At 76.1% G+C, this 55852-nt stretch carries 53 protein-coding genes and 1 tRNA gene; 27 read left to right on the forward strand and 27 right to left on the reverse strand.

Annotation, left to right across the window (positions count from 1 at the left end; all coding sequences use genetic code 11):
- Positions 1-207 precede the first annotated feature (207 nt).
- Positions 208-284, reverse strand: a tRNA-Met gene (locus tag G9H72_RS10270).
- A gap of 51 nt (positions 285-335) precedes the next feature.
- The gene (locus G9H72_RS10275; protein WP_331272170.1) at positions 336-3365 is read right to left on the reverse strand and encodes a UPF0182 family membrane protein; all 3030 of its coding nucleotides are present in this window, start codon (positions 3363-3365) and stop codon (positions 336-338) included.
- Positions 3366-3526: 161 nt separating this feature from the next.
- Here G9H72_RS10275 and G9H72_RS10280 point away from each other — a divergent pair, with 161 nt between their 5' ends.
- Positions 3527-4066 (forward strand): PPA1309 family protein, encoded by a 540-nt coding sequence (locus tag G9H72_RS10280; protein ID WP_166170620.1) that lies wholly within the window; start codon positions 3527-3529, stop codon positions 4064-4066.
- 21 nt (positions 4067-4087) lie between these two features.
- Here the strand turns inward: G9H72_RS10280 and G9H72_RS22955 are convergent, their stop codons facing one another.
- From G9H72_RS22955 to G9H72_RS10300, 4 genes are all read right to left on the reverse strand, one after another.
- Positions 4088-5278: a YlbL family protein gene (locus G9H72_RS22955; RefSeq protein WP_331272171.1), complete on the reverse strand. Its 1191-nt coding sequence runs from the start codon at positions 5276-5278 to the stop codon at positions 4088-4090.
- Positions 5279-5324: 46 nt separating this feature from the next.
- Positions 5325-5543, reverse strand: a complete 219-nt coding sequence (locus tag G9H72_RS10290; protein ID WP_166170622.1) for a hypothetical protein — start codon at positions 5541-5543, stop codon at positions 5325-5327.
- A gap of 127 nt (positions 5544-5670) precedes the next feature.
- The gene (locus G9H72_RS10295; RefSeq protein WP_166170624.1) at positions 5671-6165 is read right to left on the reverse strand and encodes a molybdenum cofactor biosynthesis protein MoaE; all 495 of its coding nucleotides are present in this window, start codon (positions 6163-6165) and stop codon (positions 5671-5673) included.
- Positions 6165-7385, reverse strand: a complete 1221-nt coding sequence (locus G9H72_RS10300) for an NAD-dependent epimerase/dehydratase family protein (protein ID WP_407939584.1) — start codon at positions 7383-7385, stop codon at positions 6165-6167. Before G9H72_RS10300 ends, G9H72_RS10295 begins: the two co-directional genes overlap by 1 nt.
- An 86-nt stretch (positions 7386-7471) precedes the next feature.
- On the opposite strand from G9H72_RS10300, the gene G9H72_RS10305 reads away from it, so the two are divergent.
- Positions 7472-8923, forward strand: coding sequence for a zinc-dependent metalloprotease (locus tag G9H72_RS10305; protein ID WP_166170628.1), 1452 nt, complete (start codon positions 7472-7474; stop codon positions 8921-8923).
- Positions 8924-8934: 11 nt separating this feature from the next.
- Positions 8935-9549: an NUDIX hydrolase gene (locus tag G9H72_RS10310; protein ID WP_166170630.1), complete on the forward strand. Its 615-nt coding sequence runs from the start codon at positions 8935-8937 to the stop codon at positions 9547-9549.
- Between the two features lie 40 nt (positions 9550-9589).
- On the opposite strand, the gene G9H72_RS10315 is transcribed toward G9H72_RS10310, so the two are convergent.
- Positions 9590-10255, reverse strand: a complete 666-nt coding sequence (locus tag G9H72_RS10315; RefSeq protein WP_166170632.1) for a M48 metallopeptidase family protein — start codon at positions 10253-10255, stop codon at positions 9590-9592.
- Between the two features lie 325 nt (positions 10256-10580).
- Between G9H72_RS10315 and G9H72_RS10320 the strand changes: the two genes are divergently transcribed.
- From G9H72_RS10320 to G9H72_RS10330, 3 genes are all read left to right on the forward strand, one after another.
- Positions 10581-10739 (forward strand): DUF5679 domain-containing protein, encoded by a 159-nt coding sequence (locus G9H72_RS10320; RefSeq protein WP_166170634.1) that lies wholly within the window; start codon positions 10581-10583, stop codon positions 10737-10739.
- Positions 10740-11029: 290 nt separating this feature from the next.
- On the forward strand, positions 11030-12181 hold the full coding sequence (locus tag G9H72_RS10325) for a thiamine biosynthesis protein ThiF (protein ID WP_166170636.1): 1152 nt from the start codon (positions 11030-11032) through the stop codon (positions 12179-12181).
- A 118-nt stretch (positions 12182-12299) separates the two neighbouring features.
- Entirely contained in the window at positions 12300-13610 is a 1311-nt protein-coding gene (locus G9H72_RS10330; protein ID WP_166170638.1) for an ABC1 kinase family protein, read from the forward strand.
- A 25-nt stretch (positions 13611-13635) separates the two neighbouring features.
- Here G9H72_RS10330 and ligD read toward each other — a convergent pair whose 3' ends face one another.
- The gene (gene ligD / locus G9H72_RS10335; RefSeq protein WP_166170640.1) at positions 13636-14568 is read right to left on the reverse strand and encodes a non-homologous end-joining DNA ligase; all 933 of its coding nucleotides are present in this window, start codon (positions 14566-14568) and stop codon (positions 13636-13638) included.
- A gap of 155 nt (positions 14569-14723) precedes the next feature.
- On the opposite strand from ligD, the gene ku reads away from it, so the two are divergent.
- Positions 14724-15851, forward strand: a complete 1128-nt coding sequence (gene ku, locus G9H72_RS10340) for a non-homologous end joining protein Ku (RefSeq protein WP_166170642.1) — start codon at positions 14724-14726, stop codon at positions 15849-15851.
- 421 nt (positions 15852-16272) lie between these two features.
- On the opposite strand, the gene G9H72_RS10345 is transcribed toward ku, so the two are convergent.
- The 4 genes from G9H72_RS10345 to G9H72_RS10360 form a co-directional block, all read right to left on the reverse strand.
- The gene (locus G9H72_RS10345) at positions 16273-16512 is read right to left on the reverse strand and encodes a hypothetical protein (RefSeq protein ID WP_166170644.1); all 240 of its coding nucleotides are present in this window, start codon (positions 16510-16512) and stop codon (positions 16273-16275) included.
- Positions 16513-16555: 43 nt separating this feature from the next.
- Positions 16556-16852, reverse strand: a complete 297-nt coding sequence (locus tag G9H72_RS10350) for a WhiB family transcriptional regulator (protein ID WP_407939585.1) — start codon at positions 16850-16852, stop codon at positions 16556-16558.
- A gap of 105 nt (positions 16853-16957) precedes the next feature.
- The gene (locus G9H72_RS10355) at positions 16958-17350 is read right to left on the reverse strand and encodes a hypothetical protein (RefSeq protein ID WP_166170646.1); all 393 of its coding nucleotides are present in this window, start codon (positions 17348-17350) and stop codon (positions 16958-16960) included.
- 97 nt (positions 17351-17447) lie between these two features.
- Positions 17448-19724 carry an ATP-dependent DNA helicase UvrD2 gene (locus G9H72_RS10360; RefSeq protein ID WP_166171181.1) on the reverse strand — a complete coding sequence of 759 codons (2277 nt, stop codon included), beginning with the start codon at positions 19722-19724 and terminating at the stop codon, positions 17448-17450.
- Here G9H72_RS10360 and G9H72_RS10365 point away from each other — a divergent pair.
- The gene (locus G9H72_RS10365) at positions 19723-19977 is read left to right on the forward strand and encodes a mycoredoxin (RefSeq protein ID WP_166170648.1); all 255 of its coding nucleotides are present in this window, start codon (positions 19723-19725) and stop codon (positions 19975-19977) included. The genes G9H72_RS10360 and G9H72_RS10365 overlap by 2 nt on opposite strands.
- 12 nt (positions 19978-19989) lie before the next feature.
- On the opposite strand, the gene G9H72_RS10370 is transcribed toward G9H72_RS10365, so the two are convergent.
- Positions 19990-21345: a serine hydrolase domain-containing protein gene (locus G9H72_RS10370; RefSeq protein WP_166170650.1), complete on the reverse strand. Its 1356-nt coding sequence runs from the start codon at positions 21343-21345 to the stop codon at positions 19990-19992.
- 154 nt (positions 21346-21499) lie between these two features.
- Between G9H72_RS10370 and G9H72_RS10375 the strand changes: the two genes are divergently transcribed.
- Positions 21500-22912 (forward strand): dihydrolipoyl dehydrogenase family protein, encoded by a 1413-nt coding sequence (locus G9H72_RS10375; RefSeq protein ID WP_166170652.1) that lies wholly within the window; start codon positions 21500-21502, stop codon positions 22910-22912.
- Positions 22913-22967: 55 nt separating this feature from the next.
- Here the strand turns inward: G9H72_RS10375 and nudC are convergent, their stop codons facing one another.
- Both nudC and G9H72_RS10385 read right to left on the reverse strand, forming a co-directional pair.
- Positions 22968-23882 (reverse strand): NAD(+) diphosphatase, encoded by a 915-nt coding sequence (gene nudC / locus G9H72_RS10380; RefSeq protein ID WP_166170654.1) that lies wholly within the window; start codon positions 23880-23882, stop codon positions 22968-22970.
- The gene (locus G9H72_RS10385) at positions 23879-25264 is read right to left on the reverse strand and encodes a dipeptidase (protein WP_166170656.1); all 1386 of its coding nucleotides are present in this window, start codon (positions 25262-25264) and stop codon (positions 23879-23881) included. Before G9H72_RS10385 ends, nudC begins: the two co-directional genes overlap by 4 nt.
- 155 nt (positions 25265-25419) lie before the next feature.
- On the opposite strand from G9H72_RS10385, the gene G9H72_RS10390 reads away from it, so the two are divergent.
- Genes G9H72_RS10390 through G9H72_RS10400 form a run of 3 tightly spaced genes read left to right on the forward strand, consistent with a single transcriptional unit; the run spans position 25420 to position 28477 of the window.
- Positions 25420-26745, forward strand: a complete 1326-nt coding sequence (locus G9H72_RS10390; RefSeq protein WP_166170658.1) for a sensor histidine kinase — start codon at positions 25420-25422, stop codon at positions 26743-26745.
- Complete coding sequence (locus tag G9H72_RS10395) at positions 26742-27626, forward strand: DUF4097 family beta strand repeat-containing protein (RefSeq protein WP_166170660.1); 885 nt, start codon at positions 26742-26744, stop codon at positions 27624-27626. The genes G9H72_RS10390 and G9H72_RS10395 overlap by 4 nt, the downstream gene beginning before the upstream one ends.
- Before the next feature lie 53 nt (positions 27627-27679).
- Entirely contained in the window at positions 27680-28477 is a 798-nt protein-coding gene (locus G9H72_RS10400; RefSeq protein WP_166170662.1) for an endonuclease/exonuclease/phosphatase family protein, read from the forward strand.
- A 1-nt stretch (position 28478) separates the two neighbouring features.
- On the opposite strand, the gene G9H72_RS10405 is transcribed toward G9H72_RS10400, so the two are convergent.
- The 5 genes from G9H72_RS10405 to G9H72_RS10425 form a co-directional block, all read right to left on the reverse strand.
- Entirely contained in the window at positions 28479-28829 is a 351-nt protein-coding gene (locus tag G9H72_RS10405; RefSeq protein WP_166170665.1) for an MmcQ/YjbR family DNA-binding protein, read from the reverse strand.
- A 3-nt stretch (positions 28830-28832) separates the two neighbouring features.
- A complete protein-coding gene (locus tag G9H72_RS10410) occupies positions 28833-32090 on the reverse strand; it encodes an ATP-dependent DNA helicase (RefSeq protein WP_331272173.1) in 3258 nt (1085 codons plus the stop codon).
- Positions 32087-35374, reverse strand: a complete 3288-nt coding sequence (locus G9H72_RS10415; protein WP_166170667.1) for an ATP-dependent helicase — start codon at positions 35372-35374, stop codon at positions 32087-32089. The genes G9H72_RS10410 and G9H72_RS10415 overlap by 4 nt, the downstream gene beginning before the upstream one ends.
- A gap of 182 nt (positions 35375-35556) precedes the next feature.
- Positions 35557-35733 (reverse strand): hypothetical protein, encoded by a 177-nt coding sequence (locus G9H72_RS10420; protein ID WP_166170669.1) that lies wholly within the window; start codon positions 35731-35733, stop codon positions 35557-35559.
- A gap of 211 nt (positions 35734-35944) precedes the next feature.
- The gene (locus G9H72_RS10425) at positions 35945-36274 is read right to left on the reverse strand and encodes an MGMT family protein (RefSeq protein WP_166171183.1); all 330 of its coding nucleotides are present in this window, start codon (positions 36272-36274) and stop codon (positions 35945-35947) included.
- 38 nt (positions 36275-36312) lie between these two features.
- Here G9H72_RS10425 and G9H72_RS10430 point away from each other — a divergent pair, with 38 nt between their 5' ends.
- Both G9H72_RS10430 and G9H72_RS10435 read left to right on the forward strand, forming a co-directional pair.
- The gene (locus G9H72_RS10430) at positions 36313-36588 is read left to right on the forward strand and encodes a hypothetical protein (protein WP_166170671.1); all 276 of its coding nucleotides are present in this window, start codon (positions 36313-36315) and stop codon (positions 36586-36588) included.
- Between the two features lie 37 nt (positions 36589-36625).
- The gene (locus G9H72_RS10435) at positions 36626-36817 is read left to right on the forward strand and encodes a hypothetical protein (RefSeq protein ID WP_166170673.1); all 192 of its coding nucleotides are present in this window, start codon (positions 36626-36628) and stop codon (positions 36815-36817) included.
- 98 nt (positions 36818-36915) lie between these two features.
- Here G9H72_RS10435 and moeZ read toward each other — a convergent pair whose 3' ends face one another.
- Positions 36916-38091 carry an adenylyltransferase/sulfurtransferase MoeZ gene (gene moeZ / locus G9H72_RS10440; protein WP_166170693.1) on the reverse strand — a complete coding sequence of 392 codons (1176 nt, stop codon included), beginning with the start codon at positions 38089-38091 and terminating at the stop codon, positions 36916-36918.
- A gap of 178 nt (positions 38092-38269) precedes the next feature.
- On the opposite strand from moeZ, the gene G9H72_RS10445 reads away from it, so the two are divergent.
- Positions 38270-38512 (forward strand): hypothetical protein, encoded by a 243-nt coding sequence (locus G9H72_RS10445; RefSeq protein ID WP_231126794.1) that lies wholly within the window; start codon positions 38270-38272, stop codon positions 38510-38512.
- Here G9H72_RS10445 and G9H72_RS10450 read toward each other — a convergent pair.
- Entirely contained in the window at positions 38503-38973 is a 471-nt protein-coding gene (locus G9H72_RS10450; protein ID WP_166170695.1) for a MarR family winged helix-turn-helix transcriptional regulator, read from the reverse strand. The two genes, G9H72_RS10445 and G9H72_RS10450, sit on opposite strands and share 10 nt — an antisense overlap.
- A gap of 94 nt (positions 38974-39067) precedes the next feature.
- Between G9H72_RS10450 and G9H72_RS10455 the strand changes: the two genes are divergently transcribed.
- From G9H72_RS10455 to G9H72_RS10475, 5 genes are all read left to right on the forward strand, one after another.
- A complete protein-coding gene (locus G9H72_RS10455; RefSeq protein WP_331272175.1) occupies positions 39068-40846 on the forward strand; it encodes an ABC transporter ATP-binding protein in 1779 nt (592 codons plus the stop codon).
- 132 nt (positions 40847-40978) lie between these two features.
- Complete coding sequence (locus G9H72_RS10460) at positions 40979-41203, forward strand: DUF3107 domain-containing protein (RefSeq protein WP_166170697.1); 225 nt, start codon at positions 40979-40981, stop codon at positions 41201-41203.
- Positions 41204-41598: 395 nt separating this feature from the next.
- On the forward strand, positions 41599-43134 hold the full coding sequence (locus G9H72_RS10465) for a DEAD/DEAH box helicase (protein WP_166170699.1): 1536 nt from the start codon (positions 41599-41601) through the stop codon (positions 43132-43134).
- A gap of 8 nt (positions 43135-43142) precedes the next feature.
- Positions 43143-43658 carry a metallophosphoesterase family protein gene (locus G9H72_RS10470; RefSeq protein ID WP_166170701.1) on the forward strand — a complete coding sequence of 172 codons (516 nt, stop codon included), beginning with the start codon at positions 43143-43145 and terminating at the stop codon, positions 43656-43658.
- Complete coding sequence (locus G9H72_RS10475; RefSeq protein WP_166170703.1) at positions 43655-44521, forward strand: alpha/beta fold hydrolase; 867 nt, start codon at positions 43655-43657, stop codon at positions 44519-44521. The genes G9H72_RS10470 and G9H72_RS10475 overlap by 4 nt, the downstream gene beginning before the upstream one ends.
- Here G9H72_RS10475 and G9H72_RS10480 read toward each other — a convergent pair.
- Complete coding sequence (locus G9H72_RS10480) at positions 44518-45126, reverse strand: FIMAH domain-containing protein (RefSeq protein WP_166170705.1); 609 nt, start codon at positions 45124-45126, stop codon at positions 44518-44520. The genes G9H72_RS10475 and G9H72_RS10480 overlap by 4 nt on opposite strands.
- On the reverse strand, positions 45045-45536 hold the full coding sequence (locus tag G9H72_RS20960; protein WP_196791066.1) for a hypothetical protein: 492 nt from the start codon (positions 45534-45536) through the stop codon (positions 45045-45047). Before G9H72_RS20960 ends, G9H72_RS10480 begins: the two co-directional genes overlap by 82 nt.
- Before the next feature lie 459 nt (positions 45537-45995).
- Between G9H72_RS20960 and G9H72_RS10490 the strand changes: the two genes are divergently transcribed.
- A complete protein-coding gene (locus tag G9H72_RS10490) occupies positions 45996-47027 on the forward strand; it encodes a hypothetical protein (protein ID WP_166170707.1) in 1032 nt (343 codons plus the stop codon).
- 7 nt (positions 47028-47034) lie between these two features.
- Here the strand turns inward: G9H72_RS10490 and G9H72_RS10495 are convergent, their stop codons facing one another.
- The 3 genes from G9H72_RS10495 to G9H72_RS10505 are packed head-to-tail and all read right to left on the reverse strand — an operon-like array spanning position 47035 to position 49196.
- Positions 47035-47646, reverse strand: a complete 612-nt coding sequence (locus tag G9H72_RS10495) for a MarC family protein (RefSeq protein ID WP_166170709.1) — start codon at positions 47644-47646, stop codon at positions 47035-47037.
- Positions 47639-48487 (reverse strand): PHP domain-containing protein, encoded by an 849-nt coding sequence (locus G9H72_RS10500; protein ID WP_166170711.1) that lies wholly within the window; start codon positions 48485-48487, stop codon positions 47639-47641. The genes G9H72_RS10495 and G9H72_RS10500 overlap by 8 nt, the downstream gene beginning before the upstream one ends.
- Positions 48488-48530: 43 nt before the next feature.
- Entirely contained in the window at positions 48531-49196 is a 666-nt protein-coding gene (locus G9H72_RS10505) for a DUF6758 family protein (protein WP_166170713.1), read from the reverse strand.
- A 60-nt stretch (positions 49197-49256) separates the two neighbouring features.
- On the opposite strand from G9H72_RS10505, the gene G9H72_RS10510 reads away from it, so the two are divergent.
- The 6 genes from G9H72_RS10510 to G9H72_RS10535 all read left to right on the forward strand — a co-directional run bounded on the left by G9H72_RS10510 (position 49257) and on the right by G9H72_RS10535 (position 55734).
- Positions 49257-49661 (forward strand): NUDIX domain-containing protein, encoded by a 405-nt coding sequence (locus G9H72_RS10510; protein ID WP_166170715.1) that lies wholly within the window; start codon positions 49257-49259, stop codon positions 49659-49661.
- A 91-nt stretch (positions 49662-49752) separates the two neighbouring features.
- Positions 49753-49899: a hypothetical protein gene (locus G9H72_RS10515; RefSeq protein ID WP_166170717.1), complete on the forward strand. Its 147-nt coding sequence runs from the start codon at positions 49753-49755 to the stop codon at positions 49897-49899.
- Between the two features lie 38 nt (positions 49900-49937).
- On the forward strand, positions 49938-50780 hold the full coding sequence (locus G9H72_RS10520; RefSeq protein ID WP_166170719.1) for a sugar phosphate isomerase/epimerase family protein: 843 nt from the start codon (positions 49938-49940) through the stop codon (positions 50778-50780).
- A complete protein-coding gene (locus G9H72_RS10525; protein WP_166170722.1) occupies positions 50764-51513 on the forward strand; it encodes a hypothetical protein in 750 nt (249 codons plus the stop codon). Before G9H72_RS10520 ends, G9H72_RS10525 begins: the two co-directional genes overlap by 17 nt.
- A gap of 79 nt (positions 51514-51592) precedes the next feature.
- Positions 51593-52006: a hypothetical protein gene (locus G9H72_RS10530; protein WP_166170725.1), complete on the forward strand. Its 414-nt coding sequence runs from the start codon at positions 51593-51595 to the stop codon at positions 52004-52006.
- 113 nt (positions 52007-52119) lie between these two features.
- Positions 52120-55734: a BTAD domain-containing putative transcriptional regulator gene (locus tag G9H72_RS10535; protein ID WP_166170727.1), complete on the forward strand. Its 3615-nt coding sequence runs from the start codon at positions 52120-52122 to the stop codon at positions 55732-55734.
- The last annotated feature ends 118 nt before the right edge of the window (positions 55735-55852 follow it).

The raw sequence follows: 55852 nt of genomic DNA on the forward strand, positions 1-55852 counted from the left end.
ATGAGCCCAGCGAGCTACCGAGCTGCTCCACCCCGCGTCGGTGAGACCAGGATACCCGACCCGCGCAGCGGGGCCGCGCCGGACAGGCCCCTCGCGTCCGGCCTGCCGCCCGCACTCGACCGCGAAGGGCGACGGGGGAGAGACATGCCCGGACAGCGAAAGAGCCCCGGCCCTCTCGCGAGGGCCGAGGCTCTGACGGACTTGCACTGGTAGCGGGGGCAGGATTTGAACCTGCGACCTCTGGGTTATGAGCCCAGCGAGCTACCGAGCTGCTCCACCCCGCGTCGGCTCTGCCAGCATACGTGCCCGTAGCCGGCAGGCCAAATCCAGGTGACCTACCGGGGCGCCGCCGTGCTGCCCGGCGTCGGAGCGGCAGCCGGGGAGGCCGCGGCCGTGGGTGACGCCGACGGGGTGGCGGCGCCGCCGTCGGCCGCCCCACCGCTCGCCCCCCTACGGTTCGACGCCGCGGTCGCCCGGTCGAGAGCGTCCTTCAGCCGCTGCTGCGCCTGCCCGTAGGCCGTGAAGTCGCCGCGCTGCAGCGCCTCCTGGCCGGCCTGGTACGCCTCCTGCGCGTCGAGCAGCGCCTCCTCGAGCGTGGTGCCTCCACCGCCGGTCGTGGGCGGCGGCGTCGTCGCCCCCGGTGCGGGCGTCTCCTCGGTCGGCGGCGTCGTGGTCGGCGGGGTGGCACCCCCGCTCCCCTGGCGAAGCCGCTCCAGCTGTGCCAGCGCGTCGTCGAGCGTGCTCGCGTAGACGTTGCGGGTGCCGTCGGAGGCCAGCACGATCTGCAGCAGCGGGTACGTCGTCCCGGTGCTCGCCCGCACGTACACCGGCTCCACGTAGACGAAGCCCGCGTTGTCCCCCGACCCGACCGGGAGCGTCAGCAGGTTGCCGTACTCCACCCGGGAGGAGCCGCCGCGCCCTTGCAGCAGGGTGATGCGCTCGGCGATCTGCTGGTTCGAGGTCAACGCGTTCTGCGCCAGCTGCGGGCCGTTGATCTGCCCGGAGGTCGACGGCACCGCGAGGACGCGGATCTTGCCGTACTCGTCGGAGTTCGGGTCGCTGTTGACCGTCATGAAGGCGGTCAGGTTGTCCCGGCGGCCGATCGGCACGAACGTCGTCGTCAGCGAGAAGGCCTCGTCGGGCATGTCGCCGGTCTGCAGCGTCAGGTAGTACGGCGGCTGGACCTCGTTGTCGACGTTGCGCGTCGGGTCCTGCGGGATGCGCCAGAAGTCCGTGCTGCTGAAGAACGTGCGCGGGTCGTCGACGTGGTAGCGCGAGTACAGCTCCCGCTGGACCTTGAACAGGTCCTCCGGGTAGCGGATGTGGTCGAGCAGCCCCTCGACCTCGCCGAGCGCGTCCCGGTCCTGCACGGTGCCGGGGAAGGCGCTCCGCCAGGCCTTGAGGATGGGGTCGTCCTCGTCCCAGGCGTAGAGGTTGACCTCGCCGGTGTAGGCGTCGACCGTCGCCTTCACCGAGTTGCGGATGTAGTTCACCCGCTGGTCGCTCTGGCGCGCGACGACGGTGGCCTCGGTCGCGTTGAGGATGTCGGCCGTCGCGCTGCCCAGCTCGGTGCGCGTGGAGTACGGGTAGGAGTTCGACGTCGTGTAGCCGTCGAGGATCCACATAATCTTGCCGTTGACGATCGCGGGGTAGGGGTTGCCGTCCACCGTCAGCCACGGCGCGACCTTCTCCACCCGGTGGCGCGGCTGCCGGTCGTACAGGATCCGGGACTCTGAGTTGACCCGGTTCGACAGCAGCAGGTTGGTGTCGCGGTACTTCAGGGCGTACATCGACCGGTTGAGGAACGAGCCGATGCTCACGCCGCCGCCGCCGGCGTAGGTGTTGCGCGACCGGTCGTCCTCCGGGTTGTCGACCTCGTAGGGCGCGCTGCCCTCCGGTGCGCCGACGATGGAGTACGTCGGGGACTTCTCCCCGAAGTAGACCCGCGGCTCGTCGATCTGCAGTGCCCCGGAGCGCAGGAAGGCGGGCTCGCCGTTGGTCGTGGGCGTGTCGCTGGGTGCCGCCACGAACCCGTAGCCGTGGGTGTAGACGGTCCGCTCGTTGGTCCAGTTGCGCTGCCCCGCGTCGAGCTTGGAGGTGTCGATCTCGCGCACGGCGACGACGGTCTCGACCTGCTCGCCGTCGATGTCGTAGCGGTCGACGTCCAGCGGGCTGGCGAACTCGTACCACGCCTTGTCCTGCTCGCGGGCGGTGAACGTGTCCGAGACGACCAGCGGGTCGATCAGCCGGGCGTTCTCCACGGTCGGCGAGTCCTGCGGGACCTGCGCCCCGGCGGTGGCGTTGAACGGGGTCCGGTCGACGTCCTCGAGCTGGTAGGCCTGCCGGGTCTGGGCGATGTTGCGCTCGATCTGCGCGGCCTCCCGGTCGGCCTCGCTCGGCTTCACCCGGAACTGCTGGAACAGCGCCGGGACCAGGCCGCCGATGAGGACGGCCGCGATGACGAGCGTGCCGACGCCGAGGCCGGGCAGCACCCAGGTCCGCCGGGCGATGTTGGCGAAGCAGAGCACCGCGCAGATCACGGCCACCCAGGCGAGGATCGTCTTGGCCGGCAGCAGCGCGTTGATGTCCGTGTAGGTCATGCCGGTGAGCTCGGCCCGCCCGACCCGGGCGTCGCGGATCTCCAGCGAGTAGCGGTCGAGGAAGTAGGCGACCGCCTTGAGCAGCACGAACACGCCGAGCAGCACGCTCACGTGGACCCGCGCGCCGGTCGTCGTGCGGTCACCGACGCCCTGCAGCCGGATCGCGCCGTAGAGGTAGAGCACCGCGACGGAGACGAGCAGGCTGATGAACGTCAGTGCGAACCCGAAGCCGAGCAGGAACCGGTACCACGGCAGGTCGAAGGTGAAGAACGAGACGTCCATCCCGAACTGCGGGTCGGAGGTGCCGAACGACCCTCCGTAGCGCCACAGCATGAACGTCTTCCACTCCCCGGCGGCCGCCCCGCCGGCGAGCAGGCCCAGCAGCACCGACAGCCCGACGACGAGCGGGCGGCGGTAGGGCTCGATGCCCATCCGGTAGCGGTCCAGGCTCTGCTGCTCCTGGGAGGTCGCGACGTACGACGGCCGCGCACGGTGGGCCAGCACGGCGTTGAGCAGCACCGCGCCGGACATGAGCGCGCCGAAGACGACGAAGAGCACGATGCTCGTGCCGAGGCGTCGGTTGTAGACGCCCGAGGCGTCGACCGAGCGGAACCAGAGCAGCTCGGTGTAGTACGCCGTGAACACGGCGAAGGCGAGCGCCAGCGCGGCCAGGATGGCCAGCGTCGGCAGCAGCACCCGCCCCCGGCGTCGCGACAGGGGAAGGCGGGGCGTACGCCCCGGGTCACGCGGCATCGAGAAGCTCACGAAGGCAACACCTAGGGTCGCAGGTCGGGGTTCGCCGGGCCTGCGGCCAGGCGCCTGTTCCGGCTCAACTTACGCCAGGGACGCCGGAGTTCCCGTCCCAGCGCGGCGGGAGGGCGCCCGCCGGCCTACGGGTTGGGGGCCGCGGGTGCCAGGATGAGCCGATGGTCGAGAGCCCGGCGCCGCCCCCCACGCCCCCCACGCCGCTCGCCGAGGTCGTCGCGGAGGTCGAGCGGCACGCGGCCGCAGCCGGCTGGGACCGCCCGCCGCGGCTGTACGCCCTGGTCCCCACCGCCGCGCTGCTGGCCCGTGAGCCCGCGCTCGCGGCCGCCCTGGGCGACCCCGCTCCGGGCGCGCTCACGCCCGTGGAGCAGGAGGAGCTGCCGAAGCACGCCACGCTCGAGGAGCTGCTCGCCGGCATCGCCTGGCCCGCCGACGTCGCCGGGACGGCCCTCGTCGTCGAGCGCCTCGTGCTTCCCCCGGAGGCCGAGCAGGGGATGCCGGCCGACGAGCAGGAGGCGCTGGAGTGGCTGGCGGCGCACCCGCAGCGGCAGGAGGTGCGCGTCGCGGTCGGGGTGCTGCGCGGCGGCGAGCGCTCGTGCGCCCTGCGCATGCGCGCGCACGACGACGACCTGGCCGTGCTGCGCGGGCCGGACCTGCTGCCCGGGCTGGCCGACGCGCTGGCCGCGACCCTCGCCGAGTGACCTTCGGCCCCTGCCCGGCCGTCAGGAGCAGGAGGGCAGCCCGGCGATCTGCTCGGCGTCGCCGCCGCGCAGCGTGTCCAGCGCGCTGACCGCCTCGGTCAGCGTGCCCACCTTGACCACCCGCAGCCCGTCCGGGACCGCCCCGCGGGTCTCCTCGCAGTTGTCCGCCGGGGCGAGGAAGACGCTGGCGCCGGCCCGCTTCGCGCCGACGAGCTTCTGCTTGATGCCGCCGATGGGGCCGACCGCGCCCTCCTCGGAGATCGTGCCGGTGCCGGCCACGAAGGCCCCGCCGGTCAGCTCCCCGGGCGTGAGCTTGTCGATCAGCCCGAGGGCGAACATCATCCCGGCGCTCGGGCCGCCGACGTCCTCGAGCTTGATCTCGACCTTCAGCGGCGGGCGGACCCGGGCCGACGGTGTCACCCCGATCACGGCGCGCCCGTTGCCCCCGTCGGCCGTCGTCATGGTCAGGCGCAGCTGCTTGTCGCCCCGCTCGACCGTCACCGACACCCGGTCGCCCGGCTGGTGCGCGGAGATCGCGTCCCTGACCGCCTGCGGGTCGGCGACCGCCTTGCCGTCCACGGCGACGATCACGTCCCCGGCCCGCACGACGCCCTCGGCGGGCGCGTCCTTGACGACCGCCTGCACGACCACGTCCATGGGGATGCGCAGGTGGTGCAGCGCCGCGGTCGTGGCGCTGCTCTGCGACGCGGCCATCTCCTCGGCGTTGATCTGGCGGGCCTGCTCGCGGGTCTGGCCCTCGGGGTAGACGCTGTCGCGCGGCACGACCGCGTCCGCCGGGTCGAGCCAGCCGCGCACGGCGTCGAAGAGGCCCATGCGGCTGCCAGGGCCCCCGCGGACGGACACGGTCAGCAGCTGCAGGTGGCCGGAGGTCGGGTACGTCTGCCGACCGGAGACGCTGATGACCTCGCCGGCCCCCTCGACCGAGCCCAGGGTGTTGCTGGTCGGGCCGGGCATGAGGACGACGTACGGCACCGGCAGCAGCGCGGCGATCGCCGTCAGCAGCACGACGAGGACCGCTGCGAGCGTGAGCGTGGTCGCCCGGCGGCCCAGGCCGAGCAGCCGCGCCGCCGCCCCCCGCCCGGTGCCCTGCGGGCCGTGGGCGTCCATCGCCCGCGGCTGGCCGCTGCTCGCCTGCGGCTCCGCGCCCGCCGGCGCGGGAAGCTGCCCCTGCGGGCGGTCGTCGGGGCTCACCGGGCAGGCCGATCGTCGGTGACGCGGGCCCGGGTCGGGCGCGTCCTCATCGGGCGCGGCCCCCCTCGGGCTGGTCGTCCGGCCCGGCCTGCTCCTCGACGCGGCCGGCCCGCGCGGCCGAGTCCAGCGCCGCGGTGAACCGGCGATAGCCCTCGACCGTGTCGTGGGCGTCGGCCGGCGGCCGGGTGCGCCCCGCCCAGGCGACCCAGGCGATCGCGAGCACCACCGCGACCACGGGGATCGCCAGCCAGGCGAGCTGGTTCACGTTCGCAACTCTCCTGAACGGGTTCTGGGCCTCGCGCCGCGACGGTGGGGACCGCGACGGTCTGCTGCCCCGGCGTACGACCAGGGTAACGACGTGCCCCGTGAGCGGCGTTCCGGCGCGTAGCCGCTCAGGGCGAGCCGACCCACTCCTCCCCGCCGTCGGCGAAGAGCTGGTGCTTCCAGATCGGCGCCCGGGCCTTCAGCTCGTCGATCAGCCGCGCGCAGGCCGCGAAGGCCTGCTGGCGGTGGGCCGCCGCCACCGCCGCGACGACGGCGAGGTCGCCCAGGACGAGGTCGCCCTGCCGGTGCACGACCGCGACGGCGCGCACCCCCTCGACCGCGGCGGCCTCCGCCGCCACCTCGCGCAGGGCCTGCTCGGCGCTGGGGTGCGCGGAGTAGCCGAGGCCGGTGACCGCGCGCCCGCCGTCGGTGTCGCGGACGGCCCCGAGGAACGTGACGATGCCGCCGGCGCCCGGGGAGGCCACCGCGGCGAGGACCTCGTCCACGGACAGCGCCGTGTCGCGCACGGCGACCAGGCGGACCTCCCCCGCCGGCCCGGAGCCTGCGGTCGGCGCCGGCGGTGCGGCGGGTGCGGCCGGTACGGAGTGCGGGCCTTCGGTCATCAACGCCTCCTGCGCCGCGCGCGGCGTACCAGTGCCGCCGTGCCCACGACGGCGACGGCCGCGCCGGCGGCCCCGATGGTCGCGTCCCGCCGCCCGGACCGCCGGCCCGCGCCCTCGGCCGCCTGTGCCAGCAGCTGGCCGAGCGCGGTCTCGTTGTCCCAGGCCGGCCGCCACCCCGCCGCCCGCAGCCGGGTCGACGGGACGACCCAGGGGTGCACGACGTAGGCCAGGTCGGACGCGGACTCGTGCACCACCCCGATCCGGTGCAGCCGCTCCGCGGTCCCGAACGCCAGCGTCGAGGGCAGCTCGATCCGCCGGATGCCGGACAGCTGCTCGACCCGCTCCTGCTCCAGCCAGCCCTCGCACCCGACCGTGACCGCACCCGACACGGCGCCGAGCGCGGCCAGCACGAGCGCCGACGCCAGGTCGTCCACGTGGCAGAACTGCCAGCGGGGGCGGGTTCCGCGCACGACGAGCAGGCGCGGCGCCTCGAAGTGGCGGGTCAGGGCACTCTCCAGCCCGGGCCCGACGAGCGGCGCGGGGCGCAGGACGGTCACCTCCAGCGAGGGCCGGGCCGCCCGGGACCGCTCGGCGAGCGCCTCCACCTCGAGCAGGTCCCGCACGGTCGCCGAGTCGGGCATCGCCCGCAGCGGCGCGTCCTCGTCGAGGGGCACGGGGTTGTCCGGCAGGGCGCCGTAGACGAGCGCCGACGTGACGAGCACGACCCGGCGTACGCCCGCCGCGGCCGCCGCCGTGAGCACGGCCGCGGCGGCGCGGGCGTAGTCGCGGTGCGGTGCCTGTGGCCGGCCGTCGGAGCCGTCCGGCTCCTCCCCGGCCACGACGGGCTCCGGCTGCAGCGCGACGACGACGTCGACGCCGGTCAGCGCCCCGAGCAGGGAGGGGCTGCTGACGTCGACGAGCCGCCAGTCGGCCGCCGCAGTGCCTGCGGCGCCGCCCGCAGCCGTCGTGCCGTCCGTGGCTGCGGTGCCGTCGCCGCCGGCGTCCCCGGCACCCCCCGGGCGCTCGTCGAGCGCGACCACCGCGCCGACGTCCGGACGGGCGAGGAGCAGCTCGGTGACCAGGCTGCCGACCCCGGAAGCGGCGCCGGTGACCGCGACGGTCGGCCCCGGCCGCGTGCCCGCGGTGCGCCCTGGGCGAACTGCCGCCCCGCCGGTCACGTCTGCCCGTCTCGGGGGCGCACGGCGCCGGGCCCCGCGGATACGGTGGGGGCCATGAGCAAGGCCGCGGCGTTCATCGCCCACATCCTGCCAAGCGACCGTCCGGGCGTCGTCGGCCCGGCCTCGCGATGAGCGGCGTCCCCTTCGGCTTCGGCCCGCCCGGGCGCTCCGGCGACGGGGGCGCAGGCTCCGGCGGCGGCAACGACCCGGCCCGCCAGCCCGACCCCTCGGACCCCTTCGGGCTGCTCGGCGCCATGGGCGACCCGGCATCCATGGGCGCGGCCCTGCAGCGCCTCGGCCAGCTGCTCTCGTGGACCGGCGGGCCGGTCAACTGGGACCTGGCACGCGACGTCGCCCGCGCCGGCCTGGTCGGCAAGGACCGCTCCGTGGGCACCGCCGAGCGCGAGCAGGTGGAGCAGGCGCTCCGCCTGGCCGACCTGTGGCTGGACCAGGCCACGGCGCTGCCGGCCTCCGGCGCTCCGGCGCAGGCGTGGAGCCGCGCCGAGTGGGTCGAGCACACGCTGCCCAGCTGGAGAGGGCTCGTCGAGCCGGTGGCCGCCCGTGTGGTCGCCGCGATGGGCGAGACCCTGGCCGAGCAGGCCCAGCAGGGCCTCGGCGACCTGGCCGGGGCCGGCGGGATGAGCCCGGAGGCGCTGGGCGCCCAGCTCACCGGGCCGCTCGCGGGCATGGTGCGCGCCATGGGCGCGTCGATGTTCGGCGCCCAGGTGGGGCAGGGGCTGGCCGCGCTCGCCGGCGAGGTCGTGGGCTCCACCGACGTCGGGGTGCCGTTGCTCGACGGGCGCGCCGCACTGCTCCCCGCCGGCGTGGCCGCGTTCGCCGACGGGCTCGAGGTCCCCGAGGAGGAGGTGCGCCTCTACCTCGCCCTGCGCGAGGCCGCGCACCAGCGGCTGTTCGCCCACGTGCCGTGGCTGCGCGCCCGGCTCTTCGGCGAGATCGAGGCGTACGCGTCCGGGATCACCATCGACACCAGCCGCATCGAGCAGGCCGTCGCCCAGCTCGACCCGTCGGACCCCTCGGCGCTGCAGGAGGCCCTGGGCTCCGGCCTCTTCGACGTCGAGCCCTCCCCGGCCCAGGCCGCCGCGCTCGCCCGGCTCGAGACCCTGCTCGCCCTCGTCGAGGGCTGGGTGGACGAGGTCGTCGCCGCGGCCGCGGAGCCGGCGCTGCGCAACGCGCCCGCGCTGCGCGAGGCCGTCCGGCGACGGCGGGCGACGGGCGGGCCGGCCGAGCAGACGTTCGCCAGCCTGGTCGGGCTCGAGCTGCGCCCACGCCGGCTGCGCGACGCGGCCGCGCTGTGGAAGGCGGTCGCGCAGGCCCGCGGCATCGAGGGCCGCGATGCGGTGTGGGGCCATCCGGACCTGTTGCCCGGCTCGACGGACCTCGACGCCCCGGAGGCGTTCGCCGCGGCCGGCGAGGACGAGGCCCTGGACCTGTCCGGCCTGCTCGCGCCCGGTGCGGAGCCGGGCGCGGAACCGGGTGGGGGGAGCGGGCGGGGGCCGGACGATGGCCCGGGCCAGGGGTCGGACGAGGGACCGGAGCCGCCCGAGCACCGCGCTCCGTGACGGCGCACGGCATGCCGGCCGCGGAAGGCCCGGCGGCCGGATCCGCGGGGACGACGCCGGCGGCGGGCGCGGACGACGTGCTGCACGCCGACGCCGTCGCGGCCCTGCGCGGCTGGGCCGCTCCCGACGCCGGGCAGGAGGCGCTGCGGGCGGCGTACCTCGCGCACCTCGCCACCCGCCCGGACGGGCTGAGCCGCCACTGCCTCGCCGGCCACCTGACGGCGAGCGCCCTCGTGGTCGACCGGTCCACGGGGCGGGCGCTGCTGACGCTGCACCGCAAGCTGGGCCGGTGGCTGCAGCTGGGCGGCCACTGCGAGCCGGGCGACCGGACGCTCGCACAGGCCGCTCTGCGCGAGGCGACCGAGGAGTCGGGCATTCCGGGGCTCGTGCTGCGCCCGGTCCCCCTCCGGCTCGACCGCCATCTGGTCCCGTGCGCCGGCCCCGGCACTTCGGTGGCCCATCTGGACGTGCAGTACCTCGCACTGGCCGCGCCGGGCGCGGTGGAGCAGGTGAGCGAGGAGTCACTGCAGCTGCGGTGGTTCCCGCTGGACGGGCTGCCCGCGGGCACGGACGCCTCGGTGCGGGCGCTCTGCGCGGACGCGGCCCGGCTCCTGCCGACCCCCTGACCGACCGACGGCGGGTGACCGGCCCACCGTGCGAAGGCGTCTACTCCCCCACATCGGAGTCGCAGGCGACCTCGGACGAGGCCGCGCCCTCCGCGATCGCTCCTGCGTCGACGGCGTCGGGGGCGGCCGCGCCGGCGGCCTCCACACCCTCGAGGAAGCCACGCGCCCGCTCGGTCCGCGGGTATGCCTCCAGCAGCGCCCAGAAGGCCGGCCCGTGACCGGGCTCGAGCAGGTGGGCGAGCTCGTGCAGGAGGACGTAGTCCAGGACCCACCCCGGCATGCCCTGCAGCCGGGTGCTGAGCCGGATGGAGGCGTCCGCCGGGGTGCACGAGCCCCACCGGCTCCCCTGGTTGTCGACCCAGCGGACCGTGGCCGGCACCGCGCGCCCGTCGAGGAAGCGCTGGGAGAGCTCGGCGGCCCGGTCCAGCAGCGTCTCGTCGGTCGGCCGCCGTCGCCGCTCCTGCAGCTCCAACCGCCGGAGCATCGTGGTGACCCACTGCCGTTCCTGGGCCGCGGGCAGCCCGGCGGGGACCAGCACGACGACGGTGTCGCCGTCGCGGTAGGCCGAGACGGTGCGCCGTCGGCGGGCGCTGCGCCGCACCTCGACGTGCGGGGCGCCGGTGGCGGGCGCGCCAGCGGCGGGACGGGCGGGCGAGGGTCTCGCGGACGGGTCACCCTCCGCAGGCAGCGCCCCGCTCCCCTCCATGTTCGGACGCTACCGCGGATCCTGCGCAGGGTGGGGCAGAACACGCAACCGGCCAGATCTCCACAAGTCCTGCCCGACATCAGTGCAGGTCAACGAGGTTCCGCCGTGGCTGTCCCCAGCGCCGTCCACAGGTTTCGCCCACGTCGTCCCCAGGCGCGTGCACAGGCCCGGCCCGTGCCCCGGCGCGCCCGCCGCCCGTGGCATCCACGGCGTTCGGCGCCTCCTGGCATAGGCTCACCGCTCGGAGCCTTCGCCGGGCGACGGAGCCCGGGAGGAACCCCTCCCCAGGCCCAGCCCGGCTCCCCCCGACGACAAGGAGATCCTCGTGGCCGAGAGCTACAGCGGCGAGGCGTACTGCGTGAAGTGCAAGGAGAAGCGGGAGTTCACCGGCGAGGTGAAGGTCAGCGACTCCGGCCGCCGCATGGCCCAGGGCATCTGCCCGGTCTGCGGCACCAAGCTCAACCGCATCCTCGGCAAGGCCTGACGCGCAGCGCACTGCTCGCCCCGACGCGGGGCCGTTCCCGACCCGGGAGCGGCCCCGCGCCTTTGTGCCCGGCCCGAGCCCGCGCCGCTGCCCGCGGCACGCCGGCGCTGCCCGCAGGACAGCCGGCGCTGCCCGCAGGACAGCCGACGCTGCCCGCAGGACAGCCGACGCCGCGCCTGGGGACGCCGGCGCGGCCCGTCGCCGAGAGCTCGGCCTGTGGACGGGGCGGCCCGCCCCCCGGCCGACTCGGCCAGGCTGCTGCCGCCGTACTCGCCGTCGCCGGAGGCCCCATGCGCCCAGCCCTCAAGCCCGCCCTCCGTCGTCTCTGGCGCGACCCGGCGACGCTCCAGCTGGGCCTGGACGCCGACCGCGCCGTCGTCGTCGGCGGCCTGGCACCGGCCGCCGCGCGCCTGCTCGAGTCGCTGGACGGCACCCGCGAGACGGACGAGCTGCTGCAGGGGACCCGGTCCCACGGGGTCGACCCCGCCACCGTGAGCGCGCTGCTGGCCCTGCTCACCGACAGCGGCGCGGTGGAGGACGCGGCGGCCGACCGGCGGGTGCTGCGCGAGCTGCCCGGGCTCGACCGCGAGCGGCTGGCACCGGACCTGGCCGCGCTCTCGCTGGCGCGCCGAGCCTCGGACGGCGGGGCGGGCGCGCTGCGCTCGCGGCTCGCGCGCACCGTCCGGGTGCACGGCGCGGGCCGGGTCGGGGCCGGCGTGGCCGCCCTGCTCGCCGCCGCGGGTGTCGGCCGGGTCGAGGTCGAGGACGCCGGGCCGGTACGCCCCGGCGACCTGAGCCCGGGCGGACACCCTCCGACCCGGCTGGGCTACCGGCGCGGGCCGGCGGCCGAGCAGTCCGCGGCGCTGTGGACGTCGCGCCCAGCCCCGCCCCCGGCCGCGCCGTCCCAGCCCGCCGGCCCGCGGGGACGCCGGCCCGCCGCCGGGCGCGCCGGGGACCCGGCGACGCGGGCCGCCCCCGCGCCGGGCATGCGGCTGCCTGACCTCGCGGTGCTCGCCCCGGCCCTGTCCCCGGCCCCGCACCTGGTGGAGGCGCTGGTCCGCGACGGCGTCCCGCACCTGCTCGTCGCCGTGCGCGAGACCACCGCGGTGGTGGGCCCGCTCGTGCTCCCCGGGCGGTCGGCCTGCCTGCGCTGCCTGGACCTGCACCGCACCGACCGGGACCCCGCGTGGCCACGTCTCGCCGCGCAGCTCGCCGCGCCCGCGGCGCCACCCGTCGACAGCTGCGACGTGGCGCTGGCCGCCCTGGCCGCGGCGAGCGCCTGCCTGCAGGCGCTGGCCTACCTCGACGGCGACGAGGCCCCGGCCGTCCGGGACGGGGCCCTGGAGACGGCGCTGCCCGCCGGCCGCACCCGCCGCCGTTCCTGGTCGGTGCACCCGGCCTGCGGGTGCGGGTGGCAGCCCGGCACGGAGGCGGCCCGGTGAGCGACGCGGCCACCCGGCCCCTGCGCCGGGGTGCCCCGATCTGCGGGGCGTGCCCGGGTTCGGGCCGGGCCGGGCCGGGGCACGGGCGCCCGACGCCCGCGTGCGTCAGGATGGACGGGTGAGCGAGCTCCCACGCAAGGCAGTTGCCCGGACGGCCCGGCTCGCCGCCCTTCCCGTCGGGTTCGCGGGGCGTACGGCCCTGGGGCTGGGCAAGCGGCTCGGCGGCCGGCCGGCCGACGAGGTCTCGGCCGACGTGCAGGCCCGCACGGCCGAGCAGGTCTTCCGCGTGCTGGGCGACCTCAAGGGCGGGGCGATGAAGCTCGGCCAGGCCATGTCGATCTTCGAGGCCGCGTTGCCGGAGGACGTGGCCGCGCCCTACCGGTCGACGCTCACCCGGCTGCAGGACGCCGCGCCGCCCATGCCGGCCGACAGCGTCCGGGAGGTGCTCGCGGCCGAGCTCGGGCCCGGGTGGGCGGCCCTGCTGCCCGAGTTCGAGGACGTGCCGGCTGCGGCGGCCTCCATCGGGCAGGTGCACCGGGCGCGCTGGTCCGACGGGCGAGCGGTGGCGGTGAAGGTGCAGTACCCCGGCTCGGAGCAGGCGCTGCGCGCGGACCTGGACCAGCTGACCCGGCTCGGGCGGGTCCTCGGCCCGCTCGTGCCCGGGATGGACGTCAAGCCCCTGCTGCGCGAGCTGCGCGACCGGGTCGCCGAGGAGCTGGACTACGGGCTGGAGGCCGAGGCGCAGCGCGCGTTCGCCGCGGCGTACGCCGGCGACCCCGAGATCGCGGTGCCGCCCGTGCTCGCCAACACCGCCCGCGTGCTGGTCACCGAGTGGCTCGAGGGGACCCCGCTCTCCCAGGTCATCGCCGACGGCGACCAGCCCGAGCGGGACCGGGTCGGCCTGCTCTACGTCCGCTTCCTCTTCTCCGGGCCGGCGCGGGTGCAGATGCTCCACGCCGACCCCCACCCGGGCAACTTCCGGGTGCTCCCCGACGGCCGGCTCGGAGTGGTGGACTTCGGTGCGGTCGCCCGGCTGCCCGGAGGGCTGCCCCCCTCGATCGGGACGCTCATGCGCCGCGCGCTGGATGGCGCGGCGTACACGATGCTGGCGGGCCTGCGCGAGGAGGGCTTCGTGAAGCCGGGGGTCACGATCGACCCCGGCGCGCTGCTGGACTACCTCGCGCCGTTCATCGAGCCGGCCAGCGTGGAGCGGTTCCGTTTCACCCGGGCCTGGATGCGCGAGCAGTTCGCGCGGATCAACGACCCGCGCCAGCCGGGCTACACGGTCGGGCTGAAGCTGAACATGCCGCCGGCGTACCTGCTCATCCACCGGGTGTGGCTGGGCGGCATCGGGGTGCTGTCCCAGCTGGGCACGGAAGCGCCGTTCCGGGCCGAGCTCGACCGCTGGCTGCCGGGCTTCGCGGACTGACCGCGCGGCTCCTGGGCGGCCCGTCTCACCCCGGAGGCGCCGGCAGCCGCTGGCGCAGCTCGAGCAGCGGGGCGAACAGGTCGCCGACCTCCTCCACGCGCGCGAGCACCTCGCCGGCCGTGAAGCGCAGGTCCTCGGGGCGCTCGCACGCCTCGACCTCGTCCCACGTCACCGGGGTGGAGACGGTCGGGGCCTCCCGCGCGCGCAGCGAGTAGGGCGCGACCGTCGTCTTGGCCGCGTTGTTCTGGCTCCAGTCGATCAGCACCTTGCGTGGGCGCAGCGCCTTGGTCATCCGGGACACGATCAGGCCCGGGTGCTCGCGCTCCAGGCACTCGGCGAGCTTCTTCGCGAAGGCCGAGGTCCGCTCTCCCGGCTGGGGGGCGATCGGGACGTACAGCTGCAGCCCCTTGGACCCGCTCGTCTTCGCCCAGGCGCGCAGCCCGCCGTACTCGGTGCGGGCGAGCACCTCGCGCAGCAGCAGCGCGACCCGGCAGCACTCCACGACCGTGGCGGGCGGCCCCGGGTCGAGGTCGAGCACGAGCAGGTCCGAGTCGTGGATCGCGCCGCGCGGCCCGACGGTCCACTGCGGGACGTGCAGCTCGAGGGCGGCCAGGTTGGCCAGCCAGACGAGCGTGGCCAGGTCCTCCACGACGACGTAGTCGACCGTCTCGCGGTCCTTGCTGCTGCCCGGCGACGGGACCGCCACGGTGCGCACCCAGTCCGGGGTGTGGCGGGGCGCGTTCTTCTCGAAGAACGGGGTGCTCTCCACCCCGTCGGGGTAACGCTTGCGCGTCAGCGCCCGAGCCGCGAGGTGGGGCAGCAACACCGGGGCGATCCGCGCGTAGTAGTCGATGACCTCGCCCTTGGTGAAGCCCACCTCGGGATAGAGGACCTTGTCGAGGTTGGTCAGCACGAGCTGGCGCCCCTCGACCTCGACCCCGGTCTTCGTCGGCGCCACCGCTCTCCCCTCTCCCGCGGGCCGTCCCGCGGGGCCGCAGCACTATCGTCCCTTGGCACGGGAGTGGCCGTGGGCCGCGTGCACGGCCTCCTCCAGGGCGTACCTGCCCGCGCGCCCTGTTTCCACACGCCGCCCGTTCGGGGAGACTGATCGCCATGCAGGCCATCTGGAAGGGCACGGTCTCCTTCGGGCTGGTGTCGATACCCGTGAAGCTCTACGCCGCGACGGAGGAGAAGGGGATCTCCTTCCGCCAGGTGCACGACGCTGACGGTGGCCGGATCAAGTACAAGCGGGTCTGCTCCATCGACGGCGAGGAGGTCGCCTACCGCGACATCGTCAAGGGCTTCGAGTTGCCCGACGGCGACGTGGTCGTGCTGAGCGACGAGGACTTCGCCGCCCTGCCGCTGCCGACCAAGCGGACGATCGACGTCCTGCAGTTCGTGCCGCTGGAGCAGATCGACGGCGTCTACATGTCCAAGCCGTACTACATCGCCGCGGACGGACCCGGCAACAAGCCCTACGTCCTGCTGCGCGACGCGCTCGAGCGCAGCGGCCGAGCGGCGTTGGTCAAGGTGGCCCTGCGCAACCGCGAGTCGCTCGCCGTGATGCGGCCCCGCGACGGGGCGCTGCTCGTGCAGACGATGCTGTGGCCGGACGAGGTGCGCGGGGCCGAGCCGTTCGCCCCCGACGAGGACGTCTCGATCCGCGACCAGGAGGTCGCGATGGCCGAGTCCTACATCTCCACGCTCTCCGACGACTTCGACCCCTCGGCGTTCAGCGACGACTACCGCGCGGCGCTCGAGGAGCTCGTCGCGGCCAAGACCGGCGGGCGCGAGCTGCAGGACGAGCAGGAGGAGCCGGAGACCGGCGGAACCGTCGTCGACCTGATGGCGGCGCTGCGCGCGAGCGTGGAGGCGGCACAGGCCAAGCGGGCGGGCGGCGCCGCGGCCCCGGCGCGGGCGGCGCAGCACGACGACGACGCCGGCGATGACGGGACGGCCGGCGAGACCGACAGCGGGGCCGACGCGTCGGAGCAGCGGCCCGCGCGCAAGCGGGCCGCGGCGAAGAAGGCCCCGGCGCGCAAGGCCGCCGAGGACGGGGGCAAGGCTCCCACCAGGAAGGTCGCGGCGAAGAGCTCGTCGGCCGCGAAGACGCCGGCGAAGAAGGCGACGACCGGGACCGCCAAGAAGGCGGCGGCCAAGACCGCGACCAAGACCGCGACCAAGACCGCCACGAAGTCGGCCGGCACGGCGAAGAGGGCCGCTGCGCGCAAGAGCGCTTGACCGGCCTCCTGCTCGCGCACCCGCGAGCGCGGCTGCCCGCCCGCCGAGGCGGCTAGGCTGGCCCCGTGAGTGTCGGTCTCTTCCTCGCCCTCACGGGCGCAGTCCTCCTGGCTGTGGTCGTGGTCGTGCTGGTCGTCGCGTACCTCGGCTCGTCCCGGGCGCGCGCCCGGCGCTGACCCCTCCGCGACTGGTCGCCCCGGGGCGCGGTCGGGACCTCGCCCGCGGCTGGGCCGCGAGCACCGCGGCCAGGGCCCGACGGGCGGCGTAGACCGCCAACAGTCTGCTCATCGTCGTTCCGTCCCTCGCCGGCTCCGTCGCTTCGACGCCACGGAGCCCTGGTCGTGCGGGCGGGGCGCGCCTGCGACGCCCCGCCCCCGTCCCCGGCCCTTCGGGCCGGAGCCTGCTGCTGCCGGGACGGTGGCTATCCGGGCAGGTCGGCGAGCGCGCTCAACCGGCGCGCCCGCGAGACAGCGCGCTCGGCGCGCCGGCGGGCCTTGGCGGCTGCGAGGTGACGCAGCCGCCGGCGTACGTGCTCGGCCTCGTCCAGGCGTTCCGAATACTGCGCACGCGCGAGTGCTTCGTGCAGAAGTGACATGGCGTTGCTCCGGTCGTCGAGCTGGGGGTAGGCGCGTCGGGCGGGGGCGGGGGCGAAGGTGAACATTTCTCGTTCCGTCGAAATAGAATCGGATGGTCGGGCGAGCGGGTCAGGCTGCGACGGGGTTCTTGCGCGGGCGGCCGCGCGGCCGCTTGCGCGGGACGACGACGCCCTGCACGAACAGCTCACCGCCCCAGACGCCCCACGGCTCCTGCCGGTCGAGCGCACCGGCCAGGCAGGCGGCCCGGACCGGGCAGTCGCGGCAGAGCGCCTTCGCGAGCTCGACGTCCGCCGGTGACTCGGCGAAGAAGAGCTCCGGGTCGTCCCTGCGGCACGGGACCGCGTCGAGGACGTCCTCTATGGAGTCCGTCAGCTCCATGAGCTGCACGGATGCCACCCCCTTCAGGATTCTTGCTTCGGCAATCTGAACTTCGGGCGTTGGTCTTCGGACAAACAGAAGGGCCGCGGATCCCGGTGTCGGGTTCCGCGGCCCTGGAGGCTGCCGGTCTGGTCAGACCGGGGGGCTCCAGGCTCGGGAACCGTGGACACGGGGGCGGGCGTACGTGTGCGCCTGCTTCTTCGCCGCGGCCGGCGCCACGACGGCGGCACGGCGGGCAGCTGCCGCGAACGGCACCTGCGCGACCGGCATGACGGCGAGCGGCATGACGGCGACCGGCAGGCCAGCGACGGGAGCGACGACGGCCGGCACGGCTACCGCGGCAGCAGCAGCCACACCCGCGACCCGGACGGCGTCGTTCACCGGGCAGACGTCGGCCGGGAAGGCAGGCGCGAGCGACGGCAGAACGGGGCACACCGAGACAGACGTGCCGGGACGCCAGAAGGCATCGGTCAACGGCAGGACGTCACGCGCAAGGGAAGGCGCGAACACGTTCATGTTCTCCATGACGAGCGCACCTCCATCCACGGCGTGGGGCTGCCGGTCGCAGCCCCTTCTCTCGGTTGTCAGAGACCGTAGTGCGGTCGGTGATACGAGAGCAACCCTATTTTTCGTCGGCACGTCCGGCGGGCTCTTCACCGCGCACGAGCGCCAGGACGTCCGCGCCGTAGCGGTCGAGCTTGGCCGCGCCGACGCCCGGGACCCGGGCGAGCTCCGCGGTGCTGCGCGGCGTCGCCTGCGCGATCGCGGCGAGCGTCGCATCGGTGAAGACGACGAAGGCGGGGATCGACTGCTCCTTCGACAACCGCAGCCGCCAGTCGCGCAGCCGGGCGAACAGCTCCTCGTCGTACGCCGCGGGGCAGTCGCCGCACCGGCCGAGCTTGCGCTCGGCGGCCCCGGAGAGCGGCTGCCCGCAGCCGGAGCAGACGGTCGCGAGCGCCCGCTTGTCACGGCCGCGCCGGCCGTCCCGGTCGCCACGGCCCGAGCGCTCGGGAGCCGAGCCGCCGGGCCGGAGGCCGTCGAGGAAGCGGGACGGGCGGCGCCCGCGCGCACGCGACCACGACAGGATCAGCCGCTCCCGGGCACGGGTCACCCCGACGTACAGCAGCCGTCGCTCCTCGGCCACCTCCTCGTCGGTCTCGGCGAAGGAGATGGGCACGAGCCCCTCCACGAGGCCGACGAGGAACACCACGTCCCACTCCAGGCCCTTGGCGGCGTGCAGCGACGCGAGCGTCACGCCCTCGACCGTCGGCGCGTGCGCCACGGCCGCGCGCTCGTCGAGCTCGGCCACCAGGTCCTGCAGGGACGCGGCCCCGCGCGACGCTGCGAGCTCCTCGCCGAGGCGCACCAGGGCACTCAAGGAGTCCCACCGCTCGCGGGCCGCGCCCCCCGCCCGCGGTGGATCCGGCGTCCAGCCCATGGTCGACAGCACGGCGCGCGCGGCGTCCGGCGCAGGCTCCTCCCCCTCGCCCGCCCGGGCGGCGCCGCGCAGCAGCAGGTGGGCCTCGCGCACCTCGCGGCGCTCGAAGAACCGCTCCCCGCCCCGCAGCACGTAGGGGACGCCGGCGTCGGCGAGGGCCTGCTCGAAGGCCTCGCTCTGCCCGTTGGTGCGGAAGAGGACGGCGATCTCGCTCGCCCGGGCGCCGCCGCCGATCAGCCGCGCGGCCTCCTTCGCGACCGCGTCGGCCTCGGCCGCCTCGTCGGCGTGCTCGACGTAGCGCACGGCGGGGCCCGGGGGGCGCTGCGCCACGAGCTCGAGCGGGCGGGCGCCGGCGGCGGCGGGACCGCCCCGGGCGAGCAGCGCGTTGGCCAGAGCGACCACCTGAGGGGTCGAGCGGTAGTCGCGCACCAGGCGGACCTCGGTGGCGTGCGGGTAGCGCCGCCGGAACCCGAGCAGGTGCGAGGGGGTCGCCCCCGTGAAGGAGTAGATGGTCTGGCTCGGGTCGCCGACGACGCAGAGCTCGTCGCGGTCGCCCAGCCACAGGTCCAGCAGGGACTGCTGCAGGGGGCTGACGTCCTGGTACTCGTCCACCACGAAGTGGCGGTACTGCCGCCGCACCTGCGCCGCGACCTCGGCGTTGTCGGCCAGCAGGCCGACGGCATAGACGAGGACGTCCTCGAAGTCGATCGCCCCGCGGTCGCGCTTGACCTCCTCGTAGGCGCCGAGCAGCCGGGCGACCTCCGCCGCCGCGAGCCCCGCGGGCGGGACGCGGCCGGCCGCAGCGGCGACGCGCTCGTAGTCGTCGCGGTGGGTCTGGGTGACCTTGGCCCACTCCACCTCGCCGGCGAGGTCGCGCACGCTGGTCCGGTCGGTGGGCAGCCCGAGCCGGGACGCGGCCTCCCCGACGAAGCGGGCCTTCTGCGGGACGATCGTGGGCAGGTCCCCGCCGACCACGCGGGGCCAGAAGAACTGCAGCTGACGGAGCGCGGCGCTGTGGAAGGTGCGCGCCTGCGCGCCCTCGACACCCAGCGCCCGGAGCCGGGTGCGCATCTCGCCGGCCGCCCGCGCGGTGAACGTGACGGCCAGGACCTGCTGCGGGACGTAGACGCCGGCGAGCACGCCGTGAGCGATGCGGGCGGTGATCGCCCGCGTCTTGCCGGTGCCGGCGCCGGCCAGGATGACGACCGGGCCGGCCAGCGCCCGGGCGGCCGCCCGCTGCTCGGGGTCGAGGGTCTCCAGGACCGAGTCGGCGTCGGGGGCGGCATGCGGGCCGGCGTCGGACGAGGCGGCAACGGGCAACACCGCCCCATGGTCGCAGCCCGCGCCGACGGAGCCGAGGCGCCGCGGCCGGTGCGGGGAAGGATGTGGACCGGTCCCACGTTGTGGACAGCGAGAACGGCGCCGGGACTCCCCCGGCCCAGACGACGAGGAGCGATCCATGTCCGACGCGGCCCGCGAGGTCGTCATGTACTCCACGACCTGGTGCGGCTACTGTCGCCGCCTGAAGTCGGCCATGGACCGTGCCGGCATCGCCTACAGCGAGGTCGACATCGAGCAGGACGCGGCCGCGGCCGAGTTCGTGATGGGCGTCAACGGCGGCAACCGCACCGTCCCGACGGTGAGGTTCCCCGACGGCTCGGCGTTGACCAACCCCTCGCTCAAGGACGTGCAGTCCAAGCTCGCCGTCGCGTGACCTGACGCCCGCTCAGCCCGACGTACGCCAGCCCGGTGGCTCGATGCCGCCGGGCTGCACGTCGTCCGGGGCGTACGGGCCGCGCGTGAGCACGAAGGTCGCGAGGTCCAGGTGGCTCACCGAGCCGTCCTCGCGGCGTACGGCCCGGAGCGTCTCGCCCGCGTAGTAGCCGTCGAGGCCGCGCCAGGCCTGCCCCTCGCGGCGGAAGCGCGACTCCCGGCCCCGCCCGCGGAAGGCGACCAACTCGAGCATCCCGTCGCCGAGCAGGCGCAGGGCCAGCGGCGCCGGCCCCCAGTGCCAGAGGCCGAGCAGCTCCAGGACGGCCTCCGGCGCGTCCGTCGCGGGCGCCCACTCGGGCACCACGTAGGGGTCCAGCTCGCGCAGGGTCGCGAGCAGGTCGGTGCCGATCGACATGTCGAGCCCGGCGGTCGTGTTCGCGAGCACGACGGAGGCCGTCCGCTCGGCGGGGTCGACGAGGAACGAGGCCAGGAAGCCCGGCATCGACCCGCCGTGCCCGATGAGCGTCCGCCCGTCGGCGTCCCGGTGCACCTGCAGGCCGAGCCCGTACGCCGACCAGCCCGACGGCCGCTCGTCCACCCCGCCCGGGACCGACATCTCCTGCACCGTCGCCGGCGACAGCACCTCCGGGGCCGCGCCCAGGAAGACCCGGGCGTAGCGCGCGAGGTCCTCGACGGTCGACCAGAGCTGCCCGGCCGGCGCCATGGCCCCGTGGTCGTTCCCCGGCTCGGGCAGCACGAGGTCGGCCCAGGGGTGGACGGCCAGCCCGGGAGCGGCGGGGGCCTCCGGCATCGTCGACGTGCGCCGCATGCCGAGCGGCTCGAGGATCTCCGCGCGCACGCAGCCGGCCCACGAGCGGCCGCGCAGCCCCTCGACGACGCGCCCCAGCACGCCGTACCCGAGGTTGGAGTAGTGGAAGCGCGTCCCGGCCGCGTGCTTGACGTCGTGGGCAGCCGTGGCGGCGGCGAGCGCCTCCCAGTCGCCGCCCGCGGTGCGCTCCCACCACAGGCCCGGCGACTCGGCGGTGATGCCGCTCGTGTGGGCCAGCAGCTGGGCCACCGTCCGCTGCCCGAACGGGGTCCCCGGCGCGAGCCGCTCGACCGGGTCGTCGAGGCGGAGCAGGCCCTCGTCGCGCAAGCGCATGACGAGCACCGCGGTGAGCGTCTTGGTGATCGAGCCGATGCGGTACTGCACGTCGGCGTCCGGCCGCGAGCCGTCGACGACGCCGCGCCCGGCCGACCAGGTGAGCTCCCCGTCCTGCACCACGCCGGCGGTCAGCGACGGGACGCGGCCCTCGGCCTGGGCGCGGGCGGCACGGGCGAGCAGGCGGGCCTCGACATCGGGACGCATGGTCGGACAGGCTATTGCTCGTGGGGTACGGGGGCGCGGGCAGCGTGCGCCGGACGAGCTCGCTGCCGCTGGCCCCCCGGCCCGGCCCCGGCCCGTGATCGAGGGGCGCGGCCCGGGGCTCGCCGTCACGATCACTGCCTGACACGATGCGCTCATGGACGAGCGCGAGTTCGACGTCATCGTGGTCGGGGCGGGGCCGGTCGGGGAGGTGGCGGCCGGGCGGATGACCGCCGGAGGCCTCTCGGTGGCCGTGATCGAGGCCGAGCTCGCGGGGGGTGAGTGCTCCTACTGGGCGTGCATGCCGAGCAAGGCGCTGCTGCGCCCGGTCGAGCTGGTCGAGGCCGCCAAGCGCATCCAGGGCGTCCGCGGCGCCGAGGTCGACCCGGCGGCGGTGCTCGCGCGCCGGGACAAGGTCGTCAAGCGCACCGCTGACGGCGGGCACGACGACTCCGGCCAGACCGAGTGGGTGCGGTCCATCTGCGCCGAGTTCTACCGCGGCCGGGGGCGGCTGGCCGGGGAGAAGCGCGTCGAGGTGCTCGTGGACGGCTCGGCCGCCCACACGCTCACGGCGCGGCACGCAGTGGTGCTCGCCACGGGCAGCAGGCCCACCGTCCCGCCGGTCCCCGGGTTGCGCGAGGCGAGCCCGTGGGGCAGCCGCGAGGTCACGAACGTGGACGCGGTGCCGGGCCGCGTCGTGATCCTCGGCGGCGGCGTCGTCGGCTGCGAGTCCGCCGCGATGCTCGCGGGGCTGGGCTCGGCGGTCACGCTCGTCTCCCGCGGCGGGCTGCTCGACCGCAACGAGCCCTGGGCCGGGGAGCTGGTGGCGGACGGGCTGCGCGCACAGGGCGTGGACGTACGCACCGGGCTTCAGGTGTCGGAGGTGTCGCGGTCCGGCGACGGGACGGTCACGGTGACGGCCGGGGACGAGACGTTCGTCGCCGACCAGATCGTGTCCGCCCTGGGCCGGCGCCCCGCCACCGAGGGCATCGGGCTCGAGTCCGTCGGGCTGGACGCCTCGAAGGCCATCGAGGTCGACGACTCGCTGCGCTCCACCAGCCTGCCCTGGCTGTACGCGGTGGGCGACGTCAACGGCCGCAACCTGCTGACGCACATGGGCAAGTACCAGGCCCGCGCCTGCGGGGACGTCGTCGTCGCCCGCGCGAAGGGCGAGCCCGACGACGGCGCCAAGCTCACGGCGTACGCGGACCACGAGAAGACGCCACAAGTCGTCTTCACCGATCCGCAGGTCGCAAGTGTGGGGCTGACGGAGAAGGCGGCGCGCGAGCAGGGCTACGACGTGCGCGTCGTGGAGTACGACCTGGGCTGGGTCGCGGGCGCGTCCCTGGTCGCCGACGACTACAAGGGCAAGGCGTCGATGGTCGTCGACGAGAAGCGCCGCGTCCCGCTGGGGTTCACCTTCGTCGGGCAGGACGTCGCGGAGCTGCTCCACGGGGCCACCGTCGCGGTGACCGCCGAGGTGCCGCTGGAGACGCTGTGGCACGCGGTGGCCAGTTACCCCACCGTGAGCGAGGTCTACCTGCGGCTGCTGGAGGCCTACGGCCTCTGACCTCCGCTCCCCCCGCTGGACGGGGGCGCGGGGGGCCCGGTGTGGTGGCGGCCGGCTAGCGCCAGGTGCCGTCGGGCGCGAGCTCCCCGCCGTACCAGTGCTCGATGAGGCGCCGCGCGATGGAGACGCCGGGCGGCAGCAGGATCTCCCCCGACGCGGTCGCGGCGGCGAGCTCGTCGCGCGACACCCAGACGGCCTCGGCGATCTCGTGGCCGTCGACGCGCAGCTCCGTCGTCGTCGCGCGCCCCGAGAAGCCGAGCATGAGCGAGGCGGGGAAGGGCCACGCCTGGCTGCCGAGGTAGGTCACGTCGCCGACGACGACGCCCACCTCCTCGGCCACCTCGCGGCGCACGGCGGCTTCGATCGACTCCCCCGGCTCCACGAAGCCGGCGAGCGTGCTGAAGCGCTTCTCCGGCCACCGCGGCTGGCGGCCCAGCAGCAGCCGGTCGTCCGGGTCGGTGACCGCCATGATGACCGCGGGGTCCGTCCGCGGGTAGTGCTCGCTGCCGTCCGCGGTGCAGCGGCGCACGTGCCCGCCGGACACGATCTCGGTGGGGGCGCCGCAGCGCGGGCAGTGCGTGTGGCGGGCGTGCCAGTGGCCGAGGGCGACGGCGTTGACCGCGAGCCCGACGTCGCGCGCGCTCAGCAGCGAGCCGACGTCCCGCAGCGAGGCCAGGCGCAGCCCGTCGTCGTCGGGGTCCACCCGGCCGGGGCGGGGCAGCGTGGCGAAGTAGCCCACGCCGTCGTCGTCGAGCCCGAGGAACACCCGGCCGGCGCAGTCCTCGTCGGACGGCGCCTCGAGGGCGAGCGCGGGCGGGTCCCCGACCACGGGGAAGAGCCCCTCCTCGCGCAACCGCAGCACGCGGGTTCGCGAATCGGACCACAGCCTTGCCAGCTCGGCCTCAGCGGTGCGCACCCACGCCGAGCGGTCGACCGCCGCCCGGGACAGCGCCAGCTCCCCGAGTGTCATGCGCGCAGCGCCCCGGGCAGCGTCTCCCAGAGGTACGCCGCGGCCTCGGCGCCCTTGAGGAGCATCGGCACGTCGGCGTTCTCGTCCGGCGCGTGCCAGCCGGAGTCCGGGAGCGCGGTGCCGAGGAAGACCACCGGCGCCCCCAGGATGTCCTGCAGGTCGGCCTCCGGCCCCGAGCCGCCCTCGCGGGTCACGAGCACCTCCTGGCCGAACGCCCGCCCCATCGCCTCCCGCACCGCCGACAGCGCGGGGGCGTCGAGCGGGGTCGCGCAGGGGCGTACGCCGTCCCCCTCCCACTCGACCGACCAGCGCAGCGCGGGCGGGACGGCGGAGGCGAGCCACGCCTCGACGGCGGCCCGGACCTGCGCCGGGTCCTGCCCGGCGACGAGCCGGAACGAGAGCTTGGCGTGCGCCTCACGGGGGATGATCGTCTTCGTGCCCGGGCCGGTGTAGCCGCCCCAGACACCGTTGACCTCCGCGGTCGGGCGTGCCCACACCCGCTCGAGCGTCGACCAGCCGGCCTCGCCGACCCCCTCGGTCGAGTGCGCCACCGCGAGCCAGTCCCGCTCGTCGAAGGGCAGCCGCGCGATGAGCTCGCGCTCCTGCGCCGACGGCTCGACGACGCCGTCGTAGAAGCCGGGGACCGTGACCCGCCGGTCGGCGTCGTGGATGCCCGCGAGCAGCCGGGTGAGCTCGGTGACCGCGTTGTGCACCGCGCCGCCGTAGGAGCCGGAGTGCAGGTCCACGTCGCGGGCGACGAGGTCGAGCTGGCAGGAGACCAGCCCGCGCATGCTCGTCACCACCGACGGCGTCTCGCGCCCCCACATGCCGGTGTCGGACACGACGACCACGTCGCAGCCGAGCCGGTCGCGGCGCGCGCGCAGCAGGGCGGGGAAGTTCGGCGAGCCGGACTCCTCCTCGCCCTCGACGAGGACCCGCAGCGTCACCGCCGGGGTGGTACGCCCGGTCGCGGCCAGGTGCGCCCGCACCCCGAGCAGGTGGAAGGCCACGAGCCCCTTGTCGTCGGCCGCGCCGCGGGCGAACACCTTGTCCCCCACCACGCGCGGCTCGTAGGGGGCGCTCGTCCACGCCTCGAGCGGGTCGACCGGCTGCACGTCGTGGTGGCCGTAGACCAGAACCTGGGGTGCGTCGGCGTCGGCGCTCACCCACTCGGCGTACACCGCGGGGTGGCCCCCGGTCTCCCAGACCTCCACCGTCGGGAAGCCCGCCGCCCGCAGCGCGCCGGCCAGCCATTCGGCGCTGCGCCGGACCTGCGGCGCGAGGCCGGGGTCGCCGGACTGGCTGGGGATCCGGAGCCAGTCGAGCAGCCCGACGAGCCACTCGTCGGCGTGCGTGGCGACGTACTCGGGGACTGTGGTCACGGTGCGCGAGCCTACTTTCGGGCGTAGTCGGGCGGCATCCCCGCCCGGAGGCGGCCACCGACGGCACGCGACGGCACGAGGGTGGGGATATCCCCAGCCCGAAGACGGCGACTCGCCTCATGGTCGTGCGCTGCCCGTCTCCCTAGCCTGGCGACATGTCCTTCCCCAGTGCCTCACCGGCGGCCCCCGCCACCGCGACGGCAGCCCCCGCGGCCGCGCCCGGCGCACCCAGGCCGACCTTGCTGGGGGCGCTGTCCTACCTCGCGCTCAGCCTCTGGATCGCGATCGTCCTGTTCGTCGTCACGGTCACGATGCTCGCGCTCTCGCTCGGCCTGCTCCCGGCCTTCCTGCTCGGCGTCCCGCTCCTCGCGGTGACGTTCTGGTGCGTCCGCGGCTTCGCGGCCATGGAGCGCGGGCGCGCCCGGGCGCTGCTCGGGGTCGACATCCCCGCCCCGGGCCCCGCGGCGCCGCCCGGCACGTCGTTCCTGCGCCGCCTCGGCGCCCAGTTGCGCTCGGGCGCCCAGTGGCGGCAGGTGGCGTACTGCGCGGCCCTGCTGCCCGTCTCCTGCCTCAGCTTCAGCATCGTCTTCTCCCTGTGGGGCACCGGCGCGGCGCTCTTCACCGTGCCGGCCTGGTCCGCCCGGATGGACCGCGACGCGCTGCCCCTGCTGGACGAGGCCTGGAAGCTCGGGGCCTGGACGGCCTGCGGCGCCCTGGCCCTCGCGCTCGCCCCGGCCGTCACCCAGGTCGCCGCGCTCGTCGAGTCCTCCCTGGCCAGAGCCCTGCTGGGCCGCGACGAGCGGGCCGCGCTGCAGGCCCGGGTAGGGACGCTGACCGAGACGCGCGCCGAGGTGGTGGCCGCCGCGGACGCCGAGCGCAAGCGCATCGAGCGCGACCTGCACGACGGGGCGCAGCAGCGGCTCGTGTCGCTGGCGATGAGCCTGGGGCGGGCGCGCGGGAAGCTCGAGGACGACCCGCAGGCGGCGAGCCGGCTGCTGGACGAGGCGCACGTCGAGGCCAAGCAGGCCCTCGCCGAGCTGCGCGACCTCGCCCGGGGCCTGCACCCGTCGGTGCTCACCGACCGCGGGCTCGACGCCGCGCTCTCGTCGGTCGCCGCCCGCAGCCCGGTGCCGGTCCGGCTCGACGTCGACGTCTCACCGCGCCCGGCTCCCGCCGTCGAGGCGGTCGCCTACTTCACCGTCGTGGAGGCGCTGGCCAACGTCGCCAAGCACTCCGGGGCCCGCGAGGCCGCGGTGCTCGTACGCCGGGTCGGCCCGCGCCTGCTCGTCGAGGTGCGCGACGACGGCCGCGGCGGGGCCGACCCCGACGCCGGCAGCGGGCTGCGCGGCCTCGCCGGCCGGGTCGCCGCCGCCGACGGCACGCTCACCGTCTCCAGCCCGCTGGGCGGCCCGACGCTGCTGCGCGCCGAGCTGCCCGCCGACGCCACCACCCCCGACCCGTCCCGAGGAGCGAGCGCATGAGCGCCCCCACCGAGCAGCTGGCCACCACCCCGCCCGCCGCTCCCGCCCCGCCGCCGCACCCCGCGCGCTTCCCGCTGATGCTGCTGGGCTCGGTGCTCGCGCTGGCGCTCATCGCGTACGGCGCGCTGACCATGGTGATCCTCATGTCCCGCCACTCGGCGAGCTCGTCCGCCGAGTACGGCTCCGGGATCACGTCGATCCGCGTCGAGTCCTGGGGCATGTGCGGCGGCGGCATCACGGTCGTCGGCGAGCAGGCGCGCGAGACGGTGTCCGCGAGCTGGAAGGACTCCTGGTCCCTCGCCCGGCCCACCCGCGAGGTGCGCCGCGAGGGCCCGGCGCTCGTGGTCGACGTCGACTGCAGCTGGACGACGGCGTGGACCCCGTCGGTCGACCTCACGCTGCGGGTCCCGCGGGAGACGGCGCTCTCGCTGCAGAACGACTCCGGCTCCGTGCTCGTCAGCTCCGTCGTCGGCGACCTGACGGTCCGCAGCGACTCCGGCCGCGTCGAGGCCGTCGGCATCCGCGGCAACGTGGACGTGCAGACCGACTCGGGGAGCATCACCGCCAGCGAGGTGCAGGGCGACCTGACCCTGCGCTCGGACTCCGGCAGCATCCGGGCGTACGGGGGGCGGTCGAGCCGGGTCGCGCTCAGCTCGGACTCCGGGTCCCAGCGGCTGGTGCTGACGCGGCCGCCGACCGAGGTGACCGCGTCCAGCGACTCCGGCTCGGTGAGCCTGCTGCTGCCGGCGTCGTCGGCCTACGCCGTGACGACCCAGACCGACTCCGGCAGCGAGCGCGTTCGCGTGCAGCGCGACCCCGACGCGGCCTCACGGGTCGAGGTCCGCACCGACTCCGGCAGCATCCTCGTCGGCAACGGCTGACCCCCGGGCCCTCCGGCGGGCGCGGGGACCGGCGGCGCCCTACCGTTGGCGCGGTGACCGGACTCCGCCTGGCGACGCTCAACCTGTTGCACGGCGTCTCGCTGCGCACCGGGCAGACCCGCGAGGACGACCTGCGCGCCGCGGTGCGCGAGCTCGCGCCGGACGTGCTGGGGCTGCAGGAGGCCGACTTCCGGCAGGACCGGTCGGGCGGGGTCGAGCAGGTCCGGGCCGCCGCCGAGGAGCTCGGCGCGGCGGGCTGGCGGTTCGTCCCCTCGCTCGTCGGCACGCCGGGGCTGACCCGCACCTGGCGGCCCGCGACGGACGAGGACTCCGCCGGGCCCGCCCCCGCGTACGGGATCGGGCTCGTCTCGCGCTGGCCGGTCGTCCGCTGGGCAGAACTGCGCTTCGCTGCTGCGCCGTTCCGGCTTCCGCTGCTCGTCCCGGCACACCCGCGTCCTCGGCTGATGCCGGTCCCGGACGAGCCGCGGTCGGCGGTCGCCGCCGTGGTGCAGACGCCGTACGGCCGGGTGTCCGTGGTGACGGCGCACCTGTCGTTCGTGCCGGGCTACAACGTCCGGCAGCTCGCGCGGGTCGCGCGATGGGCACGGGCGGAGCTCCCCGCTCCCCGCGTGCTGCTGGGCGACTTCAACCTGCCGGGGCCGCTGCCGCGCCGTGTGACCGGGTGGGAGTCGCTCGCGCGGGTCGCGACGTACCCGTCGTACCGGCCCCGGGTGCAGTTCGACCACGTGCTCGGCGACGGGCTCGGCGGGTGGCGGGCGGACGTGGTCCAGGCGCCGTCGCTGCCGGTCTCCGACCACACCGGGCTCGTGGTCACGCTGCGCAGGCCGTGACTCAGGCTCCGGCGCTGCGGGCCTCGTCGTAGGCCCTGACGAGCCGCTCGGGCGCGGTGGCCCGCCAGGCCTCGACCACCAGCGGCTCCAGGTCGGCCGCGTCGACCCGGGCGGTCACGAACCCGACCCAGCCGTGCCGGCCGACGTAGGCCGGCACCGACCACGTCCCCGGGTCCTGCGCCACGAGCTCGGCCTGGTCGGCGAGCGTCGCCTTGACCGTGCCGCCGGACCCGTCGCCCGACAGCGTGAGGAACATCTTGTCGCGCACCCGGAACGTCGGGTGGCCCCACGTCTCGCGCTCCTCCGCCTCCGGAAGCGCCAGGGCGTAGGCGCGCAGCTGCTCGGTGTCCATCGGTCAGCCCCTTCCCGTGCGCGACGAGCCGGCGGGGCCGCCGCCCGCAAGCAGCAGCCGCTCCAGCTCGGCGAGCCCCGGCAGCGCCGGCGGACGGACGACCGCGCCGCTGCGCACGTAGAGGAAGGCGGCGTCGACGCGCTCGAGCGGCAGGCCGTGCAGCTGCGCCCACGCCACCCGGTAGACCGCGAGCTGCAGCGGGTCGGCCTGCTCGCCGCCGGTCTTCCAGTCGACGACCTCGAACCCGCCCTCGGTCGCGTAGACCGCGTCGATCCGGCCCCGGATGACGGTCCCGGCGAGCACGAGCTCGAACGGCGCCTCGACGGCGACCGGCTCGCGGCGGGCGTACGGCGTGCGCAGGAAGGCCGCCTGCAGCTCCTCGAGCGCCACGTCGTCGTCGACGTGGGCGTCGGCGGCGCCCGGCAGCGCGTCCGCGTCCAGCAGCGGCTGCTGGGCGAAACGCGCCTGCACCCAGGAGTGGAAGGCGCTCCCCCGCCGGGCCGCCGGGGCGGGCGGCCGCGGCATCGGCCGCAGCAGGTCGCGGGCCAGCCCCTGCGGGTCGGCGGCGAGCCGCAGCAGCTGGGACGCGGACAGCGCGGCGGGCAGCTCGACGTCGCGCCGCGGGGAGCGGCTGCGGCGCAGCTCGGCGAGGATCAGGTCGGCGTCACGGTCCCACTCGGCGACGCGACGGGCGTCGTCGGGCGCGAGCCCCTCGTCGGAGGGCGCGTCCGGCGCCTCGCCGAAGTCGAGCGGGAGCATGTCGGCGGGCTCCCGGCGCAGCGCGGCGAGGCGGTCGAGCACGGCGTCGGCGGCAGCCCGGCGCAGCGCGAGGGCACCCGCGTCCAGCGGTGCCGGCCAGGACCAGTCCTCCCCCCGTGTCCCGAGCCCGGGGTTGGACTCCTCCTCGGGCCGGGGCGCCCAGGCAGCGACGGTGCCGGCGCCCGCCTCGCAGTGCTCGCGGATCGTGGTGAGGTAGGGCGACGGCCCGCGCACGCCCTTCTGCGTCGGCCCCCACCAGTGCCCGCTGGCGACGAGCAAGCGCCGCGCCCGGGTCACGGCGACGTAGCCGAGCCGGCGCTCCTCCAGCTCGGCGGCGGACCGGTCCTCCTCCTCGTACGCCGTCACGCCCTTGCCGGTCATCTCGACCAGCTCGGGCAGCGCGTCGGCGTCGCCGCGCAGGCCGTTGGGGAGCACGTGCCCGTTGGTCGTCCAACGGTCGCGGCCCCGCGTGGACGGGAAGACCTTGTGGGTCAGGTCGGGCAGGACGACGACGTCCCACTCGAGCCCCTTGGACTTGTGGGCCGTCATCAGCTTGACGGTGTCTGCCGTGCTCGGGGCCGTCGTGTCCAGGCCCCGGTCGTACTCGTCGGCCGCCCGCAGGAAGGCCAGGAACGCCGTCGCGGAGGCGTCGCCGTCGAGGTCGACGAAGCGGGCGGCGACGTCGAGGAAGGCGGCCAGCGACTCGCGGCGGCCGGCGGCGACGGCGGCCGGGCTCGCCCCCAGCTCGACGTCCAGCCCGAGCACCGACACCAGGCGGGTGAGCAGGTCCAGCAGCGGCTCGCCGGACATCCGGCGCAGCTCGGCGACCTCGCCGGCGAACGCGGCGAAACGGGCCCGGGCCTGCGCGCTGTAGCCGTGCGGGCCCGGGTGCTCGACGGCGTCGAGCAGCGACACGACCTCGGCCGGGTCCACCCCGGCCACGGCCTCCTCCAGGGCGCGGTCGAGCGGGCTGCCCACCTCGACCGCGTCCTCCTCCACGCGCAGGGCGAGGGTCGGCTCCGCGACCAGCTCACGGGCCCGCCGCCCGAGCAGCGCCAGGTCGCGCGGGCCGACCCGCCACCGCGGGCCGGTGAGCAGCCGGACGAGGGCGGCGTTCGCGGTGGGGTCGGTCACCACCTGCAGCGTGGCCACGACGTCGGCCACCTCGGGCAGGGCGAGCAGGCCGCCGAGCCCGACGACCTCGACCGGCACGTCGCGCGCGGCGAGCGCGGCGTGCAGGGCGGCGAAGTCGCTGCGGGCACGGACGAGGACCGCGACCTCGCCCGGCGGCGTCCCGGCGTCGAGGGCGGCGCGCACCTGGCCGGCCGCCCACTCGACCTCCTCGGCGTAGGTGGGGAGCAGCGCGCAGACCGTGTCGCCCGCGCCGGCCCGCTCCTCGCACGGGGCGAGCGGCTCGACGCCGTGGCGCAGGTGCAGGGCGGAGGCCAGCGTGTTGGCCAGGTCGAGCAGCCGCGAGCCGCTGCGCCGGTTCTCCACCAGGCTGCGCCGCGGGGCCGGCGACCCGTCGGCCCGCGGGAAGTGGCGCGGGAAGTCGTCGAGGTTGGCGACGGACGCCCCGCGCCAGCCGTAGATCCCCTGGCACGGGTCGCCCACGGCGGTGACCGGGTGACCGCCGGAGAAGAGGGCGCTGAGCATCCGCCGCTGCGCCACCGAGGTGTCCTGGTACTCGTCGAGGAGCACGACGCGGAACCGGTCGCGCTCGGCGGCGCCGACCTCGGCGAAGCCCTCCGCGAGCCGGGCCGCGACGGCCAGCTGGTCGCCGAAGTCGAGCAGGTCGCGAGCAGCCTTCTCCGCGCGGTACGCGTCGACCAGGTCGGCCAGCTCGAGCCGCTTGCGGGCCGCGGCGGCGATGTTCCTGACCTTGACGGGGGCCTTGGCCAGCGAGTCGATCTCGCGGAGCAGCTCGCGGTCGTACGCCCGCAGCTCCTGCGTGCTCACGAGGTGCTCGGAGAGCTCGCCGTCGAGCGCGAGCAGGTCGTCGACGAGCATCCACACCGGCTTGGTCACCTCGACGAAGGGCCCCGCGGCGCGGCGCAGCACCCGCTCGGACAGCTGGAAGCGGGTGGCGTCCGCGAGCAGCCGGGCGCGCGGCTCGACCCCGAGCCGGAGCCCGTGCTCCTCCACCAGCCGGCCGGCGAAGGCGTGGTAGGTCGAGACCGTCGGCTGGCCGTCCCCCTCGACGGCGCCCTCGCCGGCCGTGCCGACCCCGGCCTTGAGCAGCGCCGCACGGACGCGCGCCGCCAGCTCGGCGGCCGCCTTGTTGGTGAAGGTCAGCCCGAGGACCTGCTCGGGCCGGACCGCGCCGCTGCCCACCAGCCACACGACGCGGGCGGCCATCACGGTCGTCTTGCCCGAGCCGGCGCCGGCCACGACGACGCCCGGCTCGAGCGGCGCGGTGGCCGCGTCGAGCTGGGGCGGGCTGAAGGGGATCCCGAGCAGGCCGCGCAGCTGCTCCGGCCGGCGCAGCGGGGCGCCGCTCACTCCACCACCCCCCTGCCCTCGGGCTGCGCGGGGCAGGCCCGACGGTAGGGGCAGCGGGCGCAGGCGTCGCTCGGGGTCGGCGCGAAGTCCTCGCCGACGACGCGGGCCACCGCACCGGCGAGCAGGTCCTCGACCCAGGTGCGCCCGTGCTCGTCGCGCTCGGGAGCGGCCTGGCGCTGCACCTTCGGCATCCCGGAGTCCTCGACCCGCAGCTGCACCAGCTCCGCCCCGCCGGTGCGCGGGCCGTCGGCGGGGGCGCCCTCCGGCAGCAGCCCGTCGAACGCCCCGGCCTCCGTCGCCAGCTGGTAGGCCCCGAGCTGCGGGTGCACCGCCACCTCTCCCGAGGAGGGCGGCGTCTTGCCGGTCTTGAAGTCGACGACGTGGACCAGTCCGTCGGCGTCGAGCTCGACCCGGTCGGCCGTCCCGCGCAGCACCACCGTCCCGTCCGGCGTCGGGACCTCGACCCGGAACTCGTGCTCGGTCGCGAGCAGCCTGCGCCCGCGGGCGGCGGTGGCGGCGTGCCAGGCCAGGAACCGGCGCACGGCATCGCTGGCCGCCGCGCGCTGCTGCGCAGACTGCCACCGCGCCTCGAAGGCGAGCGAGTCCCAGACGGCGTCGATGCGCGCGTCCAGCGCGGCCTGCTCGGCCGGCAGCCCGCCGCGGGCCACCTCGTCGGCGAGCACGTGCACGACCCGGCCGAACCCGATCGCGGCCGTCGTGGGCGCGTCGGCGGCCGCCTCGTGCTGGAGGAACCAGCGCAGCGGGCAGGCGGTGAGCCCCGACAGGGACGAGCCGGACATGCGGATCGCCGCGCCCTCCTCCAGCAGCGGCCGCCCCGGGTCCGTGACGTCGAGCAGCCCCCACCAGCGCGAGGGGTGCGCGGCGGGGACGAGCGGAACGCCGCGGTCGTCCACGGCGGCGGCGAGGTCGGCGAGGCGGCGGGCGGCGGCGGCGCGCAGCGCGGGGGTCTCGGCCGGGTCCACCGCCGCGCGTCGCAGGTCGGCGACGAGCCCGACCGCGGACAGCGGGCGCACGACCCGGCGGCTCACCGCCTCGACGGGCACGCCGAGCTCGTCGAGGAAACGGGAGGGCCGCTCGCCGTCGTCGTCCGCGCTCGCCACCGCGCTCACGACGAGCCGCTGCCGGGCGCGCGTCACCGCCACGTAGAACAGCCGGCGCTCCTCGGCGAGCACCTCCGACGGGCCGGGCGGCTCGGTCAGCCCGTGCCGGCCGAGCCGGTCCGGCTCCAGCAGCGACCCGCGCCGGCGCAGGTCGGGCCAGACGCCCTCCTGCACGCCGAGCACCACGACCAGGTCCCACTCCAGCCCCTTGGACCGGTGCGCCGTCAGCACCCGCACCGCCTCCGTGCGGGCCGAGCCCTCGGCCAGCGTGTCGCCGGGGATGTGCTGGGCGCCGAGCTCGGCGAGGAGCAGCCGCGCCCCTCGGACCCCGGGCCGCTCGTCGGCCCGGGCCGCCGCGTCGAACAGTGCGACCACCGCGTCGAGGTCGCGGTCGGCCGCCCGCCCCGCCGCGCCCCCGTCGTACGCCGCCTGCTCCAGGCGCCGGGGCCAGCGGGTGCCGTCCCAGAGCACCCAGAGCGCCTCCTCGGCCGGCCCGCCGTCGTGCAGCACGGCCGACGCCTTCGCCAGCAGCGAGCCGAGCGCGCGGACGGGGGCGGCCAGCCGGTCCTCCGCGGCGACCAGGCGCCGCGGGTCGAGCAGCGCGTCGCGCAGCAGCTGGTCCGACGGGGTGACGGGCCGGCCGGCGGCCTTCTCCTCCGCCCTCAGCTCGCGGGCGAGCGCGCGCAGCCGGCCCGCCTCGGCGCCGCCGAGCGGCGAGAGCAGCAGGGTGCGGGCCTGCTCGGGGCTGGGGCGCCGCGGGCCGCCGGGCTCAGCGGGCTCGTCGTCGCCGAGCCCGCTGGCCACCGTGAGCGCGAGCAGCAGCGGGGCCACGGCGGGCTCCTCGGCGAGGGGCAGCTCGTCGCCGGCCACGGCGACCGGGACGCCCGCAGCCCCGAGCACCCGTCGCACGAGCGGGACCGAGCGGCGCCCGCTGCGCACCAGCACGGCCATCCGGCTCCAGGGGACCCCGTCCTCGAGGTGGGCGCGGCGCAACAGGTCGGCCGTGGCATCGGCCTCGGCAGCGGCCGACGGGTAGGTGCGCACCTGCACCCGGCCCGGCTCCGCCACCCCCGGGACCAGCGCCCGGTGCTCGGCGACCTGCTCGCGGGGCAGGGACCGGATCGGCAGCCGGCACGCGACCGAGCGGCTGGCGGCCAGCAGCCGCTCGCCCGCCCGGCGGGAGCGGCGCAGGGTGACGACCGGGGCCGGCTCGCCGTCCGCGCGGGCGAAGCGGTCGGGGAACTCGAGGATGCCGCTGATGTCGGCCCCGCGGAAGGCGTAGATCGACTGGTCCGGGTCGCCCACCGCCACGAGGTGGCGGCCGTCGCCCGCGATCGCCTGCAGCAGCCGCTCCTGGGCCGGGTCGGTGTCCTGGTACTCGTCGACGAACACGGCGGCGAACCGCCGGCGCAGCGCCGACTGCGTCTCCGGCTCCTCGGCCAGGGCGGCCGCGCGGTGCACCAGCTCGGCGTAGTCGACCGCGCCCATCGCGTCGAGGACGTAGAGGTACTCGTTGAAGAAGGCCGCCGCCGCGGCCCAGTCGTCCCGGCCGGCCCGCTCGGCGGCGCGAGCCAGGTCCGGCGGGTCGAGGCCCAGCTCGCGGGCGCGCGCGACCACGGCGCGCACCTCCTCCGCGAGGCCGCGCGTCCCGAGGGCGGCGCGCAGCCGCTCGGGCCACTGCACCTGTCCCACGCCCTCGCCGATGCCGGCGAGCAGCTCGCGCACCGCGACGTCCTGCTCCGGGCCGGACAGCAGCCGCAGCTCGGCGTCGTCGTCCGGGAGCGCAGCGGTCGAGCGGTGGGTGCGCAGGGCCCACAGGCAGAAGGAGTGGAACGTCCAGGCCACCGGCGCCCCGGTCGCCCCGCCGAGCCGGGCCGTGACCCGCTCACGCAGCTCCAGCGCCGCCCGGCGGCTGAAGGTGAGCACGAGCACCTGCTCCGGCTGCAGCGGCGAGACCGGGTCCTCGGCCAGGGCGGCGACCGACTCCACGAGCGTCGTCGTCTTCCCCGTGCCGGGCCCGGCGAGGACGAGCAGCGGCCCCGAGCGGTGCGCCGCCACGCGCGCCTGGGCGTCGTCGAGGGCGACGGCCCCGGCCGCGCGCGCGGGGACGTGGATCCGGTGGGCCGGCCGGTGGGTCGGCCGGGAGACGGGTGCGGCGGTCATGGTGCTTCCACTTCACCACGCCCCACCGACAGTGCGGGTGTGCTCGCGCCGGAGGCCCTCGCCGTGCCGCCCTCGGGCGGCCGAGCCGACCACCGGCCCGCGCCGCGCGGGCCGGCGCGTGCGCCGGCCCGCCCGACCCCGCGGCAGCGCCGTGCGGTGCCGGCCCGCTCGGGGCGGCTCCTTCAGTGCCGGCGGTACTGGAACGCCGCCGACCCCTTGCCCTGGCGGCCCTGCAGGTGCCGCGGGGGCACGGGCCCCTTGCCGCGCGACCGCTGCGCCGCGGGTGGCGTCGCGGGGATCCCGCTGCGGTCGTTCGTGCGCTGGGGGTCGAGGGAGATGTAGGGGAACACGTTTCGCATGTCAGCCTCCGGAAGGACGGTCTCGGGACGGCTGGGCACGGCGAGAGGGCCACTGCGGGCAGGTCGACCCTGCGCTCGGCACGCAAGGGCCGCTCGGCAGGACAGGACGTCGTCTCACCGCGACCAGGCGGGACGGCAGCCCACCGGGCACTGAGCCGCGGGCGTGGGCGCGTACGAACGTCAGAGGATCACGCAGAGAACGGTAGGACCGTCAGTCCGGGCCGCGCAAGGCATTAACGTCCGGCCCCTCGGGCACCCATCGACACCGAGCCAGGTCCACCCGCTGCCCCCGCAGCGGCACGCCGTCCTCCGCCAGCCGGCGCAGGGCCTGCTCCTCGTGGCCGGGGGCCGGCAGGCCGCCCGCACGGACGACGCGCCACCAGGCGACACCGCCGCCCCACTCGGACATCACCCGGCCCACCCCGCGCGGCCCGCCCTCGCCCAGGAGCTCGGCGATGTCGCCGTACGTCGCGACCTGCCCCCGCGGGATGCTCTCGACCACCCGGAGGACGCGCTCGGCGTACGGCGTCGGGACCACCAGCAGGAGCGTAGGCGGCCGATCGGGGGTAGGTGAGCGAGGTGACCGAGACCCCGTTCGACGACGTGCCCCGGACCGACGAGGTGGAGGGCTCCGCCGGCCAGGGCGGCGCCGACGTGGAGCGTGCGGCGGGAGGCGCGGCGCGTACCGACGTCGGAGGCGTCGATGGCCGCGTCGATGGCCGCGTCGATGGCCGTGTCGATGGCCGCGTCGATGCCGGCGTCGATGCCGGCGTCGACGTCGAGGGCGCTGCCTTCGGCGACGCGAGGCCTGCGGCCGACCTCACACCGGACGACCCGGCGGTACGCGGCACCTGAGCGTGCGTCGCGCCCGGGCGTGGGTAGGAGCCCGCCCATGAGCGAGACACCGTTCCCCGAACCGCCCGTCACCCCCGACCCGCAGGCCGCGACCGAGGAGAACGACGAGTCGCTGTACGACTCGCAGGAGTCCGTGCGCGACCGCGTGCAGGGCACCGGGGTGTCCGACGACGACCCCGGCTCGTTCCTCAACGAGGACAACATGGGGATGCGCAACACCGACGTGTAGCCCCGGCCGCCACCCGGGACAACACACCGCAGCACCCCGGACGGCACGGAGGCCGCCCGCGCTGGTGCGCGGGCGGCCTCCTGCCGCACGGGGAGAGCTCAGTACGCGGGCTGGCTCGGGTCGATCTGGTTGACCCAGGCGGAGACGCCGCCACCGACGTGGACCGCGTCGGCGAAGCCGGCGCCCTTGAGGATCGCCAGCGTCTCGGCGGAGCGGATGCCGGTCTTGCAGTGCAGGACGACCTGCTTGTCCTGCGGCAGCTTCTCGAGGGCGGACCCGTTGAGGAACTCGCCCTTGGGGATCAGCACCGAGGTCGGGATGCGGTTGATCTCGTACTCGTTGGGCTCGCGGACGTCGACGATGACGAAGTCGCGCTCGCCGTTGTCGCGCTCCTTGATCCACTGCTCGAGCTGGGAGACCGAGATCGTCGAGCCCTTGACGGCCTCGGAGGCCTCCTCGGACACCGCGCCGCAGAACGCCTCGTAGTCCCCCAGCAGGCCGGTGATCGGCTCGCCGTTGGGGTCCTTGCGCAGCTTGAGCGTGCGGTAGGACATCTCGAGTGCGTCGTAGACCATCAGCCGGCCGAGCAGCGGCTCGCCGATGCCGGTGATGAGCTTGATCGCCTCGGTCACCATGATCGAGCCGATGGACGCGCAGAGCACGCCCAGCACGCCGCCCTCGGCGCAGGAGGGCACCATGCCGGGGGGCGGGGGCTCGGGGTAGAGGTCGCGGTACTGCGGGCCGTGCTCGGCCCAGAAGACGCTGACCTGGCCCTCGAAGCGGTAGATCGAGCCCCAGACGTAGGGCTTGCCGAGCAGCACCGCCGCGTCGTTGACGAGGTAGCGCGTGGCGAAGTTGTCCGTGCCGTCGAGGATGAGGTCGTACGGCTCGAAGATGCGCAGCACGTTGTCCTCGTCGAGGCGCTCCTCGTGCAGGACCACGTTGACGTAGGGGTTGACCTCGGCGACCGACTCCTGGGCCGAGAGGGCCTTGGGCTTGCCGATGTCGGACTGGCCATGGATGACCTGGCGCTGGAGGTTGGACTCGTCGACGGTGTCGAAGTCGACGATGCCGAGCGTGCCCACGCCCGCCGCGGCGAGGTAGAGCAGTGCCGGGCTGCCGAGGCCGCCCGCGCCGACGACGAGGACCTTCGCGTTCTTCAGGCGCTTCTGTCCGACCATGCCCACGTCAGGGATGATCAGGTGACGCGAGTAGCGGCGCACCTCGTCGATCGTGAGCTCGTCCGCCGGCTCGACGAGTGGAGGCAGGGGCACAGCGTTCTCCTTCCGTTGTTCTGCGCAACGCCACCCTCGGCGCCGGGGATTCCCGGGGCCCCGGGGCGGGCACTGCGCCCATGGTCCCAGCCCGAGTGGGTACGCGGGACACCGAAGGGCGGCTTCCGCCCGGACACACCGCGGCGAACGACGCACGACCGAGCCCGAGGAGTGCCAGATGACCGACACCGACCTGCCCGGCGACGCCTTCGGGGCCGACGGCGACACCCCTGCCGGCGGCCCCGCCGAAAGCGCCGCCGACCCCGAGGCGAACGAGGCCGACGCGCTGGAGCAGGCCACCGAGCTCGACGACCGCGACACCGGGCCCGCCATGCCGGTCACGAGCCTCGCCGAGGCCACGGAGGCCGACCTGGCCGAGCAGGGCCAGGTGGTCGCCTTCGACGAGGACGACTACCGCTGACCCGTGCCCGGCGCGGGGCAGTCGGCCGCGGGCAAGGCGTCCACCACGCGGCGCAGCAGCGCCAGCAGCGTTGCCCGCTCGTCCTCGCCCAGCACGCCGAACGCCCGGACGGCCGACTCGTGCGCCCGCCGGCGCAGCTGGCCGTGGACCCGCTCGCCCTCGGGGGTGACGTGCACGCGGTAGCTGCGCCGGTTCGCGGGGTCCTGCTCGCGCCGGAGGAGGCCGGACTGCTCGAGCGGGTCGACCAGATCGGTGGCCGACCGGGGCCCGATGTGCAGCCGCTCGGCGAGCGCGCCCATGGACGGGGGCTCGGCGAAGCGGGCGACCGTACGCAGCGCGCGCGCCTGCGCCGGGGTGATGCCGAGGTCCTCGACCTCGGCCCCGGCGGAGCGCCGCAGCCGCCACTGCAGGGCGCGCATGGTCTCGGCGATCTCGTACGCCACCGGGTCGGTGCCCGCCATCGCTCCTCCTCCGGTCGCGGGGAATGAACAGCGAGGGTACCTCATTATGAGGTAGCCTCACTATGGTTCGACCCCTCGGCTCCCGGAGCTGCCCGTGCCCCCGACGTCCCTGGAGAAGGAGGCGCCCCGCGAAGGCCGGCGCATCCTCGCCCTCTTCCTCCCCCACCGCCTGCCGCTGGCCGGCGTGCTCCTGCTCATCCTGATCAGCTCGGCGGTCGGCCTGGCCACGCCGTTCCTGCTGCGCGAGATCGTCGACGTGGCCCTGCCCCGCCAGGACATGGGCCTGCTCGCGGCGCTGACCGGCGCGCTCGTGGCCACCGTCGTCGTCACCAACGCGCTCGACGTCGTGCAGACGCTCATCGCCACCCGCGTGGGCCAGGCGGTGATGCACCGGCTGCGCGTGGACGTCTACGCCCACCTGCAGCGCATGTCGCTCGCGTTCTTCTCCCGGACCCGCACCGGCGAGGTGCAGTCCCGGATCGCCAACGACATCGGCGGCATGGAGTCGGTGGTGACGACGACCGGGACCGACTTCGTGTCCAGCTTCGCGATCGTGGTCATGACGTCGGTGGCGATGCTCGCCCTCGACTGGCGGCTCGCGCTGCTGTCGTTCGCGATCCTGCCGTTCTCGCTGTGGATGAACCGGCGGATCGGCCGCATGCGCCGCGCCATCACGGCCGAGCGCCAGCGCCGGCTCGCCGACATGACCTCCACCGTGCAGGAGTCGCTCTCGGTCTCGGGGATCCTGCTCTCGCGCACGACCGGCCGCTCCGAGGACCTCGTCGAGCGCTTCCGCAGGAGCTCCAAGGAGATCGCGGATCTCGAGGCCCGGTCCGAGCTGGCCGGGCAGTGGCAGTGGTCGCTCATCACGCTGTCGATGGCAGCGCTGCCCGCCGTGACGTACCTCGTCGGCGGGCACCTGCGCCAGGGCGGCACCGACCTCTCGATCGGCACCCTGGTCGCGCTCGTCGCCCTGCAGGGGCAGCTCTTCCGACCGCTGGCCATGCTGCTGCGGCTCGTCGTGCGCATGCACAGCTCGCTGGCGCTGTTCTCCCGGGTGTTCGAGTACCTCGACACCCCCGTCGAGATCACCGAGCGCGCGGGCGCCCGAACCCTGACGGCGCCTCGTGGCGATGTGCGCTTCACCAATGTGAGATTCGCGTATTCGGACTCCGGGCCGGACGTGCTCCGGGACGTCGACATCGAGGTGCCCGCCGGCACCACCCTCGCCGTGGTCGGCGCGACCGGCTCGGGCAAGACCACGCTGGGCTACCTGCTCACCCGGCTCTACGACGTCGGCTCCGGCAGCATCACCATAGACGGCGTCGACGTCCGTGACCTGACCGCGCGCTCGCTCGCCGACACGGTCGGGGTGGTGAGCCAGGAGACGTACCTCCTCCACGCGACGATCGCGGAGAACCTGCGCTTCGCCAAGCCGGACGCGAGCGACGAGGAGCTCGTCGCGGCGGCACGGACCGCCCAGGTGCACGACCTCATCGCCGCCCTGCCGCAGGGCTACGACACGGTGGTCGGCGAGCGCGGCTACCGGTTCTCCGGCGGGGAGAAGCAGCGCATCGCCCTGGCCCGCACCGTGCTGCGCAACCCGCCGGTGCTGCTGCTCGACGAGGCCACCAGCGCTCTGGACACCCGGACCGAGCGGCTGATGACCGAGGCCCTGGAGCAGGTCGCGGCCGAGCGCACCACGATCACCATCGCCCACCGGCTCTCCACCGTCCGGGACGCCGACCAGATCGTCGTCCTCGACCGGGGGCGGGTCGTCGAGCGTGGCACCCACGAGCAGCTGCTCGCCCTCGGCGGGCGGTACGCCGACCTCGTCGCCCGCGACGCCGCCGGCTATGCCTCCGCGGCCTGACCGGCGCCCGCCTCCCCGGGCCGCCTCCCCGGGCCGGCGGCCCGGTGATTCGCGGGCAGTGAACGCGGGCGGGGACGGCCTCGCCTGCGGGGTAGCCTGCGGCTGCCGTCCAGCCACACAGAAGGAGTCGTCGTGGAGGTCAAGGTCGGGGTGCAGCAGGCGCCGCGCGAGCTCGTCATCGAGAGCAAGCAGAGCGGCGAGGAGGTCGCGGCCGCGGTGTCGGACGCGCTGGCCAACGGCGGCGTTCTCACCCTCGTCGACGAGCGCGGCCGCCGCCTCGTGGTGCCGGTGGAGAAGCTCGCGTACGTCGAGATCGGCGAGCCCGAGGTCCGCCGGGTGGGCTTCGGCGCGATCTGACGCCTCCGCCCGCCTCCCCGCGCCACGCGGGGAGCGCGGTCAGCAGGCCTGGCCGGGAGCCCGCCACCGGGGCGCACAGCGCCCGGGTGGCGGGCTCCCGGCCGTCGCTCTGCCTCTCAGCACGCGCCGTCGACGCTTCGCCCGACGGCGCGCCGGCATACCCGGGTACCATGGGACCGACGTAGCGGGATAGCCCGGTCGGTGCCCCGATCGGCCCCCACACCGACCGCAGTGCGCACCCCGACGCGAGGACTCGCCTGGCGTCGAGCGCGAGTGCGCCCCGCCAGAGCCCTGAGAGGCACATCCTGACCAGCTTCAGAGAGCTGGGGGCACTCCCCCAGACCGCCGACGCGCTCGAGGCCGTCGGCATCGTCGAGGCCTTCCCGATCCAGGAGATGACGCTCCCCGTCGCGCTCTCCGGTGCCGACATCATCGGCCAGGCCAAGACCGGCACGGGCAAGACGCTCGGCTTCGGCGTCCCCCTCCTGCAGCGCGTGGTCGCCCCCGGCGACACCGAGCTGACCGGGGCCCAGCCCGAGGCTCCCGGCAAGCCGCAGGCGCTCGTCGTGGTCCCGACCCGCGAGCTCGCCGTCCAGGTCGCCAAGGACCTCGACCTCGCCGGCGCCCGCCGCGGCGTGCGCGTCCTGACCGTCTACGGCGGGCGGGCGTACGAGCCACAGCTCGAGGCGCTCAGGAAGGGCGTCGACGTCGTCGTCGGCACCCCCGGCCGCCTGCTCGACCTCGCCCAGCAGCGCCACCTCGACCTCAAGCACGTGCGGGTCCTGGTGCTCGACGAGGCCGACGAGATGCTCGACCTCGGCTTCCTGCCGGACGTGGAGCGCATCCTGGCCCAGACGCCGGCCGGCCGGCAGACGATGCTCTTCTCGGCCACCATGCCGGGCGCCGTGGTGTCGATGGCCCGGCAGTACATGACCCAGCCGACCCACATCAACGCGATCGACCCCAACGACGAGGACGCGACGGTCGCGAACATCGAGCAGCACGTCTTCCGTGCGCACTCGATGGACAAGATCGAGCTGCTCGCCCGGGTGCTGCAGTCGCGCGGGCGCGGGCTCGCGATGATCTTCTGCCGCACCAAGCGCGCCGCCGCGAAGGTCTCCGACGAGCTGGCCGACCGCGGCTTCGCCGCCGCGGCCGTCCACGGCGACCTCGGCCAGGGCGCCCGCGAGCAGGCGCTGCGCGCGTTCCGCAGTGGCAAGGTCGACGTTCTCGTGGCCACCGACGTCGCCGCGCGAGGCATCGACGTGGAGGGCGTCACCCACGTCGTCAACTACGAGTGCCCGGACGACGAGAAGACCTACCTGCACCGCGTCGGCCGCACCGGCCGGGCGGGCAACACCGGCATCGCGGTGACGCTGGTCGACTGGGGCGACGTCACCCGCTGGCAGGTCATCAACAAGGCCCTGCAGCTGTCCTTCTACGAGCCGGTCGAGACCTACTCCTCCTCCGAGCACCTCTACGCGCTGCTCGACATCCCGGAGGGGACCAAGGGCGTCCTGCCACGGGCCGAGCGCACGCGCGCCGGGCTCGCGGCCGAGGAGGTCGAGGACCTCGGCGAGACCGGCCGGCAGCGCAAGGCCGGGGCGGCCAAGGGGCGCTCCGGTGACAAGGAGCAGGCCGAGGCCGAGCCGCGCGAGCGGCAGACCGTGCGCAAGCGCGAGCGCCGGCGTACCCGCGGCGGGTCCCCGCTCGCCGAGGGCGCGGAGCAGGCCGGAGAGGCCGCCGCCGTGGGCGCCTCGTCCGACGCGGTCGTCGCCCCTGACCTGCCGGCGTTCGAGGCCGCCGACTCCGCCGAGGGCGACGCGGCCGCTCCCGCCCGCCGCCGCCGCCGTGGCGGCCGCGGACGCGGCTCCTCGACCGAGGCCGCTGCCGAGGGTACGCCCGAGGCGCCGCTCCAGCCCGCCGAGTAGCCCGTCCCGTGCTTCGCCTGCTCCTGCTCGCCGACACCCACGTGCCCAAGCGGGCGCGCGACCTGCCGGCCCAGGTGTGGGAGCAGGTCGAGGCCGCCGACGTGGTGCTCCACGCCGGCGACTGGGTGGACGTGCCGCTCCTCGACGCCCTCGAGGAGCGGGCGCGCCGCCTGGTCGCCGTCGTCGGCAACAACGACGGCCCGGCCCTGCGCGCCCGGCTGCCCGAGGGCGCGCGCGTCGAGCTGGAGGGCGTGCGCTTCGCGGTCGTCCACGAGACCGGGCAGTCGGCGGGGCGCGAGGCCCGCATGGAGCAGGCCTACCCCGACGTCGACGTCCTGGTGTTCGGGCACAGCCACATCCCCTGGGACACCACGACGCCGCGCGGCCTGCGGCTGCTCAACCCCGGGTCCCCCACCGACCGGCGCCGCCAGCCGGCCTGCACCTACATGACCGCCGAGGTGCGCGACGGCGAGCTCGGGGACGTGGCGCTGCACGCGCTGCCCTTGCGTACGCTCCCCCGGTGAGCCCGACCCGCCCCGTCGTCCTTCCCGCCGGCGTCCGCCCGCTCGACGTCCCGGTCGGGGCGGACGCGCTCGCGGGTCTGGAGGCCCTGCCGCCGGGCGAGCCGCGGGGCACGGCCCTGCTGGTGCCCGGCTACACGGGCTCCAAGGAGGACTTCCTCGCGCTGCTGCCCTTGCTCGCCGCCGGCGGATACCGCGCGGTGGCGGTCGACCAGCGCGGCCAGCACGAGTCCCCGCGCGCGGAGCGCCCGGAGGGGTACGACGTCCCGGCCCTCGCCGGCGACGTCCTCGCCGCGGCAGGCGCGCTGGACGAGCGCGGCGTCCACCTGCTCGGCCACTCCTTCGGCGGGCTCGTCGTCCAGGCGGCGGCGATCGCGGCGCCCGAGCGGCTGCGCAGCCTCACCCTGCTGGCCACCGGGCCCGGCGCGGTGCCCGAGGGGCCGCGGACGGCCGACCTGCGCCTCGTCCGGTCCTCCCTGCCGACCATCCCCATGGACGTCGCCTGGGACGTCAAGCGCGCCCGCGAGCTGGCCGCCGGCGTGCCGCCCGAGGCGCCGGAGGCCCAGGAGTTCCTCCGCGCGCGCTGGATGGGCACCAGCCCCGAGAGCCTGGTGCGCATCGCCGTGACCCTGCTCGAGGCTCCGGACCGGGTCGGGGAGCTGCAGTCCCGGCTGGCCGGGGCCGGGGTCCCGGTGCTCGTCCTCAACGGCGACCGCGACGACGCGTGGCCGCCGGCCGTGCAGGCGCAGATGGCGCAGCGGCTGGGGGCGGCGTACGTCTCCTTGCCCGGAGTGGGCCACTCCCCCAACTACGAGGCGCCCGAGGCGACCGCCGCCGCGCTGCTGGAGCACTGGGCGAGAGCCTAGAGCCGCCCGCGCGCGGCGGGCACCGGCGAGCGCCGGCACCCGCGCCCGAGAGCGGGCCGGGCCCAGCCCTCGCTGTCGTCCAGCGCCTGCAGCCCGCGCAGCACCGCCCGGGCGGCGGCGACCAGGGCCGCGCGTGCCGCGAGGTCGGCGGCGTCGCCCTTGACCTGGTTCTCCATGCGGGCCACGAACTGCTGCAGGTAGCCCAGCGCCGGGGCCTCCCGCCCGGCCTGCGCTGCGACGACCGCCCGGTCGAGCCGCTCGCGCAGGTTGCCGGCGGTGCGGTCGCTGATGGTCCCGTCGGTGACGTACGCCGCGAGCAGGCCGCCGATCTCCTGCAGCGCCGAGGCCCAGCTCTCGCGGTACTCCAGCTGCACGAACGGCACGGTGCGCGCCTGCCGCGGGCCGTGGGACCGGTAGTCCTGGGTGTTCTTCCACCAGCCGCGCAGGTGCGCGGTGGGTGTGACGACCCCGCGGTCGAGCTGGACGTTGGACAGCGAGGAGCTGTACTCCAGCACGATGTCGTTCACGCCGTCGACCAGGTGGTCGCTGATGTCGGCGACCGGCTCGGTCCAGCTGATGCCGCCGGTCCAGAGGTCCTTGCCCACGAGCGGCACCTGCCGCCCGGTGCCGTCGTCGATCGTCGGATCGTCGGCTTGCCGACCCCGCCCACGTCCCGGCGCACCTTCGTGGGGTTGGTGCTGACGCGGCCGCCGACCTTGCGTCCGTTGACCCACACCTCCGCGTAGGCGGCATAGGCGTCACGCAGGTCCGACTGGCGCTCGCCGAACGGCGGGACCTGGGCTCCCGTCTCCGTGGACAGGACGTTGCTCTCCAGCTTGGCGCCACCGGTCCACAGTCGGAAGATGACGACCTGGTCGTACTGGTTGAAGTTCTCCGCCTCCGGATGGTCGACCGCCATGATGGGCTCGGAGGTCTCGACGGCGACCCCGTAGGAGATCTGTGCCCGGGTCTCGATCCCGACGGAGTTCAGCCACTCCCTGAGCGGCGTCAGCATGCGCCGCCTCGCCCAGCCACCAGCGCACGTCGGTGCTGCAGACCCGGTCAGGGTCGACGTACCTGCTCTCGAGGCTGCGGGCGAAGGAGGCGGCCTCGCCGGCCCCCGACGCACGGGGCAGCGGGGCCGGCGCGGCAGCCGCCGGCGCGGTGAGCGCGAGATCGGTGGTGAGCAGCAGGCAGGCGCCTCCGGCGGCACCCGTCAGGACTTCCGGCGGGTAGGCATCGTCGACTCCCAGGAACGGTGGGCGGGTGGACGTCCGTACGGCGCGGCTCCTTCGGCAGCGCACGACGGGGAGGCGCCGCGGCACGTGCTGGAACGGTCCAGAGCCACCGGCCGGCGCGTTGCTCGACGACGGTAGGGGCCCTCCCCCGCGAACGACAAGGGCCGTGTCCGGACAGGGCCATCGCGGCCCGCGCGGCCGTTCCCCTCGCCCGCTCCGGCGCCTAGGCTGCCGTTGTGCGTGAGCTGCTCGCGTCCGGGGCCGACGGCGAGCGCTGGGTCGCGCCGCGGACGCGGGGGGCCGAGGAGCCCGAGGAGGTCCGGCTCACCCCGGACGGCGAGCCGCCCGACGACGGGACGGCCCCCGCCGAGCAGCCGGGGCGCTCAGGGCGGGGGCACCCGGCACGCGGCTGGCTCGCGGTCCTGCTGGCGGCCGCCGTGGGGGCGGGGGCCGGCGCGTGGGCCCAGGCCGCCCGCCACGACGCTGCGGCCGAGCGGGCCGCCGACTCGGCAGTGAGCCTCGTCGTCGTCGGGGCCGTCCCCGCCGGGGAGCGGCCCGGCCGGAGCCTCGACGTCGAGGTCGAGCTCCACAACGCCGGGCCGCGGCCGGTGACCCTGCTCGACGTCCGCCCCGGGGACGGGCTGGAGGCTCTCGGCAAGCCGCGGATCCGTGTCCCGCGCATCGAGCCCGGCGCCCGGGGGCGCGCGCAGCTGACGATCCCCGCCCCCGGGTGCGACGGGAGGGGCCTCGTCGACGAGGTGGTCGTGCGGGTCCGGACCGCGGACGGGACCGATCAGGAGGCGCAGGTGCCGAGCAACGAGCTGATCGGCGGCTGGGGCCTGCGCTGCGGGGGGGCGAGCTTCCAGGAGGCGTACACCGGGCTGAGCGTCGCCGCCACCGAGCGGCTGGACGCGCGCACCACCCGGCTCGTCCTCGACATCAACCCGCTGAGCCCCGGGCAGGACGCCGACGCTGCGTACGTGGAGGGCATCTCGACGCAGATCGGTGGCGTACGGCTGCGGCCGGTGAGCCTGCTGCCGGTCGGGCTGACGGCGACCGAGGGCGGCCAGCTGGTCGTCGACCTCACCGTCGGCCGCTGCGCGCAGGTCCAGCCGCCCGTGGAGTGGTCACAGGGCGGCCTGCAGGTGCACGGCCGCATGGTCGACTCCTCCGGCCCCGCCGAGACGGTGCACTGGATGGACACCCCCGTCGTCGTCGCGTTCGCGAGCGCCCTCGCGCGGGCCTGTCCCGACCTCGAGCTGCGCTGAGAGCCGGTCAGGCGACCTCGGTGACGAACGCGCGCACCGCGTCCGCGACCAGCTGCACGGCGATGGCCGACAGCAGCAGGCCCGCGATGCGGCTGACGAGCACGACGCCGCTCTCCCGGATCACCCGGATGATGACGAGCGAGTAGCGCATCGTCAGCCAGAGCACGAAGTGCACCGCGACCACGCCCGCGGCCAGGGCCACGGCGTCCGCCGTGTCGTCGACCCGGCGGACGAACACCATCGTGGCCACGATGGCGCCCGGCCCGGCCAGCAACGGTGTCCCCAGCGGCACCAGGGCGACGTTGACGTCGCGCGAGGCGACCGTCTCGCTCTCCTGGCCCGTGAGCAGCTGCAGCGCGACGAGGAGCAGCAGCAGCCCACCGGCGCACTGCAGTGCAGGAAGTGTGATTCCGAGGTAGTCCAGCAGCTGCTGGCCGAACAGCGCGAACGCCGTGATGACCAGCAGCGCGACGGAGGCCGCCTGCCACGCGGTGCGACGGCGGACGGCCGGTGAGCGCCCGCTCGTGAGGCTGAGGAAGAGCGGGATCGTGCCGGGCGGGTCGACGATCACGAAGAGCGTCACGAAGACCTCGCCGAAGAACCTCCACTCGCTACCCACGGAGCACTCCGATGTCGCCGGTGGCCTGTGCGGCCAGTTCCTCCAGCGCGGCGGGCGCCGTCAGGTGCTCGCCGAGCCGGTTGGCCTTCCCCCGGCCGTGGTAGTCGCTCGACCCCGTCACGACGAGGCCCAGCTCGGCCGCCAGGCCGAGCAGCCGGCGGATGTCGGCCGCCGAGTGGTCGCGGTGGTGGACCTCGAGCCCGGCCAGCCCGGCGGACGCCATCGCGACGACCGCCGAGTCGTCCAGCACCTTGCCCCGGTGCCGGGCGAACGGGTGGGCCAGGACGGGCACTCCCCCGGCGGCGCGCACGGCGCGGATGGCGACGAGCGGGTCGAGCGCCTCGTGCCGCACGTAGAACTCGCTGCGGCTGTGCAGCCACTCGCGGAAGGCCTCCCCGCGGTCCGCCACGACCCCCTTCGCGACGAGCGCGTCGGCGATGTGCGGGCGCCCCACGGTCGCGCCCTCCTCGACGCGGTCGAGCACCTCGGCCCAGGTCACGTCCACGCCGGCGGACCGGAGCCGGTCGACGATGGCCTTGGTGCGCGGCACGCGGCTGTCGCGCACCACGGCGAGGGCGTCGGCCAACGCGGGGCCGGAGGGGTCGAACAGGTAGCCGAGCAGGTGCAGGCTGACGTCGCGGTAGCGGCAGGAGATCTCGGCGCCGCGGACGAGCGCGAGGCCCGGTGGCAGCGCCGCCGCGGCCTCCGCCCAGCCGAGCGTCGTGTCGTGGTCGGTGATCGCGACGACGTCCAGCCCGGCCGCCGCCGCGGCACGGACGAGCTCGGCAGGGGTCTCGGTCCCGTCGGAGGCGCGCGTGTGGGCGTGCAGGTCGATCCGCATCGACCGGCAAGCCTAGGGCCGCCGCCCCGCGGCCCCTCCCCCACTAGCCCCGTGGCCCCGGGCCCGCGCTCGTCACGGGCGCGGCCGCGAGCCGGGGCGTGAGCGCGCCGACGGGGAGCAGCTCGATCTCGTGGCCGAGGTCGCGGGCGTCGGCCAGCCGGAGCCCCTCGAGCAGCAGCGCGCCCGCGCTCTCCGGCCAGAGCAGGACGTAGAGCCAGTGGCCGAGCGCCTCACCGACGTACGCCGCGCACCGCTCGTCACCCGAGACGCACCAGAGCGCGGTCGGGTGCCCGGCGGCGTCGACCTTGGCCGCCGGCCGGCCGTCCGGCAGCGACCCGGGGTCGGGCCCGGGCATCCCGGCGTAGCGCGCGCCCAGGCCGAGCCCGGGCTCCTCGGCCACGAGCAGCAACTCGCCCATGCCCCCGAGCGGCGCGGGGCCGCTCGCGGACACGGCGACGGCTCGCGCGCCCGTCCGGTCGTCCCCGGCCCAGGACACGCCGGTCACGACCCATGCATGCGGCAACGGCCAGGGCAGCCAGACCGGCACGCGGGAACGCCGGACCACGTCGGCGACCACCTCGACGGTGGGCTGGACGACCGGCTGCTGAGGAAGCACCGCGCCGTGCAACGAGCAGGCCCAGCCGCTCGACCAGAGGCCGGGAGGCTGGACGGCACCGCCGCAGCGCGGGCACGAAGGCTCGCCTTTCATGACAGATCACGCTCCTCCGCCGCGCGCAGTCCCGTCAACTTCGCCCCCTACGGTGCAACGATGGGGAGCCTCGCCGTCGTGCCCGCCGTCGGCGGGGTCGTCACCGGGCCCGACGGGCGACTGCTCGTCGTGCAGCGGGCGCACGCCCCCTCCGCGGGTCTCTGGTCGGTCCCCGGCGGCAAGGTCGAGCCCGGCGAGGCCGACGAGGAGGCCGTCGCCCGCGAAGTGGCCGAGGAGACCGGGCTCACCGTGCGCGTCGGACGGCTGCTCGGCGAGGTGGACGTCCCCGGGGCCGGCGTGCTCTTCCGCGTCCGGGACTTCGCCTGCACCCCGGTAGGCGGCTCCCTCCTCGCGGGTGGCGACGCGCGGGAGGCGCGGTACGTCGACGGCGCTTCGCTGCGCGCGCTCCCCCTCGTCCCCGGGCTGCTGGCGGCGCTCGGGTCGTGGGGCGTGCTGCCCGCCTGACCGCCCGTCCCGTTTCCGGCCGGGCCCGGACGGGCACCTTCTCGCGCGGGGCTCGCCCCGTCCGTGTCACCGCCGTCGCCGAGGTCTCCTCATGGCTCTGCTCGCCCTCCTGCTCCCGGTCCTCGCCGTGCTCGCGCTGGTCCTCACGGCCCGCCTCGAGTCGTGGATGCAGCCGTCCGCGCGGTACGCCCCGGCCGCGTCGCCGCCGCGCGAGGGCGCGGAGGCGACCGCCCGCTAGCGTGCGGTCGGGCCGCCGGCTACGGCATCCTTCGGCGGGTGCCCCTTCGCTTCGCGTACAACACCAACGGCCTCGCCCACCACCGGCTCGACGACGCCCTCCGACTGCTCGCGGACACCGGGTACGACGGGGTGGCCCTCACCCTGGACCACCACCACCTGGACCCGCTCGCCCCCGACGCCGAGGACGCCGCCCGCACGCTGCGCGCCCGGCTCGACGGGCTGGGCCTGGCGGTCATGGTCGAGACCGGCGCCCGGTTCCTGCTCGACCCGCGCGACAAGCACGAGCCCACCTTCGTGACCGCGGACCCCGCGGGGCGGGCCCGCCGGGCCGAGTTCCTCGAGCGCGCCGTCGACCTGGCGGCCGTGCTCGGCGCGGAGACGGTGTCCTTCTGGGCCGGGGTGCCGAAGCCGGGGGTGGACCGCACGGCCGCCTGGGACTGGCTCGTCGAGGGCGTGGGCCGGGTCGCGCGCCACGCGGCGGGGCGCGGCGTCCCGCTGTCGTTCGAGCCCGAGCCCGGCATGCTGGTCGAGCACGCCGGCGAGTGGGAGCGGCTGCGCGACGCCCTCGACCCCGGGCTGCCGCCGCTGCGGCTGGCGCTGGACACGGGGCACTGCCTGGTGACCGGGTCCCTGTCGCCGCAGGAGGCGGTTCGGCGCTACGCGAGCCAGCTCGGCACCGTGGCCGTCGAGGACATGCGGCGCGGGGTGCACGAGCACCTGGCCTGGGGCGAGGGCGACATGGACGTCCCGGCCGTGCTCGCCGCCCTGGATGCCGCGGGCTACGACCGGCTCGTCACCGTCGAGCTGTCCCGGGACAGCCACCGGGCGCACGAGCTCGTGCCGCGCACGATCGCGTACCTGCGTGCGTCCGCTCCCTGACACCGGGCGCGGCGGGCGGGCCGACCTCGCCGTCGCGGGCGTCGTGCTCGTCTGGGTCACCGCCGTGCTGCTGCTCGACCGGGGGGCGACGCTCGGCCAGCAACGCCTGCTCGGTGGCGCGACCTGGGCGCTGCTGCTGGGGCTGCTCGCCCGCGAGGCCCCGCTGGTGCGGGCCCAGACCGCCATCGTCGTGGCCTTTGCGACAGCGGTGGAGTACACCTTCTCCCCGCTGCTCGAGGTCTACCTCTACCGGCTGCCCGGCGTGCCGTGGTTCGTCCCGCCCGGGCACGGGCTGGTCTACCTCGCCGCGCTCGCCATCGGGCGCAGCCCGCAGGCCCGGGCCCGTGCCCGCCCGCTCGTCACGGCGACCGCGGTGGCCGGCACGGCGTACGCCGTCTGGGGGCTGGTGGGGCCCGGCCGGCTCGACGTGCTGGGCGCGTTCTGGCTGTGCTGCCTGCTGGGCTTCCTGCGCTGGGGGCGCTCGGCCCTGCTCTACGTCGGCGCCTTCGTCGTCGTGACCTACCTCGAGGTGCTCGGGACCGCCCTGCACGTCTGGGCCTGGCAGCCGTACGACCCGACCGGGCTGGTCCCGATCGGCAACCCGCCGAGCGGCGCGGCCGGGGGCTACGGCTGGTTCGACCTCGCCGCGGTGCTGGGCGCCCCCGCGCTGCTGCGCGCCGTGCGCCGGGCCCGCTCGCGCCTGCTGTGGCGACCGGCACCCGCGCAGCGTTAAGCGGGCGGCCCCGGCTGCCGATGCAGTAGGCGGCCGGGCTGTCCGGGCGAGGCAGCGACCAGGCAGAAGGGGTCAGCCGATGAAGTGGAACCTCGGCCGCAAGCGGCTGAAGCTGCAGGCGCACGGGCCCCGCGAGGGGCTCCTGGCCGAGGCGAAGCGCTTCGACTCCGCGTACGAGCGCGGCCTCTGGACCGGCAGCGTCCAGATCGGCTTCGGCAGTGCGGGCCGGCGCTACGTCGCCACGCTCTGGTACACCGACCGGGAGGGGCCGGGGTCGTACTCCGTCGAGATCGTGCAGCGCCGGGACGGGCTGCAGAACCGCGTCGTGCTGCGCAAGGACGGGCTCTTCCCGCTGCAGAAGGCCCTGGACCTGGTCGACCGGGAGGTCGAGCGGTCCGCGAACGCCTCGGAGGTCGAGCTCCGGCTGCGCAAGCAGCGCGAGGCCGCCCAGCAGCGCTCGCGCGCGGTGGAGCAGCGCCTGCGCCGGCGCTGACCCGTCCCCCGAGCACGTCGCCGGAAGCCGCCTTCGCAGGTACGAACGCCCACCGGCGGCCCGTCTCGCGCTCTATGCTGCCGCCCGGCCGCCGCACGGGAGGCGAGGTGGACGTGGACGAGAAGGAGCCCGTCGCTCCGGTGTCCCTGCGGCTGCTCGGCGGCGTGGGGGCGACCCGCGGCGGCGAGGAGCTGGACCTCGGGGGGCGCCGGCAGCGGGCCGTGCTCGCCCTGCTCGCGCTCGCCCGTGGCGGGGTCGTGCCGGCCGAGCGCATGATCGCGCTGGTCTGGGGCCACGAGCCCCCGCCGAGCGCGGCGGGCGGGCTGCAGGCGTACGTCTCGCACCTGCGCCGGCAGCTGCAGCCCGGCCGCTCCCCGCGCGACCCCGACGCGGTCCTCGTCAGCTCACCGCCCGGCTACGCCCTGCGCCTGCCGCCGGACGCCGTCGACGCCTGGCGGCTGGAGCGGCTGATCCGCGAGGGCACGGCCCTCGTCGACACCGGGCCCGAGCTGGCGGCCGGCCGGCTGGAGGAGGCGCTGCGGCTGTGGCGCGGGCCGGCGCTGGCCGAGTACGCCGGGGAGCCGTGGGCGGACGGCGAGGCCGCGCGGCTGGCCGAGCTGCGCTCGGTGGCGCGCGAGCAGCTGGCCGCGGCCCGGCTGCACGCGGGCGAGGCGGCGCTCCTCGTGCCCGAGCTCGAGGCGCTAGTGACCGAGGAGCCGCTGCGCGAGGAGCGGTGGCGGCTGCTCGTCCTCGCGCTCTACCGGGCGAGCCGGCAGGCCGACGCCCTCGCCGCGCTGCGGCGGGCCCGCGCCGTGCTGGCCGAGGAGCTCGGCGTCGACCCGGGGCCGGCGCTGCGGGCGCTGGAGGCGGAGGTGCTGGCCCAGTCGCCGGGGCTCGCCGCGCCCGGCCGGCCGCCGTCCCGCGAGCCCGTGGCCCCGGTGGCGTCTTGGCCGCCGGGCCAGCTGCCCGGGAGCGCCCGCCGGTCCGCCTCCCCGCGCGAGCAGCTCATCGAGCGGGGGCGCGAGCTGGCCCTGCTCGACGCGGCGCTGGACGACGTGCTCGACGGTGCGGGCCGGCTGGTGGTCCTCGAAGGCCCGGCCGGCATCGGCAAGACCCGGCTGCTCACCGAGGCCCGGCGGCGGGCCGCTGACCGAGGGGCCTGCGTCCTGCTGGCCCGGGGCAGCGAGCTCGAGCGCGAGTTCGCGTTCGGGGTGGCCCGCCAGCTGTTCGAGGGCCGGCTGGCCGACCCGGCCGTCCGCGGGAGGGCGCTCGCCGGGGCGGCGGCGACCGCCGGCACGGTCTTCGACGGGCTGGGCGGGACCGGCCCGGTCACCGCCGACGCGTCCTTCGCGGCGCTGCACGGCCTCTACTGGCTGACGGTCAACCTGACCGCGGACTCCCCCGTCGTGCTCGCGATCGACGACCTGCAGTGGTGCGACGCGGGCTCGCTGCGCTTCCTCGCCTACCTCGCCCGCCGGCTGGAGGGGCTGCCGCTCCTGCTCGTCGGCACCCTGCGAACGGGGGAGCGCCACGCCGAGCACGCACTGCTCGGCGAGCTCACCGGGGACGCCGCCGCCACCGCCGTACGCCCCCGCGCCCTCACCGCCTCCGGCACCCGCGACCTGGTCCGCCAGCGGCTCTCGCCGGACGCCGACGACGCGTTCTGCGCGGTCTGCCACCAGACGACGTCAGGCAACCCGCTGCTCCTGCGCCAGCTGCTCGGGGCGCTCGAGGCCGACGGCGTACGCCCCGACGCCGCCCACGCCGACGTCGTGCGCGCGATCGGGTCGCGCGCCGTGTCGAGCATGGTGCTGCTCCGGCTCGCGCGGCAGCCGGGCGCGGCGCTCGCCGTCGCGCGGGCGCTGGCCGTGCTCGGGGACGGCGCCGCCCTGCCGGCGGTCGCCGCGCTCGCCGGCCTGCCCGAGGCCGAGACCGCGGCCGCCGCCGCCGCCCTGGCCCGGACCGAGATCCTGCGCGCCGAGCCGCCGCTGGGCTTCGTCCACCCGCTGGTGCGCGACGCGGTCTACGGCGACCTGCCGCCCGGCGAGCGCGAGCTGCACCACGAGCGGGCGGCCCGGGCGCTGGAGGCGGTCGGCGCCTCCGACGAGCAGGTGGCGGCCCATCTGCTCCACGTCCCGGGCCGGGCCGACCCGTGGGCGCTGGAGGTGCTGCTGCGGGCGGGGGCCGGTGCGGGGAGCCGCGGCGCGCCGGACGCCGCCTCGACGTACCTGCGCCGGGCCCTGCAGGAGCCGCCTCCGGCGGGCCGCCGCGCCCAGGTGCTCCTGGAGCTCGGCCGGCTGGAGACCTCCTGGGACGGGCTCGCCGCCGCCGCGCACCTGCGGGAGGCGTACGACCTGCTCACCGACGCCCACGAGCGCGCCCTCGCCGCACGTGAGCTCGCCTGGTCGCTGTTCTTCGTCGGCGCGCTCGGGGAGGTGAGCGCCTTCGCCCGACGCGCCGCGGCGGAGCTGCCGCCGGAGCTGGCCGACGAGCGGCAGGCGCTCGTCGCCCTCGAGCGGGCGGGCGGGTCGGTGCACGAGCTCGACCCGGCCGAGTGGGCGCTGCTCGACCCGCCGGCGGTCGAGGGCGACGGCCCGGGTGCGCGCATGCTCGAGGCGATCACCACGTGGGAGCGCACCCTGCGCTGCTTCCCGGCCGGGGAGTGCGCCGACGCCGCGGAGCACGCCCTTGCCGACGGCCGGCTGCAGCAGGTCGACAACGGGCTGGTGTGGGTCGGCGCGCTCGTCACGCTGGCGCTGGCCGACCGGGACGAGGCGGGCAGCATGTGGGAGTCGACGCTGCGCAGCGCGTACGAGCGGGGGTCGCTGTTCACCGCGCTGACCGTGTCGCTGTGGCGCGGCTACTCCCTGCTCCGCCAGGGCGACCTGCCCGAGGCCGAGGCCCACCTGCGGACCGCCCTGGAGCAGACGTTGTCGTGGGCGCCCACGTCGGGCGTCGGGATCTCCTACACCCTCGGGTGGCTGGCCATGGCCCGGCTCGAGCAGGGGGACCCGGCCGGCGCGCAGTCCTTCGTGGAGCGCGACCTGCCGGTCGCGGGCGACGGCGTCCGCGTGCTCGCGTCGGCCCGCGCCGAGCTGCTGCTGGAGCGGGGGCGCTTCGCCGCCGCGCTGGAGGCCGCCGAGCGAGGCGCGCGCCCGGCGGCGTACGTGGAGAACCCGGGCTGGGCGCCGTGGCGGTCGCTCTGCGCCCGGGCCCTCGCCGGGCTGGGGCGGGAGGCGGAGGCACTGGAGCTGGCCCGCGTCGAGCTCGGGCTCGCGCGCCGGTGGGGCTCGGCGAGCGTCGTCGGCGCGTCCCTGCGGCTGGCCGGCGAGCTGGCCGCCGACCCGGTCGCCCTGACGGAGGCGGTCACGGTGCTGCGGCCCTCGCCCGCACGGCTCGAGCACGGCAAGGCGCTCCTCGCCCTGGGGAGCGCGCTGCTCAGCACGGAGCCGGACCGGGCGGTCGAGAACCTTCTCGCCTGCGTACGCGTCGCCGACGGCTGCTCGGCCCTGCGGCTGCGCGGCCGGGCCGAGCAGGCGCTCGCGTCGATCGGCGCGCCGGTGCCGCCGCGCGCCACCGCCCACGCGCTCACCCGGCTGGAGCGGGAGATCCTCGCGCTCGCGCAGCGCGGCGACTCCGAGAACGAGATCGCGCAGGCACTGTTCCTGACGCCGGCGGGGGTGCGGTCGCGGCTGCGTGCGCTGCGGCAGCGGACGGGCGAGGAGTAGTTCGCCGATGGGGACTGCGGGAGCCAAGCCGCGGTGGACGAGCGTCTCCCGGCCGGTCACTGCCGGTCCTCGCTGGCCCGGGCCGGGTGCGCCCGAGGCCCCACGACGCACCAGCCCG

The organism is Motilibacter aurantiacus (assembly GCF_011250645.1).
Lineage (GTDB): Bacteria > Actinomycetota > Actinomycetes > Motilibacterales > Motilibacteraceae > Motilibacter_A > Motilibacter_A aurantiacus.

Excerpts from the sequence above, each read along its gene's own strand:
- G9H72_RS10345 (WP_166170644.1), bottom strand. The coding sequence starts at position 16,512 with ATGTTCACCTTCGCCCCCGCCCCCGCCCGACGCGCCTACCCCCAGCTC.
- G9H72_RS10310 (WP_166170630.1), top strand. The coding sequence starts at position 8,935 with ATGCCGGCCGCGGAAGGCCCGGCGGCCGGATCCGCGGGGACGACGCCG.
- G9H72_RS10510 (WP_166170715.1), top strand. The coding sequence starts at position 49,257 with ATGGGGAGCCTCGCCGTCGTGCCCGCCGTCGGCGGGGTCGTCACCGGG.
- G9H72_RS10415 (WP_166170667.1), bottom strand. The coding sequence starts at position 35,374 with ATGACCGCCGCACCCGTCTCCCGGCCGACCCACCGGCCGGCCCACCGG.
- ku (WP_166170642.1), top strand. The coding sequence starts at position 14,724 with ATGCAGGCCATCTGGAAGGGCACGGTCTCCTTCGGGCTGGTGTCGATA.
- G9H72_RS10530 (WP_166170725.1), top strand. The coding sequence starts at position 51,593 with ATGAAGTGGAACCTCGGCCGCAAGCGGCTGAAGCTGCAGGCGCACGGG.
- nudC (WP_166170654.1), bottom strand. The coding sequence starts at position 23,882 with ATGACACTCGGGGAGCTGGCGCTGTCCCGGGCGGCGGTCGACCGCTCG.
- G9H72_RS10280 (WP_166170620.1), top strand. The coding sequence starts at position 3,527 with ATGGTCGAGAGCCCGGCGCCGCCCCCCACGCCCCCCACGCCGCTCGCC.
- G9H72_RS10325 (WP_166170636.1), top strand. The coding sequence starts at position 11,030 with ATGCGCCCAGCCCTCAAGCCCGCCCTCCGTCGTCTCTGGCGCGACCCG.
- G9H72_RS10435 (WP_166170673.1), top strand. The coding sequence starts at position 36,626 with ATGAGCGAGACACCGTTCCCCGAACCGCCCGTCACCCCCGACCCGCAG.
- G9H72_RS10355 (WP_166170646.1), bottom strand. The coding sequence starts at position 17,350 with ATGGAGAACATGAACGTGTTCGCGCCTTCCCTTGCGCGTGACGTCCTG.
- G9H72_RS20960 (WP_196791066.1), bottom strand. The coding sequence starts at position 45,536 with ATGCTGACGCCGCTCAGGGAGTGGCTGAACTCCGTCGGGATCGAGACC.
- G9H72_RS10315 (WP_166170632.1), bottom strand. The coding sequence starts at position 10,255 with ATGGAGGGGAGCGGGGCGCTGCCTGCGGAGGGTGACCCGTCCGCGAGA.
- G9H72_RS10360 (WP_166171181.1), bottom strand. The coding sequence starts at position 19,724 with ATGGATCGCTCCTCGTCGTCTGGGCCGGGGGAGTCCCGGCGCCGTTCT.
- G9H72_RS10295 (WP_166170624.1), bottom strand. The coding sequence starts at position 6,165 with ATGACCGAAGGCCCGCACTCCGTACCGGCCGCACCCGCCGCACCGCCG.
- G9H72_RS10445 (WP_231126794.1), top strand. The coding sequence starts at position 38,270 with ATGACCGACACCGACCTGCCCGGCGACGCCTTCGGGGCCGACGGCGAC.
- G9H72_RS10500 (WP_166170711.1), bottom strand. The coding sequence starts at position 48,487 with ATGCGGATCGACCTGCACGCCCACACGCGCGCCTCCGACGGGACCGAG.
- G9H72_RS10390 (WP_166170658.1), top strand. The coding sequence starts at position 25,420 with ATGTCCTTCCCCAGTGCCTCACCGGCGGCCCCCGCCACCGCGACGGCA.
- G9H72_RS10375 (WP_166170652.1), top strand. The coding sequence starts at position 21,500 with ATGGACGAGCGCGAGTTCGACGTCATCGTGGTCGGGGCGGGGCCGGTC.
- G9H72_RS10370 (WP_166170650.1), bottom strand. The coding sequence starts at position 21,345 with ATGCGTCCCGATGTCGAGGCCCGCCTGCTCGCCCGTGCCGCCCGCGCC.
- G9H72_RS10305 (WP_166170628.1), top strand. The coding sequence starts at position 7,472 with ATGAGCGGCGTCCCCTTCGGCTTCGGCCCGCCCGGGCGCTCCGGCGAC.
- G9H72_RS10515 (WP_166170717.1), top strand. The coding sequence starts at position 49,753 with ATGGCTCTGCTCGCCCTCCTGCTCCCGGTCCTCGCCGTGCTCGCGCTG.
- G9H72_RS10395 (WP_166170660.1), top strand. The coding sequence starts at position 26,742 with ATGAGCGCCCCCACCGAGCAGCTGGCCACCACCCCGCCCGCCGCTCCC.
- G9H72_RS10420 (WP_166170669.1), bottom strand. The coding sequence starts at position 35,733 with ATGCGAAACGTGTTCCCCTACATCTCCCTCGACCCCCAGCGCACGAAC.
- G9H72_RS10505 (WP_166170713.1), bottom strand. The coding sequence starts at position 49,196 with ATGAAAGGCGAGCCTTCGTGCCCGCGCTGCGGCGGTGCCGTCCAGCCT.
- G9H72_RS10450 (WP_166170695.1), bottom strand. The coding sequence starts at position 38,973 with ATGGCGGGCACCGACCCGGTGGCGTACGAGATCGCCGAGACCATGCGC.
- G9H72_RS10465 (WP_166170699.1), top strand. The coding sequence starts at position 41,599 with ATGACGCTCCCCGTCGCGCTCTCCGGTGCCGACATCATCGGCCAGGCC.
- G9H72_RS10405 (WP_166170665.1), bottom strand. The coding sequence starts at position 28,829 with ATGGACACCGAGCAGCTGCGCGCCTACGCCCTGGCGCTTCCGGAGGCG.
- G9H72_RS10365 (WP_166170648.1), top strand. The coding sequence starts at position 19,723 with ATGTCCGACGCGGCCCGCGAGGTCGTCATGTACTCCACGACCTGGTGC.